Here is a 57,222-nt window from a genome sequence, read left to right as displayed (position 1 = left end):
GCGCGCTCTCCTTCGGCGACCTCCTGACCGACGCGATCCGCATCGCGCGCGAAGGCTACGGCGTCGGCCCCGTCACCGCGATCTCCTGGGCCAATCAGGTGCAGCGTTTCAAGGACAGCGCGTCCTGGCGTGAGACCTTCCTGCCCGGCGGCAACGCGCCCAAGGCGGGGCAGCTCTTCAAGATGCCGGGCGCTGCCGACGCGCTGGAGCTGATCGCCGTCAGCGGCGGCGACGCCTTCTATCACGGCGTCATCGCCGAGGAGATCGTGCGCCAGTCCAAGGCCGAGGGCGGCGCGATCAGCATGGACGATCTCGCCGGCCACACCGTGGACTGGGTCGACCCCATCGCGATGGACGCCTTTGGCGTCACCACGCACGAGATCCCGCCCAACGGGCAGGGGATCACCGCGCTCATCGCTCTCGGCCTCCTCGACCGGCTGGACCTCGGCGATGATCCGGACGGGGTGCGTGCGCTTCACCTCGAGCTCGAGGCGGTGAAGCTCGCCATGGCCGACACCGCGGCCCACGTCGCCGACCTCGCCCACATGCGCATCAGCGCCGCCGATCTTCTCGATCCCGCCTATCTCGACGAGCGGGTGAAGCTGATCGACCCGGACAAGGCGGCCGATCCGGTCACCGGCATCCAGCAGCCGGGCGGCACCATCCTCCTCACCACCGCCGACCGCGACGGGATGATGGTCTCCTTCATCCAGTCCAACTACATGGGATTCGGCTCGGGCTGCGTCGTCAACAAGTACGGCATTTCGATGCAGAACCGCGGCGCCGGCTTCTCGCTCGACCGCAAGAGCCCGAACATCGTGGCGCCGGGCAAGCGGCCCTTCCACACCATCATTCCGGGTTTCGTGACCAAGGATGCCGGGCCGCTGATGGCCTTCGGCATGATGGGCGGGCCGATCCAGGCACAGGGCCATGCCCAGCTCGTCACCCGCATGATCCGCTTCGGCCAGCCGGTGCAGGCGGCGATCGACGCGCCGCGCTTCCGCTGCCTCGGCGGGCGCAAGGTGGCGCTGGAGGCCTCGCTTCAGGGCGAGACCCAGGCCGCGCTGGCGGCGATGGGTCACGAGATCCAGAACGATGCGCCGGGCGTCGCCTTCGGCTTCGGCGGGGCTCAGGCCATCATGCGCGTCGGCGACCTCTATGCGGCCGGTTCCGACACCCGCAAGGACGGCTACGCGGCCGTTCTTTGAGCCGTCTTTTCGCGTTGGGCCGCCAGTGCATGGCGGCTCAACGGTTGTCATGGCTTAAAAAACACGCCACCTCGCAGGGCTTGAGACGGAGGTTCCGTGATGCGATTCATTCTGGGCGTGCTCGTGGTACTGGGGCTGATCGGCCTGGTGAAGGCCGACGACAAGGCGAACGGCACGCCGCCATCCATCGCCGCCGAGTTGGCCCCGGCAGCGCAATTCACCGCTGAGTAAAGCGTTTCGCATGCGAAACGCTTAGGTTGCGTCAGGCGCCAGGCGGGACGTTGCGGTTGATCAGCCGGTCCAGCAGCGGCCGGCGCGGCGGGGTCGCCTCGCCCGCTTCGGCCGAGGTGACGATGCTCTGGAACAGCGGCAGCCCGTCGGTGGATCCGAGCAGCGGCTCGACCGCGTTTTCGGGGTGGGGCATCATGCCGAGCACATTGCCGCCGTCATTCAGAATGCCGGCGATGTCGTTGGCGGAGCCGTTCGGGTTGTCCACGTAGCGCAGCACCACGCGGCCCTCGCCCTCCAGCCGGGCGATGGTCTCGTCGTCGGCGCGGTAGTTCCCGTCATGGTGCGCGGTCGGGTAGGTGACCACCGTGCCGCGCTGGTACTGGGTGGTGAAGGCGGTGGTCTGCTCCACCTTCAACCGCACCGGACGGCAGACGAAGGTCAGCCCGGCGTTGCGCATGAGCGCGCCCGGCAGAAGCCGCGCCTCGGTCAGCACCTGGAAGCCGTTGCACACGCCGAGCACGTAGCCGCCGCGGCCGGCATGGTCGGCCACCGCGCGCATGATCGGCGAGCGGGCGGCGATGGCGCCGGCGCGCAGATAGTCGCCATGGGCGAAACCGCCGGGCACCATCACGAGATCGACGGCGGGAAGCTCCGTCTCGGTGTGCCAGACCATCACCGGATCGTCACCGCCGGCGAGGCGGATGGCGCGGGCGGCGTCGGGCTCGCGGTTGGAGCCGGGGAAGACGATCACCGCCGACTTCATGACAGGATCGCGATGTCGTAGCGCTCGACCACGGTGTTGGCGAGCAGCGCTTCGCACATGCGGCCGACCTCTTCGCGGGCGGCGGCTTCGTCGGTGGCGGCGAGGTCGAGGTCGATCACCTTGCCCTGGCGCGCGGAATTGACGTCCGCGAAGCCGAGGCTGGCGAGGGCGCCTTCGATGGCCTTGCCCTGCGGGTCGAGCACACCGGGCTTCAGGGTGATGGTGACGCGAGCTTTCATATGGGGGGCTTCCGGGGCGCGTTTTGGCGGAACCCGTTCCTCCTACGGCCCCGCACCCCGGCTTGCAATCGCCGCGGCCGGAAATCCCGGATTCGCGCCGCTTCGCCGCTGGGTCTGCGCCGAACGAGTGGGCGCAAGAGAAGAGCCGCGTCGGCGGGGCCGCGCGGCTCTTCGGTCGTCGATGGTAACGGGGTTACTGGACGAGCGTCGGCCCGGAGACGGTGGGGCGGTCCTGCTCGGGCATGATGCCGAGTCGGTGGGCCACCTCCTGGTAGGCCTCCAGGAGCCCGCCGAGGTCGCGCCGGAAGCGGTCCTTGTCCATCTTCTCGTTGGTCTTCAGATCCCACAGGCGGCAGGAATCGGGGCTGATCTCGTCGGCCACGACGACGCGCATGAGATCGTTCTCCCACAGGCGGCCGCATTCGATCTTGAAGTCGATCAGGCGGATGCCGACGCCGAGGAAGAGGCCGGCCAGGAAGTCATTGACGCGCACGGCGAGGGCCATGATGTCGTCGAGCTCCTGGGGGGTGGCCCAGCCGAAGGCGGTGATGTGCTCTTCGGTCACCATCGGATCGTCCAGCTCGTCGTTCTTGTAGTAGAACTCGATGATGGAGCGGGGGAGCTGGGTACCTTCCTCGAGGCCCAGGCGCTTGGCGAGCGACCCGGCCGCGACATTGCGCACCACCACTTCCAGCGGGATGATCTCGACTTCGCGAATCAGCTGCTCACGCATGTTGAGCCGACGGATGAAGTGCGTCGGGATCCCCATGTCGTTGAGGTGGCCGAAGATGTGTTCGGAGATGCGGTTGTTCAGAACGCCTTTGCCATCAATCACACTGTGCTTCTTGGCGTTGTAGGCGGTCGCATCATCTTTGAAATGCTGGATCAAGGTGCCAGGTTCGGGACCCTCGTAGAGGATCTTGGCTTTACCTTCGTAGATGCGGCGGCGTCGGCTCATGGGGATGTACCGGTGAGGGTTGGGCGGTTTCATCGTGTACGCAGAACGTCAACTTTATAGGATATGTCGTTAACAGATCGAGCGCCCGGACAGGTCGCATCGCGCACGCCGACACCGCGGATGCGCGCGGGACGCTACACCGTTCGGCGGCAAGCCTCAATGGATGAGTGGCACCCAAGCGTTGACACCGGTGTTTAACCCGGTAGAGCCATGCCTGCGCCAAGGAGACGGACTATGACGCAGTTTGAAGATCGGGAACGGGCCTACGAGGCGCGGTTTGCGCACGACGAGGAGCTTCGCTTCAAGTCGCTTGCACGCCGCAACAAGCTGCTTGGCCTGTGGGCTGCCGAGAAGCTCGGCCGCGAGGGTGAAGCGGCGGAGGCCTATGCCAAGGAAGTGGTGCGGTCGGATTTCGCCGAGCCGGGCGATGAAGACGTGTTTCGCAAGGTACGCGGCGACTTCAACACCGGCGGCGTGACGATCGGCGACGACGAGCTGCGCCTGAAGATGCGTGAGCTTCTGGTCGAGGCGGCGGACCAGCTCGCCAAATAAGCGTCGACGCGGCGGTGAACCCGCCGCGCCATCATGTCGGACCGTTCAGGTTGACGATGACGGACGAAGCTCGGCCGCGTCCGCCCCGGCCGCGTTATTGGGCAGGCGCCGCAGCGTTCGGCGCCGCCGGAGCCGGTTCCAGCGAACCCGCCGACCCGCTGGCGGGCTCGGATGTGGCCGCGGCCTCGTTGGCGCTTTCGTTCAGCGTCGGCGCGCTCGCCGGCGGTGCCTCGTCGACCGACGTCGCGGCGGGCAGATCGCCGCGCAACTGCGCATCGTCCTCGGCGAAGACGTAGAAATATGCGCCGACGGCGATAGCGGCGGCGATCAACGTACTCACCGTGAGGACGACGAAGGTGCGGCGCCCGGTTTCGGCCTGGCGGGCTTCCTGAGGGGTGCGCGTGGTCCGATCGGTCGTAGAACTCATGACCATTATTATACTCCTCAAATCTGGTCACCCGGCGGCGGCCCGGCGAAGGGCCGCGGCGTACCGGGCTGTCACCACCTAAACGCGCGGCGGCGGGTTTGCGGTTCTGTGCGGATTGTCGCACCGTGTGGCAGGGCCGACACGCGGCAGACCCAATCGGCGAAACCCGGTGGCGCTCTGCGTGATCGCCGCTTTCCTCCGACGCGGCGCCGCTCCATCCTCCACGCTGGACGAACGGAGGATGCGCAGTGCGCGGTTTTGTGAGTGCGGCCATGCTGATGGCCGGGACGTTGATCGCTGGTCCTGCCCTGTCGGCCGACATCGTCGCCGAAACCGTCCCCGCCCCCGAAGCGGTGACGAGCTATCACGACATCATCATCGACGTCGGTGCGGGCGTTTCGATGGAGCCGACCTTCCCGTCGTCCAAGACCTACGGCCCGTCCGGCTATCCGCTGCTGGCGCTGCAGTACCTGCGGCTGCCGGTGTTCGGCGAGGTGGTGGACGGCAAGGAGAAGCTGGCCGGCTTCTCGCTGTTCCCGTCCTTCAACGTGGTGGGCGAGCGGCTGGAGGACGACGCATCCTATCTGGAAGGCGTCGGAGACACGGATTATGCGCTGGAACTCGGTGCGGGCGCGGCCTTCCGCTACGGCTTCCTGCGGGCATTCGGCCTCGTGCGGTATGGCGTTACCGGCCACAACGGTTTCGTCGGTGAGGCGGGCGTGGACGTCCTGCTGAAGCCGATGGAGCGGTTGGAGGTGTCCTTCGGTCCGCGCATCTCGGCCGCGGACGGCGCCTATATGGACTACTACTTCTCCGTGCCGAACAGCGCGGTGGAGCTTTCGGCCTACGAGGCGGACGGCGGCATCAAGGACGTCGGCTTCCAGGCGACGGCGAGCTATGCGCTGACCGAGAACTGGCGGCTTCACGGCCAGCTCAAATATACCCATTTCGTCGGCGAGGCGCTGGACAGCCCGATCGTGGACGCGGGCAACGACCAGGAAATCCGCGTCGGCGTGGGCCTGACCTACCGCTTCCGCCTCGACCTTTATTGAGGCGGCCGGAGCCCGAGCGATGCGTCAGAAAGGACGCGTTTGAGAGGATGAAGGCGGCGCACCGGCGCCGCCTTTTTTCGTGCGCGGGTGAAGCCGGTCAGCCGGCCGCGACCGGATCGCCGCCGGCCTTCGCCACGGCCACCTGGCGGATGGCGGTGGCGAGAACATCGGCCGGCTGCGCGCCGGAGACGGCATATTTGTTCTCGATGATGAAGCAGGGGACGCCCTGCACGCCGATCGCCTGGGCGTGGACGATCTCGGCCTCGGTCTCGGCGAGGTCGGCATCGGTGGCGAGGAGGCGGGCGACCATGGCGGGGTCCATCCCGGCCTCGGCGGCGGCGCCCTCGAGCACCGCGGGGTCGGTCAGGTCCGCGCCCTCGATGAAGTAGAGCTGGAAGAGGCGCTCGACGACGGCGTCCTGCAGCCCCTCGATGCCGGCCCAGCGGATCACCCGGTGGGCATTCAAGGTGTTGGGGGAGCGGGTGATCTTGTCGAAGGCGAAGGGGATCTCCTCCTCGGCGCCTGCGGCGGTGATGCGGGCATAGATCTCCGCCGCGCGGTCAGGCCCGCCGAACTTCTCGTTCAGATATTGAGCGCGGTCCTTGCCGTCCGCCGGCAGTGTCGGGTCGAGCTGGAAGGGCCGCCAGGAGACGCGCACGGTGACGTCGTCCAGGGTGGCGAGCGCCTTTTCGAGCCGCCGTTTGCCGATATAGCACCACGGGCACATCACGTCGGACACGATGTCGATGTGGACCGGCTCGAGGGCGGTGGTGTCGATCTTCGGCGTGCCGGCGGCCGGCGTGTCGGTCTGTGTCATGGCTGGACCCACCAAGTTTCGAGTTCGAAGCCGTAGAGGCTTTGCTGTTCGGGATGGGCGAGGCGGGCGGCATAAGCAACCCACTGCGCCGGCGAATGGTAGAGCGGGATCACGTAGACCCCGGACAGAAGGACGCGGTCGAGGGCGCGCACGGCGTCGACGAAGGCGGGGCGGTTTTGCGCGGCCAGCATGGCGTCGATCATGGCGTCGGCGGCGGGTTCCGTGGCGCCGGCGTAGTTGAAGGAGCCTTCCTGCGCGGCGGCGGCGACGGACCAGCGGTGGATCTGCTCGTTGCCGGGCGACAGGGAGGCGGGCCAGTAGGCGCGGATCATGTCGAAGTCGAACCCGAGAAGCCGCGCATTATACTGCGTGGAGTCGACGTAGCGGATGTCGGCGGTGATGCCGACCGGGCGCAGCAGGCGCTGAAAGGCGAGGGCGATGCGCTCGTCGTCGCGGGTGGCCACCATGATCTCGAACGTGAACGGGGCGCCGTCTTCGTTGAGGAGGCGGCCGTTGTCGATGCGCCAGCCGGCCTCGGCGAAGAGGCGCAGCGCCTCGCGCACGGCGGTACGGTCGCGGCCCGACCCGTCGAGTACGGGAGGCGTCCACGTGCCGTCCATGATGGCGGGGGCGACGGCATCCGGGAACGGCGCCAGGAGGGCGCGCTCGGCGTCGCTGGCCGGGCGGCCGGTGGAGGCGAGCTCGGAGGCGGTGAAGTAGCTGTCGGTGCGGGCGAGCTGGCCGGAGAAGAGGTTGGCGTTGATCCAGGGAAAATCGAACAGGTGGTTCATCGCCCGGCGCACGTTGATGTCGTCGAACGGGGCGCGGCGGGTATTGAAGACGAAGGCGTACATGCCGCGCGGGATGCCGAGGGGGATCGTCTCGCGAACCACGCGGCCGTCTCTGGCGGCGGGGAAGTCGTAACCGGTGGTCCAGCGGGCGGCGTCGCCCTCCTGCTGGAAGTCGGTGTTGCCGGCCTTGAAGGCCTCGAACATCGCCGTTTCGTCCCGGAAGAAGCGGAAGACGATCTCGTGCGCGTTATACCGGCCCTGGTTCAGGGCGTGGTCGTTGCCCCAATAATCGGGGTTCTTCACGTAGGTGATGTCGCGGCCGGGATTGACGGTGCCGAGCCGGTAGGGGCCGGAGCCGATGGGCGGCGTGAAGGTGGTGCGGCCGAAGCTTTCGCGGTCCGTGGCGTGGGCCGGGAGGATCGGCATGAGGCCCAGGATCAGCGGCAATTCACGGTCGTTGGCGTTCGGGAAGCGGAAGGTGACGGTGCGCGGGTCCGGCGTCTCGATCGTCTCCACCTTGCCGTAGTGGCTGCGCATGTAGGGCCGGCCCTCGTCGCGCAGGAGCTCAAGCGAGAAGGCGACGTCCTCGGAGGTGATCGGGTGGCCGTCGGAGAAGGCGGCGCGCGGGTCGATAGTGAAGGTGACGCTGTCGCGCTCGGGCGGCACCGACACGTCCGAGGCGAGGAAGCCGTAGAGGGAGAAGGGCTCGCTGGCGTTACGCTCCAGCAGGCTTTCGTAGACGAGGTTGCCGAAGATGGCGTCGCGCAGGCCGGGGGCGAAGCTGCCGCGCGGGATCATCACGTTGAGGTTGTCGAAGGTGCCGAGGACGCCGAAGGTCATGCGGCCGCCTTGGGGCGCTTGCGGGTCGGCATAGGGCAGCGGATCGCCGGGCTGAAGGGCGAGGTCACCGTGCATGGAGATGCCGTACTGTGCCGCGGCGGGGTGCGCTGCGGCGGTGAGGCCGGTCAGCGCGGCGGTCAGCGCGGCGGCGAGGGTGCGGGACGCGAATGCGCGTCCGATCCGTCGAAACATCGCCGATCCTCTTTGATTTCGGCCGGGACCGCAGCCCCTGGTACAGAAAGACGCAACAATTTTATGAGGCGATTGCCCACACGTTCTAGCCATTTTAGTGCTGTCGGTCTAAGCGTTCCACGAAAGCGCGTTGCGGCTGATGCGGTGTAACGCGGCGGCCGGCCCAAGCGAGTACGGGGGAAGGACTTCATGCGTTTGACAAACTTGGTGGCGGTGCTGGGCCTTGCGGCTGCTCTGGCGGTGCCGGCGATCCCGGCGAGCGCGCAGGATGCCGAGAACGAGAATGCCTGGGTGAAGATTTGCAACCGGGATGCGGAGGCGAACAAGGAGCTTTGCCTGATCACCCAGGAACTGCGGTCCCAGAACGGCCAGTTCCTGGCCTCGGCGGCGATTCGCGAGTTCGAGGGTGAGCAGCGCAAGAGCCTGTTGCTGTCGGTTCCGGTGGGCATGCTGATCCAGCCGGGCGTTCAGATCCAGATCGACGGTGCGCAGCCTGAGAAGGCGGCCTTCCAGATCTGCTTCCCCAATGCCTGCTATGCCGAACTCGCCATCGACGCCAACTTCGTCACGCGGCTGAAGCGCGGCGGCAAGATGGGTGTGAACACGATAAACCGTCAGGGTTCTCCGGTCCGCTTCGACATGACGCTGATCGGCTTCACGGCGGCCTATGACGGCGAGGGCATCGACCCGCAGTCGCTGCAGCAGCAGCAGACCGACCTGCAGACGGCGCTGGAGAAGCGGGCCCAGGAGGCGCGTGACCGTCTGGTCGCCGCGCAGCAGGACGCGGTGGAGAAATCGGAGTAAGCTGCCCCGCGAGGCGGAGCGGGTGGCGCGGGACGGCACCGGCGGTTGTGAACCGCGGTGCGTGTGCGGCGCTTCTCGTGAGACATGATGTGCCTTATGGCCGTCATTCGATGATGTGGTGAGACGAGAATCCCAATCGAGAGGGGATCCTGAATGCGTTTTGGTACTCTTTTGGCCGTGCCTATCCTCGCTGCCGCGGCGCTGATGCCCGCTGGCGCGGTCCAGGCGCAATCGGCCGACGATCCCAATTGGATGAAGGTCTGCACGCAAGACCCGCGGGTGAAGAAGGACATGTGCCTCGTCACGCAGGAGCTTCGGACGGCGAGCGGCCAGGTGATGGCCTCGGCCGCGGTCCGCGGGTTCGAGGGCGAGCAGCGCCGCAGCCTTCTCATCGCGGTGCCGACTGGCATGGTGATCGAGCCGGGCGTCCAGGTGCAGGTGGACGGGGGCGATCCCCTGAAGGCCGAGTACCAGGTGTGCATGCAGTCCGCCTGCTGGGCCGAGCGGGCGGTGAACGACGCCTTCATCGGCAGCATGAAGTCGGGAACGACGATGCGGCTGACCGCCTATAATCGTGAAGGCCGCCAGGTTCCTTACGACCTCACCTTGTCCGGCTTCACCGCGGCGTTCGACGGCGATGCGATCTCGCCCGACCGCCTGGCCGCGATCACCCAGGACCGCCAGAACACGCTGGAGAAGAACCAGGAAGACTTCGCCGCACGCCTGCGGGCCGCGCAGCGCGAGGCACTGGAAGCGTCGTCGGGCAACTGACGACGCTTTGAGCGGCCCGCCAGGCGGGCTGCCCGGGTGGGGTGACGCAGGCGACGGGCGCTGCGGCGCCTGCCGGGCGGAGAAGGCGACGGGCGGCTTGGCCGCGACACGATGAGACGGCGTAACGAAAAACGCCGCCGGGGCCCTGCGCAAAGCGGCGGACCCCGGCGGCGTTTTCATGTGAGGCGGACTGCTGGCCGGGCCGGCTCAGCGGGGAAGGCTCAGTGGAATTGATCCAGCCGGGCCATGTAGCCGCCTTCGCTGCGGTCGAACATGTCGCCCACCTGCGGATGGCGGATCGGCTCGCCGCTGTCGTCCGGCAGCAGGTTCTGCTCGGAGACGTAGGCGATGTACTCGGTATCGTCGTTCTCGGCGAAGAGGTGGTAGAAGGGCTGGTCGCGGCGCGGACGAATGTCTTCCGGGATCGCCTCCCACCATTCCTCGGTGTTGGAGAAGGTGGGATCGACGTCGAAGATCACGCCGCGGAACGAGAAGACGCGGTGGCGCACCACCTGACCCAGCTGAAACTTCGCCGTTTTGATCTTTCTCATGGCCACGCTCACATTATGACCGCATCGGGTCAGCTTGGGGTCTCAGGCGGTGGTGCGATTTCCATGCCGCTCGGCGTCACGGCTCGCCGCGTCCTGCGCCACGTTCGCACGGTCATGACGGTCCCGCGGGCGGCCGTCATGCGGCTCCTCTCGCGGAAGGGTCATGGCGCGATATGGCATCATCACGCGACGCGGAAAGAACACGAACCGATCACCTGTTCGCTACCGCCACAAGCCACGGTCCAGCCTGTGATGGCAGGTTAGTACGGGTACCCCTAGGAACTATGGCATGCAAGTCCGGCTCGCATGCGAATCGGAAAACCGGCACGCCGGCCGGGCACTAACGGTTAATTTACAGTGTTGGAATTTGATTTGGCTGCAAGTCCCAAGGGGCGGGCCTTGGACGTGGCCCACTTGCGGTGCGTCCACATCCATTGCTCGGGATTGGCTCTGATCCAACGCTCGAAGACATCGTGCAGGCGCTGCGTGGCGACCTGGATGTCGTGGGTGCGGTCGTCGGTCTGCGGCACCTCGACGACTTCGCACACGGCGCGGAACTTCACCCCGCCTTCGCGCACCACGGCGCCGGCGATGAGCGGGCGGCCGGACATGCGCGCGAGCATGGCCGGCATCGGCGTCGCAAATGCGGGTTGGTCGAAGAAACGCACCTCCACGCCCCGCTTTTCACGCAGGTCGGCGACGATCCCGACCGCGGCCCCCTGGCGGACGAGGCCGACGAGACGGGTGCCGAGGTCGCCGCCTTTGCTGAAGAGGCCGGCGGGATAGACCGGCTCGCGCAGGCGGCGTAGGTAGCGATCAGCGAGCGGGTTGTGAAGCGCCTGATAGACCCCCGCCAGTCGCCGCTCGCCACGCCGCGCGATGGAGCCCGCCACCTCCCAATTGCCCAAATGCGCAGTGGCGACGACGCACCCGTCGACGGTGATCGCCTTCAGCGTCTCGAAGTCTTCGGGCAGCGTGAGGCGGCGGTCGTCGTCGAGGATTGTGTCTATCTGAAATGCTTCGCCGAAGACGCGGCCGAGCTGGTGCCACATGGCGCGGGCAATGCGCTCGTGCTCGTCCGCCGAAAGCTCGGGCAGGGCGAGGGCGAGGTGTTCCTTCACGCGGGCATGGCGCTTGGTGCGGCGCAGGATACTGCCGAGGGCGGCGCCCATGGAGGCGGACGCCCAGTCCACCGGCACGGTCTGCAGGACCGCGGCGAGGGCGCGCAGCAGCACATATTCGGCCACATGTTGCGGCTTCACGCGGGATTTGGCTCGGGATGGGGCCATGGAAAAAGGTCACGTCGTCTGATGGCGGGATGGGCCTGACGGCTCGGCACGGTGCGCCGGATCCGCCCGCGGGCCGCGCGCCGCATGGGCATGCCTTCAGTGCGCGCAATTGTCCACACACCTCGGCGCGTGACGGAGCGGCATGAACGGGCCGGACACGGTGGGCGAGGGGCGCCAGAGACGAGGGCGCGGCGGGCGGGGCGCGAGAGGCGAGGGGCGCGACAGGTGGCGGCGCGGGCTCAAGTCCCGCCCTATGGCTCGGCGCACGGGATGGAACGCGGCGCCGCTAGGGGTTAGGACGCGCCATGCGCCACTGCGGGCGCGCCGCGATCGTCATTGGAGCACCCCTTGGGCGAGGTTCTCTCACTCACCACCCCGTTTTTCGGGTTGATCTTCCTCGGCTTTCTGGTCGGCCGGCTGGCGCGCCATCCGTCGACCGGGCTCGTCTGGATGAACATCTTCATCGTCTATCTGGCGCTGCCGGCGCTGTTTTATCGATATTTGTCGCAAATGCCGGTGGATGAGTTGGGCGACATCGTCTACGTCGCCGCCGCCGCGGGGGCGACGATGTTGGTGACGGTGCTCGCCTTCGTGGTGGCGATGATCCGCACGCGCGGCGACATCGCCTATGCGACGATCATGGGGCTGATCGGCGGCTATTCCAACAACGGCTATCTCGGCCCCGGCATGGCGCTGGTGGCGATCGGCCCGGCGGCGACGGTGCCGGTGGCGCTGATCTTCTCGGCCGAGAGCACGCTCTTCTTCATCCTGGCGCCGGTGATGATGGCGCTGGCGGGCAGCAATCGCGGCACCGCGCTCCAGACGACGCTGCGCATCCTGAAGCGGATCTTCACGCACCCGTTCATCCTGTCGGTGCTGGCGGGGGTGGCGGCGGCGGTGACGGGCTTCCAGCCGCCGGACGCGGCGGAGCGGCTCATCACGATGCTGTCGGGGGCGGCGGCACCGTGCGCGCTCTTCGCGATGGGGGTGACGGTGGCGCTTCAGCCGATCCCCTCCCGCCGGTCGGTGCAGGACATCTCGCTCTTCATGGCGATGAAACTGGTGCTGCACCCGGTGGTGTCCTACCTCGTCCTCTCCGCGCTGGGGGCCGATCCCTTGTGGCTGACGGCGGCGGTGCTTCTGGCGGCGCTGCCGACGGCGACCAACGTCTTCGTGCTGGCGAGCCAGTACGAGGTGGCGCGCGAGGAGGCGTCGAACGCCATCATGGTGGCAACGGCGCTGGCGGCGGTGACGGTGACGGTGATCCTCTATCTCATCCGCACCGGCGTCCTCTAGGCGGCGCGCCCGGCTACATCGCGCCGAGGCCGAAGCGCATCATGGCCCGGCGCAGCGGCGGGATGCTGCGGGCGGCGGACAGGGCGACGGCGCGGGCGGTCGACGGGACGAAGGACGAGGTCAGCAGCGAGCGGTTGAGAACATCGACGCTGGCCGTGCGCAGGGCGACGTCGGCACGGCGGCGCGCGGCGTAGGTGTCGGCGATCCCCGCGAGGCCACCTGCGCCGCGGGCATGGCGCACGAGTGTGCCGAGGGCGCCGACATCGCGGAAGCCGAGGTTGAGCCCTTGCGCGCCGATGGGCGGAAATTTGTGCCCCGCCTCGCCGACGAGGACGATGCGCCCTTCGCCCATCTTGTGCGCGACGTGGCCTTCCATCGGGATGACCGCGCGCGGCCCGTCGATCTCCATGTGGCCGAGGATGGCGTGGGAGCGGCGCTCGATCTCGCGCGCCAGGGGGCCGGGGTCGAGCGCGGCCCAGCGCGCCGCCTCCTCGGGACGGGACACCCAGACGAGGGAGGAGCGGTTGCCAGGCAGCGGCACCAGGGTGAAGGGGCCTGCGGGCGTGTGGAACTCCACCGAGGCGTTGGCGTGCGCCCGCTCGTGGCGCAGCGTGGTGACGAAGGCGCTCTGGCGATAGGACCAGCGGCGCACGGCGAGGCCGGCGGCCTGGCGCACGAAAGAATCCGCCCCGTCGGCGGCGACGACGAGCCCGGCGCGGACCACCCGGCCGCCGGCCGCGAGGGTGACGACGGGACCGGCCGCGTCGTCGACCGCGTCCACCATGGCGGCGATACGGGTGATGCCGAGCGTGTCCAGTCGCGCGCCGAGGGCGCGGTTCAGCGTGTCGTTGGTGATGTTGTAGCCGAACGGGTCAGGGCCGATCTCGTGCGCATCGAAGGCGACTTCGGGCGCTCTGGGGATATAGCCGGTCTGGTCAATGATGCGCATCGTCACCAGCGGCGCGGTTTCGGGCGCGATCTCGGGCCAGATGCCGTGGTCTTCGAGGAGGCGGATGGCGGGCATCATCAGCGCCGAGGTGCGCGGGTCGTGGCCGCGCTCGGGCGCGACGAGGGCGACGCTGTAGCCGGCGTCGGCCACGACGATGGCGGCCAGCGCCCCGGCCGGACCGGCACCGACCACGGCGACGTCCACCGATACGTCGTCGGCGGGGCGGGGAATGGGAAGGGCGCTGTCGAGCATCGGGCTGACGTCCTTGATTGGCGGCAACGCTCTATCTAACGTCACAGCCGGCCATTCGGAGAGGAAAGATGACGCACGCCATTTTATTGGACGAACCCGGCGGACCGGAGGTTCTCCAATGGCGGGAGATCGACGATCCGGTCCCCGGCGAGGGTGATCTGATCGTGCGGCACACGGCGATCGGGCTCAACTTCATCGACACCTATTTCCGCACCGGGCTCTACAAGCCGGCGACCGGATATCCGCTGATCCTCGGCAACGAGGCGGCCGGGGTGGTGGAGGAGGTAGGGCCGGGCGTGACGGATTTCGCCCCCGGCGACCGCATCGCCTACGGCTTTTCCATCGGCGCCTATGCGCAGAAGCGCAAGATGCCGGCGTCCGCGGCGCTGAAGCTGCCGGACGGGGTGGACGACCGGACCGCCGCGGCGATGATGCTGAAGGGCATGACCGCCCGCTATCTGCTCTGCGAGACCTACAAGGTGACGCCGGAGACGGTGCTGTTGTTCCATGCGGCGGCGGGCGGTGTCGGCTCGATCGCCGGGCAGTGGGCGAAGGCGATCGGCGCCACCACCATCGGCACCGTGGGATCGGCGGCGAAGGCCGAGATTGCCAAGGCCAACGGCTACACCCACGTGATCAACTATGCGGAAGAAAACTTCGTCGAGCGGGTGAAGGAGATCACCGGCGGGGCGGGCTGCGACGTGGTCTATGATTCGGTCGGCCGGGAGACCTATCCGCACTCGCTGGAGTGCCTGAAGCCGCTCGGCCTTTACGCTCTGTTCGGCCAGTCCTCGGGCACGGTGGACGATTTCAGCCTCGGCGACCTCGCCAAATATGGCTCCCTTTATGCGACGCGGCCCAGCCTGGGCAGCTACATCGCCACGCGCGAGAGGATGGAGGCGAACGCCGCCGACCTCTTCGCGATGGTGGCGAGCGGGAAGGTGAAGATCCCGGTGGAGCAGACCTTCGCGCTGAAGGATGCCGCCGAGGCGCACAGGGCGCTGGAAGGCCGTAAGACCATCGGCTCGACGGTGCTGATCCCGTGAACGTCGCCGACGCGGAGCCGGACAGTCTGGCGCGATCGGTGGACGATCTGCAGGAGGCCGCGACCGGCTTCCTGCGCGACCTGGTGCAGCGGCCGACCGAGAATCCGCCGGGCGACGTCGCCGAGGCGGTGGAGTGGTTGGCGGTCACCCTGGAGCACCGCGGACTCGAGGTGGAGCGGCACCCGGTGCCGAACCCCTTCGCCCGGCACTATGGCCGCAACGAGGTGACGAACCTCGTCGTGCGGCGGCGCTTCGGCACCGGGGACGGCCCTGTCGTGGCGCTGGCGGCGCCGATCGACACGCTGCCGGCGGGGACGGGCTGGATCCGCGACCCGTTCGGCGGCGAGGTGAAGGACGGGCTGCTGCACGGTCGCGGGGCGCGCGATTCCAAGGCCGACCTCGCGGCCTTCGTCTTCGCCATCGCAGCGCTGGAGGAGGCGGCATCGCACAGTGCGGCGCGTCTGTCCGGCACGGTGGAGCTTCATGTCACGTGCGATGAGGAAAGCGGCGGTTTTCTCGGGCCGGCGTTCCTTCTCGGACAGGACCTGACGGCGCCCGACGCGGTGATCGGGGCGGGCACCGCCTATCAGGTGATCACCGGCCAGGAGGGTGTCCTGCACCTCGAGGTGCTGCTGCGCGGCGTGCAGGCCCATGCCTCGCGCCCGCAGGACGGACGGGACGCTCTGGCCGCCGCGGTGCCCGTTTTGGCGCGGCTGATGGCGATCCGCGAAAGTCTCGCCGCACCGCTGACGGTGGGGATGATCGAGGGCGGGCGCGGCATCAACGTGGTGCCGGACAGGGTCCGCTTCACCATCGACCGGCGCATCGTCGCCGGTGAGGACGGGGAGACGGTGGAGGCGGAGCTGATCGCCGCCATCGAGGCCGCGCACCGGGAGGCGGGCGAGGCGGCGGGCGTGGAGCTCGAATGCCGCCGCCTGCTGCTGGCCGAGCCGGTGGCGCCGAGCGCGCAGTCCGAGGCGCTGGCCGAGACGCTGGCGCGCCACGCCAGCGAGGCGATGGGCGTCACGGTTCCGGTGGTCTCGGCGCCGGTGGTGAGCGGCGCGCGCCACTATGCCCTGGCGGGTATTCCGACGGTGCTTTACGGCGTCGGCCCGCCGATCATCGGCGAAGGCGTCGATTTCACCGGCGACGAAAGCGTGTCGCTGGAGGACCTGCGCAAGGCGACGACGGCGATCGCGGCCACGTTGCGCGAGCTTCTGACACGCTGAGACCCGCGGTCGCTGTCACCACGCGCGGCGGCTGATCCACAGGCCGCTCCACACAGGGCGGCATGAAATTAAGGGGTTGTTAATCAGGCGGCATCCTGGTGCCGCCTGCTTCGCGTTTCGGGGGCCGGCACCGCCTGCTGTGCGCCGCCAATAATGGTCGGGGCGCAGCGGGCGGGCGGGCGGCGACCGAGGCATGATCCGGCCGGTGGCGGGCCGGCGGGAGGTCGGTTCACAGCAAGGCCGAGATGATCCTGCCGCGACCGGGCCGGGCAGGGCGGTTGGACTGGGGCCGGTTCACCCGATCTTCAAACGACCCTGCCGAGATGACGACGGTACATCAGGCGCTTCATCTGCCGGAGGGCGGACGAACATTGTCGTTTCACTCCAAGCTGTTGGCGTTGCTGAGGCATGGCACAGGCAAGCAAAGTTCAATACCTAAGAGAGTGTTGACGCGATGTGTGGCAAAAATGCCAACTTCTTAGCAAAGCGTTAGCGATGGACCCCCCATGCTATGGGCGCACTTGGTTTCAAGACGTAATGTGCCGGCCGTTGGGCAGGGTGAGTCGCCCGGGGTAAGCGGAGTGGATTGATGGCCTGGACAGACGTCTGTCGGCGGGGAGTGTTGGCCTTTTTATGTGTCGCAACCCTGGCTCTGGCCGGTTGCGGCGGCTCGGTCAGCTCGCTCGACGTTCTCGCTTCCGACGACTCGATTTCCGACGAGCCCGAGGCGGCGGGCTACAAGAAGATCGGCAAGCCGTACAAAGTCGGCGGCCGCTGGTATACGCCCAAGCATGACGAGGACTACGACAAGGTCGGCCGCGCCTCCTGGTACGGCTCCGACTTTCACGGCAAGTCGACCGCCAACGGCGAGATTTTCGACAAGACCGCGCTGACCGCCGCGCACCCGACCTTGCCGCTCCCGTCTTATGTGCGTGTGACCGTGTTGAAGACCGGCAAGTCCGCCGTCCTGCGGGTCAACGACCGTGGCCCCTTCCACAAAGGCCGCATCATCGACGTTTCGAAAGCCGCCGCGGAGAAGCTCGGCTTTCGTAATGCCGGTTCTGCGAAAGTCCGCGTCGAGTATCTCGGCGAGGCGCCCATCGGCGGCGGTGATGCGGAGACGCTCGTCGCGGAAAACAAGTACGGCAAGACGTCGAAGAAGTCGTTCAGCGACTATCTGCCGTCCTTCGGGCTCGGCGGTTCGGCCGATGACGACGACGACGAGCGCAAGGTCGAGGTTCGTCTCGCCGCGGCGACCCCTGTGTCGCGCGAAGAGCGCAACCGGCGCGTCCTTTATGGCGAGGACGATGAGGACGCGAACCTGCCGGGCGTGAGGGTGAATCGGTCCTATCAGCCGTCCATGCTGGTGGCGGCGTCGCAGCCGAGCTCGGTGCAGGCCTATGTCGAAGAGCAGCGCAAGGAGAGCGGCGGCGCGATCGACGCTCTGGTGACGATGAATTCGGCGTCTCTGGAGGAGGAGGAGCCTGCGATCGTCGCGAGCGCTGCGGCGCCTGCGGTGACGGAGGAGGCCGTTGCGGCCAGCCAGGAGCGGGTGATGGGGGCGTTCGACATGTTCGCCGCCGCGCCGTCCGGCGGGTCGACATTGCAGGCGGCCGCTCCCGCGCAGTAACGTCCCGCCTTCGGGCGGATTCTGAGGCGAGGCAGCATTGGGCGGCGCGTTCATCACCTTCGAGGGCACAGACGGCGCCGGCAAGTCCACCCAGGCGCGCCGTTTGAGGGACCGCCTCGCCGCCGCCGGACACCCCGTGACATTGACGCGCGAGCCGGGCGGTTCGCGCTGGGCGGAGACGCTGCGGGCGGCGCTGTTGTCGGAGCGCGGTGCGGCGCTGTCGGCGCGCGAGCAGGCGCTGCTCTTCGCCGCCGCGCGGGCGGACCATGTGGCCGCGTTGATCGCCCCGACGCTGGCGGACGGTGTGACCGTCATCTGCGACCGTTTCGCCGATTCCACCGAGGCTTATCAGGGCGTTGCGGGCGTGCCTGCGCCGCTTCTGGCGCTCCTCAGCCGCGTGGCGGTGGGGGCGACGCGGCCGGACCTCACGTTCATTCTGGACTGCCCCGTCAGCGTCGGCCAGACGCGGATGGAGGCGCGCGGCGGCCGCGACACGTTCGACAAGGACGCCGCCGACATTCAAGAAGCGCGGCGCCAGGCCTTTCTGGCGATCGCCGCGCGCGAGCCGGAACGCTGCGTGGTGATCGACGCGGCGGGGACGGCGGACGAGATCGCCGATGCCATCTGGCAAGCGGCAGAGGCGCGACTCGGCCTGGGCGCCGTGCCGGAGACCGCAAACCCCTTGGCGGGTCGCGGCCCGGCTGCGTCCGCCGCGGCTCAATCCGCCGCTGCGGCGACGGACTGAGGCGGCCGCCATGGTGAAGGCACCGCGCGCGCCCAAACCCGCCGAGGGGGCGCCCGTCGAACCCGACATGCTGGACAATGCGCCGCCGCCCCAGGAGGCGACGGCGCTCTACGGCCACGAGGACGCGGTGGAGCGGCTGGTGGAGGCGTTCGGCGGTTCGTCGCCGCCCCAGGCGCTGCTGTTGGAGGGGCCGCGCGGCATCGGCAAGGCGACGCTGGCGTTCCGTCTGGCGCGGTCGCTGCTGGGCACGCTCCCCGGAACGCCGCTGGACGCAGGCCTTGGGGGCGAGCCGAACGACCCTGAAGGGCGCACCGCGCGGCAGGTGGCGGCGGGGACCCATCCGGGCCTCATCCACCTGACGCGGCCGTGGGACGAGAAGGGCAAGAAGTTCAAGAGCGAGCTGACGGTGGACGAGGTCCGCCGCATCGTGCCGTTTCTGGGCTCGACGTCGGCCGAGGGGGGCTGGCGCGTCGTCATCGTCGACGCGGTCGACGACATGAACCTGAACGCCGCCAACGCGCTGCTGAAGGCGCTGGAGGAGCCGCCGCGGCGCACGCTCTTCGTACTGATCGCCCACGTGTCGGGCCGCGTGCCGCCGACATTGCGCTCGCGCTGCAGGTCGATCCGCATGCGCCCGCTCAGCGAGGCGGAGGTGAGGGCGGCCTTGAATGCGCTGCGGGTGGACCCTCAGGCGGCGCCGCTGGGGGAGGGGTCCGTGAGGCGGGCGCTGACCCTCTCGGCGGCGGGGGCGGACATCGTGCGCTCGGCCCGGCGGCTTTTGGCACCGGCGATGGTGCGGGACGTGAGAGCCAACCACCAGCTTGCCGAAATGGCCGCGCAGCGCCGTGACGATACCTTCGCGACCGTGCTAGAACTGGTGCTGGACGCGATCGCGAGCCGCGCGCGGGACGGGGCAGGGCGGCTGCCTCTGTCGGCGCTGGACTCCTACGCCGCGCTTTATCTGTCGGTGACGGATGACCGGCGGCGGATCGAGGTGTTCAATCTCGACCGCAAGGAGATGGTGCTCGCCGTGCTGTCGCGGCTTTCGGCGCTGGACCGTGCCGCAGGGCTGAGCTGATCCGCCCCCGATCCGTCATCCGACGTGAGACCCGACTTGACAAGGCTGCCACCGGAGGCAGATGGGAACCCGCCATGAGTCAACGCTATACCATCACCACGGCGATCTCCTATCCCAACGGAGCGCCCCACATCGGCCACGCTTACGAGCTGATCGCGACGGACGCGATCGCCCGGTTCAAGCGGCTGGACGGTTACACCGTGCATTTCTCCACCGGGACCGACGAGCACGGTCAGAAGATGGTGGAGACGGCCGCGAAAGAGGGCATTCCGGTCGCCGAGCTGGCCGACCGGAACACGGGCCTGTTCCGCAAGATGGCCGAGGTGCTGGGCTCGTCCCACGACGACTTCATTTCGACCCGCGAGTCGCGCCACATCAAGGCGAGCCAGGCGATCTGGCAGACGATGGCGGACGCGGGCGACATCTATATCGACAATTATGGCGGCTGGTATTCGGTCCGCGACGAGGCCTATTTCGGCGAAAACGAGCTGACCGAGAAGGACGGGCAGAAGTTCGCCCCGACCGGCGCGCCGGTGAAGTGGATGGAGGAGCCGTCCTACTTCTTCCGCCTGTCGGCCTTCGAGGAGCGGCTGCTCGCCCATTACGAGGCCAATCCCGACTTCATCGCCCCGGCGACGCGGCGCAACGAGGTGGTGGCGTTCGTCAAATCCGGGCTGAAGGACCTCTCCATCTCGCGCACGACGATGAACTGGGGCGTTCCGGTGCCGGGCGACCCGAAGCACGTGATGTACGTGTGGGTGGACGCGCTGACGAACTACATCACGTCCTGCGGCTACCCCGACGAGCCGGAGCGCTTCGCCGCGTCCTGGCCGGCGAACCTGCACGTGATCGGCAAGGACATCATCCGCTTCCACACCATCTACTGGCCTGCCTTCCTGATGAGCGCGGGGCTGCCGCTGCCCAAGCGCGTCTTCGGCCACGGCTTCCTCTACAATGCCGGCGAGAAGATGAGTAAGTCGATCGGCAACGTTTTGGACCCGTTCGCGCTGGTGGAGGCGTTCGGGCTGGACCCGCTGCGCCATTACCTCTTGCGTGAGGTGCCCTTCGGTCAGGACGGCAACTATTCGGTGGAGGGGTTCGTCAACCGGGTCAACGCCGATTTGGCCAACGATATCGGCAACCTGGCGCAGCGTTCGCTGACCATGCTGGCGAAGAATTGCGGCGGCGAGATGCCCGCGCTGGAGCCGCTGGCGCCGCAGGACGAGGCGCTTCTGGCGCGCGTTCATGCGCTGCCGGAGCTCTGCCGCACGGCGATCGACGCGCAGGCGCTGCACCAGGCTCTGGGGGCGATTTACGACGTGGTGTCCGAGGCCAACCGTTATTTCGCCGGCGAGGAGCCGTGGAAGCTGCGCAAGAGCGACCCGGAGCGCATGGCCGTCGTGCTGGGCGTGACGGCGGAGGCGCTGCGCTGGTTCGCGATCCTGATCCAGCCGTTCACGCCGAAGACGGCGGGCGACCTTCTGGACCTCCTCGCGGTGCCTGAGAATGCACGCACGTTCGAGTGGCTGACGCGCACCGTGCCCGCAGGAACGCCGCTGCCGGCGCCGCGTCCGATCGTCCCCAAACTGGAAGAGCCGGCCGCGTGAGGCTCGTCGACAGCCACTGCCACCTCGATTTTCCCGACTTCGAAGACCTCGGCCCGTTCCTGGAGCGGGCGCGGGCGCGCGGGATCGAGCGGTTCGTGACGATCTCCACGCGCATGAAGAGCTTCGCGCGCCTTCAGGAGATCACCGCTGCGCACGAGGACGTCTATTGCTCGGTGGGCGTCCACTGCCTGAACGCCCACGAGGAGCCGGACGTGACGGCCGAGGAGCTGGTGGCGGCCGCCGCCGGACCCAAGGTCGTGGCGATCGGCGAAGCGGGCCTCGACTATCACTACACCTACGAGACGCGCGACGTTCAGGAGGTCGGCTTCCGCCGGCACATCGCGGCGGCGCGTGAGACCGGGCTGCCTCTCGTCATCCACGCGCGCGAGGCGGACGAGGACGTGGCGGCGATCCTGGAGGAGGAAACCGGGAAGGGGGCTTTCCCGTTCGTCCTCCACTGCTTCTCGTCCGGCATGGAGCTTGCGACGCGCGGGCTGGCGCTGGGCGGCTACGTGTCGTTCTCCGGCATCGTGACGTTCAAGACCGCCGAGACCATTCGCGAGGTGGCGAAGATGGTGCCGATGGACCGCATGCTCTTGGAGACGGACGCGCCTTATCTGGCCCCGCCCCCGCACCGCGGCAAACGCAACGAACCGGCCTTCGTGGCCGATACGGCGGCGCATCTGGCCGATACGCTCGGTCTGCCGGTGGAGGATCTCGGCACGCAGACGACCGCGAATTTCTACCGGCTCTTCACCAAGGTGCCCGCGCCGGTGGCGGCCTGAGATGCTGCGTTTCACCATCCTCGGCTGCGGCTCGTCCGGCGGTGTGCCGCGCGTCGGCGGTGAATGGGGCGTGTGCGATCCGGCGAACCCGAAGAACCGCCGCCGCCGCTGCTCGCTGCTGATCGAGCGCGTCGGCGACGGCGGTGTGACGCGGGTTCTGGTCGACACCGGGCCGGACATGCGCGAGCAGCTCCTGTCGGCGGACGTCGCGAAGCTGGACGCGGTGCTCTACACCCACGCCCACGCCGATCATCTCCACGGGATCGACGATCTGCGCGGCCTGGCCCTGGCCCACGGCCGGCGCGTCGACGTGTTCATGGATGCGGCGACCCTGGAGCGCGCCGGCGAGGCGTTCGGCTATTGCTTCCGCGGGGCGCAGGGCTATCCGCCCATCCTGAACGCGTCGGTAATTGCGCCAGGCGAACCACTGACGGTGGATGGCGACGGCGGACCGCTGACGGTGATGCCGTTCCGCCAGCTCCACGGGCGGATCGAGTCGTTGGGGTTCCGCGTCGGCGACGTGGCCTATTCCAGCGACCTGCACGATCTGCCCGAGGACGCGCTGCCGCATCTGGCGGGGCTCGGCGTATGGATCATCGACGCGCTGCGCTACAAAACCCACCCGAGCCATTTCAACGTCGACCAGGCGTTGGAGTGGTCGGAGCGGATCGGCGCCCGCCGCGCCGTGCTGACCAACCTGCACCACGACCTCGATTTCGAGAGGCTGACGGGCGAGCTTCCCGCATGGGCCGAGCCGGCCTTCGACATGATGGTCGTCGAGACCACCGACATTCCGACCCCGGTTCCCGCCCGCGCCACCTGAGGGGGCCTCCGGCGCATTCTGCGGTTCCATAATCCGCCTTATACGCCGTGTGGAGCAAGATGGGTTGCCGCCGGCGGGCAGCGGGATTGCATTGAAAATTGCTGCGCTTGGGTGCCGCGGTGGTCCATGATGGGGCCCGTCCCACCTTGCCTGTCGTCCCACGTCATGAAGCCTAAGATCCTCACAACGCTCCCCGCCTATACGCGCGCCGCCTTCCTGGCCGACGCGCTGGCCGGCATCACCGTCGCCATGGTGGCGCTGCCCTTGTCCATCGCGATCGCCATCGCGTCAGGAGCAGATCCCGCCACGGGGCTGGTGACGGCGGTGGTGGCGGGGTTCCTCATCTCCGCGCTGGGCGGTAGCCGGGTGCAGATCGGCGGGCCGACCGGCGCCTTCATCGTCGTCGTCTTCGCCGTCATCGCCACGCATGGATATGACGGGCTCGTCGTCGCCACCTTCATGGCCGGGGTGATCCTGCTCATCGCCGCCGTGCTGAGGGCCGGCTCGCTGATCGCCCACGTTCCGGAAGCGGTGATCAACGGGTTCACGATCGGCATCGCCATCATCATCGCCGCCAGCCAGCTCGCCGATGCGCTGGGGCTCGAGGTGACGGGGCTTCCCGCGGACTTCCTCCCCAAACTCGCCGCGCTGTGGGCCGCGCGCGGCACCTTGAGCGTCGACGCACTCGGCGTGTGCCTGGTGACGATCGTTCTCATTGTCGCGCTGCGACGGATGTTTCCGCGCTGGCCGGGGTTGATCGCCGCGGTGGGGCTGACGTCCGCCGCCGCCGCGCTTCTGGGGCTCGACGTCGACACCATCGTCTCGCGCTTCGGCGCGCTGCCGGACCATCTCCCCGTGCCGGCGCTGCCCGACCTTTCCGTGGCGCGCTTGGTGGAATTGCTGCCGTCCGCGCTGGTGATCGCCTTCCTGGCCGGTGTGGAATCGCTGCTGTCGGCGATTGTGGCGGACCGGATGATCGAGGACACCCACAGGCCGAACGCGGAGTTGATGGCCCAAGGCGCGGCCAACATCGGCTCCGCGCTGTTCGGCGGACTGCCGGCGACCGGAGCGATCGCGCGAACCGCCACCAACGTGCGCGCCGGCGGGGCGACCCCGGTGGCCGGCATGGTCCACGCCCTCACGGTGCTGGCGATGATGATGGTGGCCGCGCCTTTGGTGGGCCAGCTTGCGCTTCCCGCGCTGGCCGCCGTTCTGATCGTGACCGCGTGGAACATGAGCGAGCCGCACAAATGGCGCCAATATTGGGCCGAGCCGTTCGCGGACCGCGCGCTGCTGCTTTTGACCCTGGTGCTGACGGTGCTGGCGGACCTGACGATTGCGATCGGTGTCGGCGTGGCGCTGGGTCTGGCGCTGCGGTTCGCCCGCCGCAAGAGCCCGCCCGCCGACTGGAGGCCGCCCGAGCGGTGACGGTTGGGCTGCGATCCGGGGGCTTTGCGGCGGCCTCGTGAGGGCGTATCTGGACGGCGAGACACGCCGGAGGCTCTCTTGTGACGGCACCCATCGAACGGCTGCGCGCCATCATGGCCCAGCTTCGCGATCCCCAGGATGGTTGCGCCTGGGACATCGCCCAGACCTATGAAACCATTGCCCCTTTCACCATCGAAGAAGCCTACGAGGTGGCCGATGCGATCGAGCGGGGCAACCTCGCCGACCTGAAGGACGAGCTCGGCGATCTCCTGCTGCAGGTCGTCTTCCACTCCCAGATGGCGTCCGAGCGCGGCGACTTCACCTTCGACGACGTGTGCGAGGCGATCGCGCAGAAACTCATCCGCCGTCATCCGCACATCTTTTCCGACGGGCCGGCCCGCACCCCGGCCGAGATCGAGGCGATGTGGGACCTCATCAAGGCTGAGGAGCGCGCCGGCAAGCCGGAGGGCATCCTTGACGATGTGCCGGTGAATTTTCCGCCTCTGGTGCGCGCCCAGAAGCTGCAGAAGCGGATGGCCAAGCTGCGGTTCGACTGGCCCGATTCCGGTGGTGTGGTCGACAAGATCGCCGAGGAGCTGGAAGAGTTCAGCGCCGCGGTGCGCGATGGCGACGCGGCGGAGATGGAAGCCGAGTTCGGCGACCTCCTCTTCACCTTGGTGAACTATGCGCGCCATCTCGACATCGACGCCGGCCGTGCGCTGACGGGTACGAACGCGCGCTTTTCCGCCCGTGTGCGCGCGATGGATGCCGCCGTGCGCGCCGAGGGCCGCACCTGGGCCGACCTCTCGCACGAGGAGATGGAGGTCAAGTGGCAGGCGGCGAAATCAAAGGTTGAAAACGCTTCGTGAACAGATTTATGGCAGCGGCGCGATCCGGCGGAGGCTGCCATGGACAATCTGACGAACCTTCACCTGACTGACGTTCTCGCCCTTCAGTACAACGTGATGGGCGAGTTGCAGCGTCGCGGCGTATCGCGGTCGATCAGCAAACCCGTTGGCCAGTTGGCGGAGTATCTCTTCTCCGGCGCCGTCGGGTGGACGGTTGCACGAAGCGGCGGCGTCACCACGGCGACGAGCGCGAAGGGGTCGCGGATCCGCATCCGTTCCCGCCGCGTTGCCGCGCGTGATGCCGAGGCCAATTTCACCGCGATCGACGAAATCGACGACGAGAGTTTCGACTGGGTGGCTCTCGCCGTCTTCCACCAGAACTGGGCGGTATGTCGTGCGGCGGTGATGCCGGTGCCTCTCGCCCAGTCGCTTGCCGATCCCGAAAATGGCCGTCTCGCCTTCAGCGACACGATCCTCAAGGTCGAAGGGGTATTCGACGCGACGGAGATGGTGACGAGGCAGCTCGCGCGCGGCTGACAGCGGGGGACGCGGACCACCGCCCCCCGCCGCGCTGATCAGGTCTTACGGCACGTAAGGCGTCGACACCGGGGCGGCTTCGGGGACGGCTTCGCCGAGTTTGGCAAGTGCGTCGGCAAGGCGCGCCTCGGGGATGCGCAGGGTGAGGCGCACGGTCTCGTCCTCGTCGGCGCGGGCGAGCACCTCGGTGTTGCGGTAGAGCCAGGCGAGTAACGCACCGTCGGACGCGGCGATCACCGCCTCGCGCACGGTGGCGCGGCGCGCCAGGGCGTCTTCGATGGCGGTAAGGAGCGCCGGAACGCCCTCCCCGGTCACCGCCGACACCAGCACGGCGCCCTGCCCTTTCGCCGCCGCCTCGCGCTGCACGCGAACCGCGTCCGGCAGACGGTCGGCCTTGTTCCAGACCTCCAGCACCTCGCGCTGTCCAGGCTCCACGCCGATTTCGGACAGCGTGGACAGGACGTCGAACGCCTGCGCGTCGGTCTCCTCGTGGCTGATGTCGCGCACGTGGATGATGAGGTCGGCCAGCGTCACCTCCTCCAAGGTGGCGCGGAAGGCGGCCACGAGGGAGGTCGGCAGGTGGGAGATGAAGCCCACCGTGTCGGACAGGATGGCGGTGCGCCCGTGCGGCAGGTCGAGCTTGCGCAGCGTCGGGTCGAGCGTCGCGAACAACAGGTCGCGGCTTTCGACGTGGTCACCGGCGAGGCGGTTGAACAGCGTCGACTTGCCGGCGTTGGTGTAGCCGACCAGCGCTACGACCGGCTGGTTGTTGCGCCGCCGCTGCTCGCGCGCCAGCGAGCGGGTGCGTTTCACGTCGTCCAGCGCCTTCTCGACGCGGGCGATGCGCTCGGCGATCTGACGCCGGTCCGCCTCGATCTGCGTTTCGCCGGGGCCGCCGAGGAAGCCGAAACCGCCGCGCTGGCGTTCGAGGTGGGTCCACGAGCGAACGAGGCGGGAGCGCTGATAGGTCAGGTGGGCGTGCTCCACCTGCAGCGCGCCCTCCGCCGTCTGCGCCCGCTCGCCGAAGATCTCCAGGATCAGCGCGGTGCGGTCCAGCACTTTGGCGCCGAACGCCTTTTCGAGATTGCGCTGCTGCACCGGGGTCAGCGGATGGTCGATGATGACGAGCTCCGCCTCCGCCGCCTTGGCAGCGGCGGTGATGTCGTCCACCGCGCCGGTGCCGAAGAGGGTCGCCGGCCGCGGATTGCGCACCGGTACGACGCGCGCTTCCACCACGTCGAGCGCGATGGCGTCGGCGAGGCCGACGGCTTCGGCGAGGCGTCCTTCCGGCTCGCGCTTGTCCTCCTCCGCCTGCCTGATGACGGGGAGAAGGACGATGGCGCGTGTCGGCGCATCCGCCACCTCGTAGCTCGACCGCGGGCCGGCCGCGGAACGTTCGGCCTTGTCCCCGGCCTCGGCGTCCGTCGGCTCGCCCTGCATCATCGCAGCGTCGTCGGTCACGGCGTCGCGGCTGGCGGCAGCATCGTGCGTGGCGGCGTCTCTCGTAGCAGCGTCGTTCGTGGCAGTGTCTCCTGCAGACTTGTCGTCGGAAATCATACGCGTCCCAGCGTCACGCTAGCGTGAGCCGCTGTCTTCGTTCGGATCGAACAGTTGCACCGGCTGGTTCGGCATGATGGTCGAGATCGCATGCTTGTAGACAAGCTGCGAATGACCGTCCCGCCGCAGCAGGACGCAGAAATTGTCGAACCAGGTCAACACGCCTTGAAGCTTCACACCATTGACGAGGAAGATGGTTAACGGCGTCTTGCTTTTGCGGACGTGGTTGAGGAACGTATCCTGAAGGTTTTGAGCTTTTTCAGCCACTGGTTATATCCCACTCGCGCTATAACGATATGCCCACGCGGTTGCCGACACACACAATCGAGCGGCACCAGACCATGAACACCAGACACTTAGGTAGTTCGCTGTCGGCCCCGCTCAAGCGCGGCCGACATAGACCCGATCAATACACGCTCAAGGCGAGTTTTTCTACGGCTTCATGGAAGCGCGCACGCATATCGGACACGATCGAGCCGGGCGCCCCGTTGCCGATCACGCTATCGTCGATCTTCACCACGGGCGAGGCCGTCATCGTCGCGGAGGTGATGAACGCCTCGCGCGCCGCCTTCGCCTCCTCGATCGTGAATGGACGCTCTTCGACGGTGATGCCGTTGGCCGCCGCATAGTCCATGATCGCCGCGCGGGTGATGCCGCGCAGGATGCCCTTTTCCGCCGGCCGGGTGATCAAGGTGCCGTCCTGCGACACGATCCACGCATTGGAGGACGCGCCTTCGGTGACGAAGCCGTCCTTGTCGAACATCCACGCCTCTTTGGCGCCGGCCCGCACCGCCTTTTCCTTGGCGAGCACCTGCGGCAGCAGCGAAACGGTCTTGATGTCCACCCGCTCCCACCGGATGTCGGGCGTGGTGATGACGCTGATCCCCTCTTCGCCCACCTTCAGCGCCGCCTTCGGGTCGGACGAGCGCGCCGTCACCACCAGCGTCGGCGGCACTTTGCCCTTGGGGAAGGAAAAGTCGCGCCGCGCCTGGCCGCGGGTGATCTGCAGATAGACGAGGCCGTCCTTGACGCGGTTGCGCCGGATGGTCTCGCGCAGGATCATCGTGAGGGCGCGGCGTTCCACCGGCCAATCCATCGACAGTTCGTTCAGCGACCTGGCCAGCCGGTCGAGGTGGCGCGTCATGTCGACGATCTGGCCGTTCCAGATCTCGCACACCTCGTAGACACCGTCGGCGAACTGGAACCCGCGGTCCTCGACATGGACCACGGCGTCGGCATGGGGAAGATAGCGGCCGTTGACGTAGGCGATGCGACTCATCGGGGCTCCGATCAAAAGAATTCCAGGCTCACGCGGAACATCTGTTCCACCTGATGCACTTTTTCCGCAAGTGCGAACATGACAACCCGGTCCCGCGCGAGAATCTGTGTGTCGCCATTGACTTCGATCGGTTTGCCGCGGCGCACAATAGCGCCAACTCGCACACCGTCCGGGAGTTCCAGCGACCGGAGCGGCCGCCCCACCAGAAGCGAGGTCTCCAGCGCCTCCGCCTCGATCACCTCCGCCGAGCCGTTCTGCAGCGAATGGACGCTCTCGATCCGCCCGCGGCGCACGTGGCGCAGCACGCGGCTGATCGTCACCGCGCGCGGGTTCACGTAGGCGTCGATCCCCAGCGCGTTGGCGAGCGCGGGATAGGATACGTTGTTGATCAGCGACAAATTGCGCGCACAGCCGAGGGTCTTCGCCATCACGCAGGCGATGATATTGGCCTGATCGTCGTTGGTCAGCGCGACCATGGTGTCGGCATCCTCGATGTCGGCTTCGCGCAGCACCGCCTGGTCCAACGCCGAGCCGTTGAGGATCACCGTCTTGTGCAGCGCGTCGGCGATGTAGAGCGCGCGCTGGCGGGAGCTTTCGACGATCTTCACCTTCGTCGACGGCTCGCGCTTTTCGAGCTGCTGGGCGACGTAGAAGCCGATGTTGCCGCCGCCGGCGATGACGACGCGGCTCGCCTTCGGCTCGTCATGGCCGAAGATGACGAGGGTGCGGCGCACCTGCTCGCGCGGGACGACCACGTAGACGAGATCGTCCACCCGCAGCATCTCGTCCGAATGGGGGACGATGAGGGTGCCGTGGCGGAAGACGCCGGTCACCACAGCGCCGAGGTTGGGGAAGAGGTCGGTGAGCTGCTTCAGCGGCGTGTCGACCACCGGGCAATCCTCGAGACACAGGATGCCGACGACGATGATCTTGTCGTCGGCAAACCGCACCGTCTCCACCGCGCCGGGAAGCGAGAGGCGGCGCATCACCATTTCGCCGACCTCGATCTCGGGCGAGATGACGACGTCGATGGGCAGGTTATCGCGCGCGAAGAGGTCGGAATAGACCGGGTTCAGGTAGGACTGGGCGCGCACGCGGGCGATCTTCGTCGGCACCTGGAAGATCGAGTGGCCGACCTGACAGGCGACCATGTTCACTTCGTCCGACTGGGTGACGGCGATCAGAAGATCAGCATTCTCCGCACCCGCCGAGGCGAGGACCGAGGGGTGCGCACCGTGGCCGATGACGCCGCGCACGTCGAGCTGGTCGCGGACGTTGGCGATGAGCTGGGGGGACAGGTCGATCACGGACACGTCGTGACCTTCGCCGGCGAGCCTTTCGGCAATGCCGAACCCCACCTGCCCGGCGCCGCAAATTACGATGCGCATGTTTTAGTTGAGCGCCATAGTGGATCGGACTTTCCGTCAGTGTGCCAGCGTCATCATATAGGCCAAGACGGGCGGTGTCGCCCAGCCCCGCGCCGGACGTGTCAGTCCGCCGTCAGCGCCTTGTCCAGCACGGCGTTGGCGTGGATCGCGGTGGAATCGAACACCGGCGCGCCGATGTCGTCCTGGCCGATCAGCATCGCCACCTCGGTGCAGCCGAGGATGACGCTGTCGGCCCCCTCCTCCATCGCCCGGTCGACGATCTCGAGCATCGCCGCTTTGGACTCCGGCCGGATGATGCCCTGGCACAGCTCCTCGAAGATGATCCGGTGGACCTCCACGCGGGCCTCGTCGCCCGGAATGCGCACCGACAGGCCATAATGGTCCTGCATGTGGCCGCGGTAGAAGGCGCCTTCCATGGTGAACTTGGTGGCCAGCAGCAGCGGCGACATGACCCCTTCGGCACGCACCGCCTGCGCCGTCGCGTCGGCGATGTGGACGAGCGGGACGCCCGCCGCCGCCTCGACCGCGCCTGCCATGCGATGGATGGTGTTGGAGCAGATGACGATGAGTTCGGCGCCCGCGTCCGCCAGCCGCTTGCCGGCGTCCGCGATGCGCTCCGTCGCGCCGGTCCAGTCGCCGGCCGCCATCAGCGCCTCGATCTCGGCGAAGTCGAAAGACCAGAGGACGAGCGGGGCCGAGTGCAGCCCGCCGAGCCGCTCGCGCGTGCCGCGGTTGAGGTGCTGGTAATAGAGGGTGGTGGATTCCCACGAGAGACCGCCGAGGAGGCCGATCGTCTTCATCGCCGTCATCGCGCGACCGCCTGCCCGCGGCCGCGCCGCATTTCGAGGCCGAACACCGCCGCGCCGTCGATCCGGTCCAGCTTCTCGATCATGATGTCGACCGCGCCCGCGTTGGGGTCGGACAGAAGGTCCGCCGCCAGCGCCTCGCCGAGATCTTCCAACAGGCCGACATGGCGGTCCGTCGCCCGGTCGATCGCCTCCAGGATGGTGACGTAGCTGAAGGCGAGACCGTCCGCCCCCGCCTCGGCCCCGGCGGCGAGCGTCACGCCGACACGGAAGCGCACGCGCTGGGTGACGCCATATTCTTCCGGAAGGATGCCGACCTCGATGGACCGCACGAGGTCTTTGACGAAGACCCGGTCGGGGCCGAGCGGGGCCGTCGCCGAGGTCACGCGATGCCCAGCGTCTTCAGCTTGCGGTGCAGCGCCGAGCGCTCCATGCCCACGAACTCGGCCGTGCGGGACACGTTGCCGGAGAAGCGGTTGATCTGCGCGCGCAGATAGTCCCGCTCGAAGATCTCGCGCGCGTCCCGCAAGGGGAGCGCCATGATGTGCTCGCCCCCCGCCTGGGACGACAAAGGCGGCACGATGGCGCCGATCTCGTTCGGAAGAAGGTCGGCGGAAATCGGGTCGTTCGGGTCGCCGTCGCGGGTGAGGATGAGCAGCCGCTCGACGTTGTTCTTGAGCTGGCGCACGTTGCCGGGCCAGTCGTGCGCCTGGAGCACGGCCATCGCGTCCTCGCCGACGATGCGGCGCGGCAGACCCTGGTTCTCCGCCGTCTGGCGTAGGAAATAGTCGATCAGCATCGGCACGTCCTCGCGCCGCTGGGCGAGCGCGGGAACACGGACCGGCACCACCGAGAGGCGGTGGAAGAGGTCTTCGCGCACGCGCCCCTCGGCCACCTCCTCCTGCATGTCGCGCGCGGAGGAGGAGATGATGCGCACGTTGACCTTCACCCGCGTCGACCCGCCGACACGGTTGAACTCCTGCGCCGTCAGAACGCGCAGGATGCGGGCCTGCGTCTCCATCGGCATGTCGCCGATCTCGTCGAGATAGAGCGTGCCGCCGTGCGCCTCTTCCAGCGCGCCGACGGACGGGTCCTGCCCCGGCTTGGCCTCGGCGCCGAACAGCGCTTCGTCCATCTTGTCCGGCGTGATGGAGGCCGAGGAGACGACCACGAAAGGCCCGTCCGCACGCAGGCTTTTCTTGTGGATCGTGCGCGCCACGAGCTCCTTGCCGGAGCCGGATGGACCCATGATCATGATGCGCGAGTTGGTCGGCGCCACCTTCTCGATGGTCGAGCGGAGCTGGTTCATCACCGCCGAATTGCCGATGAGGTCCTGAAACTCGCCCGACTTGGTGCGCAGCATGTCCACTTCACGGCGCAGGCGCGAGGCTTCCAGCGCACGCTCGGCCGCAAGCAGCAGCCGGTCCGCCTTCAGCGGCTTCTCGATATAGTCGTAGGCGCCGCGCTTGATCGCCGACACCGCCGTTTCGATGTTGCCGTGGCCGGAGATCATCACGATCGGCATCGAGGAATGCTGCGCACGGATGGTGTCGAGAAGCTGCAGCCCGTCCAGCTTGGAGCCCATCAGCCAGATGTCGAGAAAGATGAGCTGCGGCCGGCGCGCACCGATCGCCGCCAGCGCCTCGTCGGAGTCGGCCGCGGTGCGAACCTCGTAGCCTTCGTCCTCCAGGATGCCGGCAATCAGGTTGCGAATGTCGATCTCGTCGTCGACGACAAGAATGTCCGATGCCATCAGCGCTCCACTCTTCGCCCCGGTCCGGCTTTGAGAGACGAGCCCGGCAACCCCGCGTCTACGTCGCGCGTGTTGGTTGGGCCGTCAAGACGATCGGGCCGGGTCCGGGCGTGCCGACAATCCGAATCGCCCGTCAATTTAACCGATCCTATGCCACAGGTGGCGGACTTCCTCGACCCGCAGCACGGCATCGCCGAACCGCGGGCCCCTTTTGTCGCGGGGGGCCGGCGTTCACCGGCTCACCCCACCATCGGCGGCAGAACGAACCTGACGCACGCCCCGCGCGTGTTTTCCGACACCGCCGAAGCGTCGAGCAGCTCGATCCGCCCGCCCTGTTCCTCGGCGATCTTCTTGACGATGGCGAGGCCGAGCCCCGTGCCCTTCTCGCGCGTCGTCATGTAGGGTTCGAGCAGCCGCTCGCGTCCGCTGGAGGGGAAACCGATGCCGTTGTCGATGATGTCGACCACGGTTTCCCCCGCCTCGTTCACGAAAAGATGAGTGTGGATGCGCCCCGGCCCGCCGCGCTCGGCCTCCGTCGTCGGCTCGATCGCCTCGGCCGCGTTCTTCACGAGGTTGGAGAGCGCCTGCGTCACAAGCCGCTGATCGAAGTGCGCGATGGCCGGCTCGTCGGGCAGATCCGTCGTCTTGATGATCTGCTCGTTGACGATGCCTTGAACGAACACCGCCTCACGCACCGCCTCGCGCAGGTCGAGCCGCTCCATTGCCGGCGCCGGCATCCGCGCGAAGTTCGAGAACTCGTTGACCATGTGGCCGATGGAATCCACCTGCCGCACGATGGTGTCGACGCACTGGTCGAACACCGCGTGGTCGTCCTCGCGGATCTGCTTGCCGTAGCGCCGCTTGATGCGCTCGGCCGAAAGCTGGATCGGTGTCAGCGGGTTCTTGATCTCGTGGGCGATTCGCCGCGCCACGTCCGCCCAGGCCGAGGTACGCTGCGCCGTCACGAGGTCGGTGATGTCGTCGAGGGTCAGCACGTAGCCCGGCCGCGCAACGTCGGTTCGGTCGGTGGTGGCGCGCACGGAGATCATCCGCTCACGGCCCTTGCGCGGCAGGCTGATCTGCTCCGGCTTGACCCTCAGGCGGGCGAGCCCCCCCTCGCCTTCCAGCACCGCGCGAAGCTCCGGCACAACCTCGGTCAGGGTGCGGCCGACGATGTCGCTTTCATAAAGATCCAGCATCGCAAGCGCGGAGCTGTTGGCGAGGGTCACCCGCCCGTCCGAATCGATGCCGATGACACCGGCCGACACGCCGCCCAGCACCGCCTCGGTGAAACGGCGGCGCCGCTCGGCCTGGTCGTTGGCGGCGATGAGGTCGTCGTGCTGGCGCTTCAGCGTCGACGTCATCGCGTTGAAGGTCTCGCCGAGGTGGGCGATGTCCCCGTCGAAGAAGCGGACAGGAACCTCCACGTCGAGATCGCCTTTGGACACCCGGTCCGACGCGCCGATGAGCTCGCGGATCGGCGCCACGAGGCTGTTCGCGAAGCCGAAGCCGAGATAGATGGCGCAGACGAGAAGCACCAGGGTGACGCCCGCATAGACGAGGCCGAACGCCACCGAGACACCGCGCCGCGCCTGCTCCAGGCGGATATATTCCTCCGCATTCGCCCGCGTGAGGCGCAGGAAGCCGTTGACGTCCGGGTCCATCAGCCGGGCGATATAAAGGTATGTGTCGTGGTAGGAGGCGAGCTTCATGATGCCGCCCACCTGGTCCGCCTCGCCGGGCGAGATCTGCACCGGACGGCCCTTCAGCGCCTCGCGCATGGCCTCCGGCGGCGGCATCCTGAGGTCGACCGAGGGTTCCACCACCGCCCGCGTGATCACCTCGCCCGCTCCGTTGAGCAGGAAGGCCGAGGGAAGGTTGCGCAGTGCCGTCTGCGCCTGGAAGAAGCGGTCGAACCGCGTCGGCTCGAGGTCGTAGATGTTCTTCGCCCGCTCCAGGTCGCGCGTCATGGCGAGGAGGTCGCCGGTCATCGCCCGGCTGTGCTCGCCCACATAGGCGTCGGCCACCTTGACCGAGTTGACCACCATCGCCTGAATGCGGTCCTCGAACCAGCGGTCGAGACCGCGCGACAGGGTCAGCGTCGCCACCACGGCGACGAGCACGGCCGGCAGCACCGCCATGACCGAGAAGAGGGCGACGATGCGCACATGAAGCCGCGCCCCCGCCCGCTGCGCCGATCGTGCGCGGAAGAGCTTGAACGCCTCGTAGATGACGCCGCCTACCAGCAGCATCACGAGGATGGTGTTGACGATCAGCGCGATGACGATGACGCTCGTCGTCGGCTCGATCGGTGTCAGACCCGTCAGCGTCAGAAAGGTGCCGGTGACCGCCAGGAGGGCGAGCGGTACGACGACGACGCCGAAGGCGCGCACCGGCGAATCGAACGGCGGACGGTAGGGGATGGCAGCGTCGGCCATTGCCACTCGCGATCACGCTTCACATTATCGGGCCTTGACCTATGTGACCTCGTCTCCTGCCGGTCAACCGCCGCCGCACCTCCGCCGGGCGCCCACCCGCCCTCGTCCACGCCTATGCGGCCGCGCGATGGGCGGAAACGTCGATGCGAGTCGGGTCGCAAGTGGCGCCCCGCGACCGGAAGGCACATGCGCGGCAGAACTTCGATTGACCCGGCCGTGACCGTCGCGGCCCTACCTGCACGGCCCGGCCTGCGCGGCACAGGCGTGGGCGGCGGGTCGCTAGGCGGGGCGCGGCTGGACGTGGCGTTTCGCCCGGTGTCTGACGAGGGCGTCTGGCGAGACACGCAGAGGAGATGAGCGGCGTGACCCGAACCGGCGGCCGCCGTGGCCGAACCCACCGCATCGTCATCGCCGGGGCGGGACATGCGGCCATGCTCGCCCTCACCCGCCTCGGCACGCCGCCGCCGGGGGCCGAGATCACCCTCGTCTCGCGTGGCGATGCGGCACACTATTCGGGCATGGTGCCGGGCTGGATCGAGGGGATCTACCCTCTGGACGCGATGAAGGTCCCGCTCGCCTCCTTCGCCGCCCGCCACGGCGTGGACCTGGTGTCCGGCGACATCGCCGGGGCTGTCGAGAACCACCTCGTCCTCGCCGACGGGACGCGCCTCGCGTTCGACACGCTCGTCGTCAACACCGGGTCCGAAACCGCGCGCACCGGCCCGCTCGCCGCCCCCGCGATCATCCCCGCCAAACCGTTCGACAGTCTTGTCGCCGGCCTCGCCCCGCACCTTGGCCCAGCCTCGGACGTCGAGGCCTTCGGCGGCGCGGCTTACGACGCACCGGCCTGCGGGGGCGCGATCTCCGGCGCCCCAGCCGCCAGTGGCGTATCCGGCAGCGCCAGTGCCTCCGTTGACGCGGGCGCGGGTGTTCCAACCTGCGGGGCCGCCGCCAGCTTCGCCGTGATCGGCGCCGGGCCGGCCGGGACCGAGATCGCCCTGGCGCTCGCCGCCCGCCGCCCCGAAGCCGCCGTCACCCTGGTGGATCGTGCCGAAGCGCCCCTCGCCGCCTTCCCGCCAGCAGCACGGCGGCGGGCCTTGCGCGCCCTCGCCCGGCGCAGCGTCACCCTGCGCCTCGGCACCGTCGACGTCCCCGCTGCCGACGTCACCCTCGCCGTCACCGGACCCGCACCGCCCGCCTGGCTCGCCGCGACCCCCTTCGCCCGCACCGCCGACGGCTACCTCGCCACCGACACCGTCATGCGCTCGACATCGCACCCCCACGTCCTCGCCGTCGGCGACAGCGCCACCCGCGAGGGCGATCCGCGCCCCAAGGCCGGCGTCTTCTCCGTGCGCGCCGGTCCGCCCCTCGCCGAGGCCATCCGCCGCCGCGCCGCAGGCCTGCCTCTGGCCCCCGTCACCCTCCAGCGCAACGCCCTCGTGCTCCTCTCCACCGGCGGACGCTCCGCCATCGGCACACGCAACGGCCTCACCGTAGAAGGCCGGCTCGTCTGGCGCCTCAAGGACCACCTCGACCAAGCCTTCATGGCCCAATTAAAAGGCAGCGCGTTGATGTGATCATTGTCTAGTCTGTGATCACAATATGCCTGTTCAGGCATCACGCGCCGCACTATCCAAACGCCATGTCACTTGCCCTGCGCGTCTTCCTCCCCTTCGCCCTCGCCTATCTCCTCTCCTACATGCTGCGGGTGGTGAACGCGGTCGCCGGCGCCCCCGTCACCGACGAGTTCGGCCTCTCCCCCGCCGACCTCGGCCTCATGACGAGCCTCTATTTCCTCGGCTTCGTTGCCACACAGATCCCCCTCGGCATCCTCATGGACCGCTTCGGCCCGCGCCGCGTGGAGGCCGCGACATGGCTCGTCGCCACCCTGGGCTGCGTCGTCTTCGCCGCAGGCGCGACGACGGGCCATCTCTTTCTCGGGCGCTTCCTCATCGGCGTCGGCGCCTCGATGGCGCTCATGGGGCCGATGACCGCCTACCGCCATTGGTTCACGCCCGAGCGGCGCGCCCTCGTCATCGGCCTGCACATGGCCTTCGGCGGCGTCGGCAGCGCGCTGGGCGGCGGCCCCGCCGAAGCCGCCATGGACCTCATCGGCTGGCGCGGCCTCTTCTGGGGCCTCGCCGCCGCGACCCTCACCGCCGCCGTCCTCCTCCTCACCGTGGTGCCCCGCCGCCACGAGCCCTCCCGCGCCACCACCGAAACCCGCCTCATGCTGCGCGAGTTCATGGCCGTGCTGACGAGCCGCACCCTGTGGCGCATCGCCCCCATCGCGTCCGTCATCCAGGTCGGAATGCTGTCCGTCATCAGCTTGTGGGCGGGGCCCTGGCTGCGGCAGATCGTCGAGATGAGCCCCGCCGACGCGGCCCTGTGGCTGTCCGCCAACTCCATCGGCCTCATCACCGGCTTCCTCGCCTACGGGTTCATCTTCTCCCGTGCCGAGCGGATGGGCCTCGCCATGCCCGTCCTCGTCATCGGCGCCTTCGTCACCATCTCCGTCGAGGTCGCCTTCATCGTGCTGCCCGTGGCGTGGACGCCGCCGCTGTGGATCCTCTTCGCCATGGTCGGCTCCGTCGCCGTCCACAGCTACAACATCGCCTCGTCCCAGTTCCCGCTGGCGATGGCCGGGCGGGTGAATACGGCGCTCAACTTCCTCGTCTTCGCCGTCGCCTTCCTCGGCCAATGGGGCTTCGGCCTCGTCCTCGACGCCTGGCGCAGCGACACCGGCGGCGTCACCTACGAAGGCTTCAAGGTCGCCTTCCTGGTCCTCATCGTGCTGCAACTCCTCGCCATGCTGCCGCTGCTGCTGTCGCCGTCACGGCGGATCGCGGCGGAGGTTTGACAGGCGTGACAAGGCCGCTGTGCCGGCGGAGCCTTCTGCGAGGGCGTTCCCCCCTCGCGCTCCCCCCGCTTCGCCAGCGGGCAGGCGGTCAGTTCGGGCTGAAGAAGCCCGAGACTGACCACCTGAGACAAGGCTGTGAAGGCCGCCGACAGCGTCAAGGACCCGTGCTCCCCATGCTCGCCCGCTGAAGAAGCGGCCTGCGCGTGGGTCCGCGCGGATCCTTGACCCTGCCGCCGACCTTCCAAAGTTCCGTGCCGACATGAAAAAGGCCCGCCGGAGCGGGCCTCTTCGTTCCGATGCGGGGCCGGATCAGGTCCGGTAGGTCACCGCCTTCACCGCGTCGATCACCTCGGCGACGGACGGCAGTGCCAGCTTTTCGAGGTTCGCCGCGTAAGGCATCGGGACGTCCTTGCCGGTCACGCGCAGCACCGGAGCGTCCAGGAAGTCGAACGCCTTTTCCATCAGCTGGTAGCCGATTTCCGACGAGATCGAGCAGGTCGGGAACGCCTCTTCGACCGTCACGCAGCGGTTCGTCTTCTGCACCGACTTGATCACCGTGTCGATGTCGAGCGGGCGGATCGTGCGAAGGTTGACCACCTCCGCGTCGATGCCCATCTGGGCCAGCTCCGCCGCCGCCTTCATCGCATAGGTCATGCCGATGCCGAAGGAGACGATGGTCACGTCCCGCCCCGTCTTCTCCACCTTCGCCTTGCCGATGGGCAGGACGAAATCCATCTCCGCCGGAACCTCGAAGGTCTGGCCGTAGAGGATCTCGTTTTCCAAGAAGATGACCGGGTTGGGATCGCGGATGGCAGCCTTCAGGAGGCCCTTCGCGTCCATCGCCGAATAGGGCTGGATCACGCGGTGGCCGGGGACGTGCGCGTACCAGGACGCGAAGTCCTGGCTGTGCTGCGCCGCCACACGTGCCGCCGCCCCGTTCGGTCCGCGGAACACGATCTGCGACTTGATGAAGCCGCCCGACATGTAGTGCGTCTTCGCCGCCGAGTTGATGATCTGGTCGATCGCCTGCATCGCGAAGTTGAACGTCATGAACTCGACGATCGGCTTCAGACCCGCCATCGCCGCGCCGACGCCCAGACCCGCAAAACCGTGCTCGGTGATCGGCGTGTCGACCACACGTCTCGCCCCGAACTCTTCCAGAAGACCCTGGCTGACCTTGTAGGCGCCCTGATATTCGGCGACCTCCTCGCCCATCAGGAACACGTCGCCGTCGGCGCGCATCTCCTCGGCCATTGCGTCGCGCAGCGCCTCGCGCACGGTGATCTGCTTCATTTCCGTGCCGGCGGGGACATCGGGCTCGGCGGGCTGATCGTCCGGCATCTCCGCCGGGGCCGGGCCGGAGCGCGGCGCGGCCGGGGGCCTCGGCGCATCCGCCGACAGGCTGCCCGTCGGCTTCGGACCGTCCGCGGCGGCCGCTGGGGCGGAGCTTTCGGATGCGGGGGCTTTTTCGGGCGTGGGTGCGGCGGCGGCGCCGATGTCGCTCTCCGACTCGCCCTCGCCCAGCAGCACCGCGATCGGCGCATTCACCGGCACACCCTCGGTGCCTTCCTCGACCAGGATCTTGCCGAGCGTACCCTCGTCGACCGCCTCGACCTCCATGGTCGCCTTGTCGGTCTCGATCTCGGCGATCACGTCGCCGGGGGCGACATTATCCCCCACCGACTTCAGCCACTTGGCGAGCTTGCCCTCTTCCATCGTCGGCGACAGGGCGGGCATCAGAATTTCAGTGGGCATCGTTCGTGTCCGAGACCTGTTTCTTGTTGTTTGCCGGTGACGTGAGGGGCGCGGACCAACCGCGCGAAGGCCGAGCCGCCATCACCGCACCACGTCCGTCCACAGCTCCGACGGATCGGGCTCGGGCTCCGACTGCGCAAACTCCGCCGCCGTGTTCACCGTGTCGCGCACCCGCTTGTCGATCGCCTTGATCGCGTCTTCCTTCACGCCGTGCTGGCTGATCAGAATGTCGCGCACATGGTCGATCGGGTCGCGCTTCTGGCGGTACTCGTTCACCTCGTCGCGCGTGCGGTACTTTGCCGGGTCCGACATGGAGTGGCCGCGGTAGCGGTAGGTCAACATCTCGAGGATGTACGGCCCCTTGCCGCTGCGCGCATGCTCCAGCGCGCGGGCCACCGCGTCGCGCATGGTCTCCACATGCATGCCGTCCACCTGCTCGCCCGGAATGCCGAACGAGGCGCCGCGCTGCGACAGGTCGGTGTTGGCCGACGCACGGTCGATGGAGGTGCCCATGCCGTACTTGTTGTTTTCGATCATGTAGACGACCGGCAGCGACCAGAGCTTGGCCATGTTGAAGCTCTCGTAGACCTGGCCCTGGTTCGACGCGCCGTCACCGAAATAGGTCAGCGCTACCGCGCCGTTCTCGCGGTAGCGGTTGGCGAAGGCGATGCCCGTGCCGAGCGAGACCTGCGCGCCGACGATGCCGTGGCCGCCGTAGAAGTTCTTCTCGACGCTGAACATGTGCATCGAGCCGCCCTTGCCCTTGGAATAGCCCGAGGCACGGCCCGTCAGCTCGGCCATCACGCCCTTGGCGTCCATGCCGGTGGCCAGCATGTGGCCGTGGTCACGGTAGCCGGTGATGACCTGGTCGCCCTCCTGCATCGCCATCTGTGCGCCGACGACGACGGCTTCCTGGCCGATATAAAGGTGGCAGAACCCGCCGATGAGACCCATGCCGTAGAGCTGGCCGGCCTTCTCCTCGAAACGGCGGATGAGGAGCATGTCCTCGTAGGCGCGCCGATAGTCGTCCACCGTAAATTGGGTGCCGGTCTCGCCGCCCCCCGTTTCCTTCGCTTTGGCTTCGACGGCCATCGGCCCCCTCCTAACGTCGCGCTTTTGGGGTGAACCTAGACTACGCCCGGGTGAACGCAAAGCGGGGAGCCCGTTTTGTGCGACGCCATGCAACGGCGAGATGGCCGGCTGGACGGGGTGCGACCCTGTGGCGTGGGCGCACGGCGAGGAGTGCGCAAGACGGGGCGCAAGGCCGGCGGCGCGGCGCAGTTTCACAGCCGCGCAGGGCGCGCGGGCGGCTCAGTTGCCGTGCGCGCCGAGGATCAGCTGAGACTGTGCCGTATTGCTGCCATGCAGGATGACGATCTCGTTGGCGTGCGCCATGTTGAGCTGCGCACGGGCGCGCTCGTCGAGAAGGTCAGCATCGAGCGCGTCGACCCTCAGACGGCGCACGCGGTCCTGCAGATGCTCGCGCTCAGCGACGAGTTCGGCAAGCTCGGCCTCGAGCTCCGCACGGTCGACGCGGAGCGCTTCGCGCGCCTCGTCGCCATAGTCGCCACGGCCGGACTGCCAGCCGAAATAGACGGCGACAGCCACCAGAAGCAGCGGCAGAAGGAAGAAGGTAAAGCGGGATCGACGTCGGTGGCGCGTGGGCATCGGGTCCGTCCATGAGGATGCCCGACCAAAGCACGGCGGGGTTTAACGCGACCTTTCGCGAGGGGGCGCCCGCCACCCCGCGCCGCCGCGGCGGGTCCCCCTTGTGGCGTTGCGCCGCGGGGCCGGGCGCGGATCAGGCCGCGTCCGCCGTGTAGCCGAAGCCGCCGCCTTCGGTCAGAAGGTAGGCCTCGCCGCACGCCTTCGCCAGCGCGCGCACTCGGCCGATATAGCCCTGCCGCTCCGTCACCGAGATCACGCCGCGCGCGTCGAGCAGGTTGAAGATGTGGCTCGCCTTGATGGTCTGGTCGTAGGCCGGCAGCACCATGCGGTGCATCGCCCCCTCCTCGCCCGGCGCACCGGCCGAAAGCAGCGCGTGGCACTCGGCTTCGGCGTCGCGGAAATGGCGCAGCAGCATCTCGGTGTCCGCATGTTCGAAATTGTGGGCCGAATATTCCCGCTCCGCCTGCAGGAAGACCTCGCCATAGGAGACCCGCGGCCCCAGCTCCGATTCGGCCACGTAGGTGAGATCGTAGACATTCTCGACGCCTTGCACGTACATCGCGAGGCGCTCCAGCCCGTAGGTCAGCTCGCCCGACACCGGACGGCAGTCGATCCCGCAGACCTGCTGGAAATAGGTGAACTGCGAGACCTCCATCCCGTCGCACCAGCACTCCCAGCCGAGACCCCAGGCGCCCAGCGTCGGGCTCTCCCAGTCGTCTTCGACGAAGCGCACGTCGTGGCGCTTCAGGTCGATGCCGATGGCGTCGAGCGAGCCGAGATAGAGTGCCTGCAGGTCCGCGGGGCTCGGCTTCAGGATGACCTGGAACTGGTAGTAGTGCTGCAGGCGGTTGGGGTTCTCGCCGTAGCGCCCGTCGCCGGGGCGGCGGGAGGGCTGCACATAGGCCGCCCGCCAGGGACGCGGCCCCAGCGCACGCAAGGTGGTCGCCGGATGGAACGTGCCCGCGCCCACTTCCATATCGTAGGGCTGCAGGATGGCGCAGCCGCGCGCCGCCCAATAGGCCTGCAGCGCCAGGATCATGGACTGGAAGGAGGAACGCGGGTCCGTCGGTGAAAGCTCGGCCATCGGTGATCCAATGCGTGTCGTGGAGCCCGCCGCGCCGTGAAAGCGCCGCCGCAGGCCGTGCCGGCGTTCCTAAAGCCTCCGGCGCGGGAGGCAAGCCCGCGGCCGGCCAAAAGAGACGCCCGCGCGCCGATTCTGCGCCCGGCGGCCCGCGTCTCAGTTCGTCGGCGTCTTGGTGCGCTCGGCCTCGGCCTCCTCGGCGGCGCGCCTGTCGTCCTCCGGCAGCGTGCCGCGAATCGGCACCTCCACCGCCTCGCCGGCGATGTGCGGGTGTTTGGGCGCATTCGGCGCCCCCGTCGAGCGGCTGTGAAGCTGCCCCTTCGGCGCCCAGCGCGGCGTGATGAGCCCGGCCGAGATGACCAGCTTCGCCGCATCCTCGACCGACATGTCGAGCACCAGAACGTCCCGCCGGGGCACGAACAGGAGGAAGCCGGACGTGGGGTTCGGCGTCGTCGGCAGGAAGACGGAGATCGCGTCGTCGTCGTCGCCCAGCCGGTGGCCGATCTCCCCCTTCACGTCGGTGGCGATGAAGACCAGCGACCACACCCCCTTGCGCGGATATTCGATCAACCCGGCCCGCCGGAAGGTGTGGCTGCGCTCCGAAAGCGCCGTCTCGAAGATCTGCTTCAGCGCCGCATAGACGTTGCGGATCAGGGGCATGCGGGCGAGAATCGCCTCGCCCAGCGCCAGGATCGTGCGGCCGAAGATGTTCGCCGTCAAAAAGCCCAGCAGAACCAGGCCGACGACCGCGACGACGACGCCGATGCCCGGAAGCGGAAAGGGAACGTAGGTCTCCGGGTTCCAGGCGATCGGAATCCACGGCTTCACCACACCGTCCACATAGCTGACGATGGACGCGACCAGATAGACCGTGATCGTCAGCGGTGCGGCGACGATCACGCCCGTGATCAGATAATTCCTCAGCCGGTTGACCATCAGCCTGCGGTGACCGTGACGGGGTTCGCTGTGCTGTTCGTCCATCTCACCACCACCCCTTCGTCCGGGGCCATCGTCGACCGCCCGCAAGCAGGCAAGACGGCGCGCGCCGGTGCGCTCCGCCCCGGCGTCAGCGCATGATTGTTCGAGAGAACCCTAATATGCGCACCACGTCTCGCCGGCGCAAATTACTCAACTGTAACGGATTTGGCGAGGTTCCGGGGCTGGTCGACATCCGTGCCGTTGATGATGGCCGCGTGGTAGGCGAGGAGCTGCATCGGCACCGTCGCCACCACCGGCGCGACGAAGGCCGGGACGTCCGGAAGAACGATCAGCTCCTCCGCCGTGTCGCCGATGGCGTGGGCGCCGCGCGCGTCCGTCACCGCGATGATCCGCCCGCCGCGCGCATGCACCTCCTGCATGTTGGAGACGGTCTTGGCAAAGAGGTCATCATAGGGGGCGATGACGATCACCGGAAGCTCGTCGTCCACCAGCGCGATGGGGCCGTGTTTCAGTTCGCCCGCCGCATAGGCCTCGGCGTGGATGTAGCTGAGCTCCTTCAGCTTCAGCGCCCCCTCCATCGCCACCGCGAACGATGTGCCGCGGCCGAGGAAGAGCGCCGAGCGGGCCGGGGCCACGATCCGCGCCACCCGTTCGATGGCGTGTTCCAGGGTCACCGCCTCGGCCACCAGGCGCGGCAGCTCGGCCAGCGCGTTGAGGAAGCCTTCCGCCTCGAATGGGGCGAGCGTGCCGCGGTCGATGCCCGCCTTCACCGCCAGCGCGGCGAGGGTCGAGAGCTGGCAGGTGAACGCCTTGGTGGAGGCGACGCCGATCTCAGGTCCCGCCAGGGTCGGCAGCACGATGTCCGCCTCGCGCGCCATGGTGGAGGTCGGCACGTTGACGACGGCGGCGATGGTCTGCCCGCCCGCCTTGGCCGCGCGCAGGCCCGCCAGCGTGTCCGCCGTCTCGCCCGACTGGGAGATGAAGAGCGCCAACTCGTCCGCCGCGAAGAGCTGCGAGCGGTAGCGGTATTCGGACGCCACATCGAGGTCCACCGGCAGACGCGCCAGCCGCTCGAACCAGTACCGCGCGACAAGGCCGGCATAATAGGCCGTGCCGCATGCCGAGATGGACAGGCGGCTCACTTTGCGGAAATCCACCGGCGCAGCGCTTGAGCGCACCGTTCCCGCGCCGACGTCGATATAATGGCTGAGCGTGCGGGCGATGACTTCCGGCTGCTCGTGGATCTCTTTGGCCATGAAGTGGCGGTAGTTGCCCTTCTCGGCCAGCGACACCTGCATCGGCACCGGCTGGGCGGGGCGTTCCACCGGCGTTCCGTCCTTGGCGAACACCTCCACCTTGTCGGCGGAGAGGATCGCGAAGTCGCCGTCCTCGAGGTAGATGATCTCGTCGCAGAACGGTGCGAGGGCAATCGCGTCGGAGCCGATCATCTTGATGTCGTCGGCAAGGCCGATGGCGAGCGGACTGCCGAAGCGCGCTGCCGCAAGCGTCTGCGGCTGGCCGGCGAAGGAGAAGGCGAGGCCGTAGGCGCCTTCCAGCGCGCCAAGCGTCTCCACCAGCGCCGTGCGCAGGTCCGCCCCGGCGCCGAGCGCCCGGTCGAGGAGGTGCGCCACGGGCTCGGTATCGGTCTCGGACGTCAGGGTCGCGCCGGAGTCTTCCAGCGCGCGGCGCAGCTCGCGAAAATTCTCGATGATGCCGTTGTGAACCACCGCGACGCGGCCGGCCACATGGGGGTGCGCATTGCCGTCCGTCGGCGCACCATGGGTCGCCCAGCGGGTGTGGCCGATACCCGTTCCCCCGGCCAGCGGATGACCCGCCATCGCCTTCTCGAGATTGCGCAGCTTGCCGGAGGCGCGCACGCGGTCCATCGCGCCATCGGCCGTCACCGCGGCGATGCCGGCCGAATCGTAACCGCGATATTCAAGCCGCTTCAACGCATCCAGAATGAGCGGCGCCGCGTCTTCGGCTCCGATGACTCCGACAATACCGCACATGCTGGCCCCCGCCTTCACTCGATCTCACCGCGCCCTTGCACGGCATCCGGCTGTTTCGGGCCGCGTGGCAGCGGGACGCGCCCCACTCCCCTTGCCGCCCTGCAACTCGCCCGGTGTAGCTGACTCGGACCCTATTGCACTTCAATAGTGATTACGAAACCGCACGCTTCAACGGCTGATGGCAAAAGCGCTTCACGGTCTGGCGCCGGCCTCGTCCTTGTCAGAGGGGCCCGTGGCCGCAGCAGCCTCGCGCGGGGGCATGTCCTCGTCTTCATCCGGCACGTCGTCCTCCTCGCGCACGAAGCTCTTCTCCGAGGCGCGGATGGCCGCTTCACGCGCGCCGGCGGAGGAATCGATCAGATCGCTGCGCGGGACCGGCATGTTGGCGGGCGAGGCGATCTCGGCCTCCTCCTCGGCATCCCAATTGTCGTCGACGAGGTCCGATTCCAGGTAGCTCCCGTCCTTCTCGCTCGCCGCGCGGGCGAGGGTCCGGGAGTCTTCGGAATCGTCGACGAACCCGCCCTCCATCGGTTCCTGCCCGGTCTGATTCGCCTCGCGCGCATATTGGCGGGCCGATTCGGTGGCGTCGGCGAACTCCGACACCATGCCCGCGCCCGACTTCCTCATCGCGCTGATCGCCTCGGCGCGCTCCATCGCGTTCATCGTGGTGGGGTCCGGGTCGTGCGCCTCGGCCCCCAGAACACGCTCCAACATCCTGATGATACGGTCCCTCAGCATCCTCGGCGGCCTCCCGTTGGCCTCTATGGGTCAGTCGATCACGCAAGGACAATGCGCTGGGACGCCATTTCGATGCATCGCGCGGGGCCGAACCTAACCTTTCGATGCGCGCTTTGCGGTGTCGCGCCCGGAGGCGAGCGGCGAACGGTCCGGCTTCGTCGCCTGGCGTCCGCGGGCGATGGCGAGCGCATCGGCCGGAACGTCCTCGGTGATGACGGAGCCCGATGCCACGAAGGCGCCCTCGCCGATCGAAACCGGCGCCACCAGTGCGCTGTTGGAGCCGATGAAGGCGCCCGCCCCGATCTCGGTCCGGTGCTTGTTCACCCCGTCATAATTGCAGGTGATGGTGCCGGCGCCGATGTTGGCCTCCTCGCCGACCGACGCGTCGCCGAGATAGGTGAGGTGGCTGACCTTCACGCCCGTCGCCAGCGCCGCGTTCTTCAGCTCCACGAAGTTGCCGATCTTAGCTCCCGGTCCGATCGCCGCGCCGCCGCGCGAACGGGCGAACGGCCCGACCGACGCGCCCGGCGAGATCACAGTTTCGGTGAGATGGCAGAAGGCGAGGATCTTCGCCCCGTCGCCCACCGCCACCTTGGGGCCGAAGACCACGTTGGGCTCGATGGTGACGTCCTCGCCGATCACCGTGTCGTGGCTGAAATAGACCGTCGCGGGGTCGATCAGCGTCGCCGTCTCCAGCGCCTTGGCGCGGGCGCGGCGCTGAAACTCGGCCTCCGCCTCGGCGAGCTGGGCGCGGTCGTTGCAGCCCATCACCTCGCTGAAGGGCGCCTCCTCCCACACCATGTTGAAGCCGCGCGCAGCGCCGATCTCCACGAGGTCGGTGAGGTAATATTCGCCCTTCGCGTTGTTCGCCTTGATCGCCGAGAGGGCATCCAGCGGCGCCCCCGCGCGAATCGCCATCACGCCCGAGTTGCAAAGGGTGATGGCCCGTTCCTCGGGGCTGGCGTCCTTCTCCTCGCGGATCGCGACGACGTTGCCGGATTCGCTGAGGATGATGCGGCCATAGCCGACCGGCGCATCCGTGCGGAAGGCGAGCACGGCAAGGTCCGCCCCGCCCAGAACGCGGTCGAGCATGCGGTCTATGGTGGCCGCCGTCACCAACGGGTTGTCGCCGTAGAGGACCACGACGGCGTCGGCGCCGGCGAAGGCCTCTTTGGCGGCCAGCACCGCGTCGCCCGTCCCCTTCTGCTCGGCCTGGACGTGGACGGACACGGTGTCCGACCCGCGCCCGGCGGCCCACGGCGCATCGGGACCGACCACCAGCGCGGCCTTCGCGGCGCCCGCGGACCGGGCTGCGGCCAGCACGTGGTCCACCATCGCAAGGCCGCCCACCTTGTGCAGCACCTTCGGCGTCTTGGAGCGCATCCGCGTTCCCTTGCCGGCGGCCAGAACAACGGCCAATGCCCGTGCCTTCACATCGCTCTCCCTTGGCGTGACACCTTCACCCACCACCTTCGGCGCCGCGCGGCAAGGTGGGCCGCCGCCCGTTCGCGCGGCAAAGCTTCATTTGAACGGGCCGTCCCTATCCGTTACCGGATTCGGGCCCACGAAGGAGCGCCCATGCGCCTGTCATTTGTTTTCGCCCTCGCCCTCCTCGCGACCCAGGCCGCCACCGGGGCGGCGAACGCCTTCGAGGCGACGGGCAACGCGGTCGCCGACGGCTTCCTGCGCATCATGGAATCGGGCGGCTTCACCGATGTGACGATCGACGCCGCCGCGACCGACGACATCACCACCACCCTCACCGGCCTCTCCGCCCGGTCGGTCGCCTACGGGGATCGTCTGACGATCACCCAGATCGCCATCGAGGACGGGCTGATCGACGCCCGCTACGCCCTGCGCGCCGAGGCGATCCTTTATTCCGGCATCGCCATGGAGGGGGACGGCGGGGCGCGCTCCTCCGCCGCGGCCATCACCGTCACCGCACCGCGCCTCGCCTTGCGTGAAGGCAGCGGCTCATGGCTCGGCACCGTGCTCGGCACCTTTGGCACGATGACGCTCACCAACCTCGAGGCGCGGCCCGCGGACGGCCCCGGCATCAGCGTCGCCAACGTGGTCGTGGAGCGGGCGGCGGACGCGAACCCCGCCGCCGGGCGCGTCGCCTTCGAGGGGGCGGAGCTCGGCGCGGCCTTCTTCCGCGGACCGGCCGCCGATGTCCTCATCGACCTCGGCTATGAGAGCCTCAACGTCAGCGGCGTTCTGGCCGGACGGTGGGACGGCGACACGGGCGACCTTTCGCTCACCGAGGTGTCGCTGGCGGCGGACGACCTCGGCGCCCTCGCCCTCGCCGCCGAAGCCTCGGGGCTGACGCAGGAGCGCTTCGCCGAGCTCGGCGCCGGTCTCGGCTCGGTCCAGACCATGCTGCCGCTGCTGCAGAGCGTGAAGGTGGGAGCCCTGACCGTCGCATTCCGGGACGGCGGGTTGACCGAGCGGATCGTCGGCCGCACCGCCGCCCTCTCCGGATCGACGCCCGATGCCGTGCGCGCACGCGCCGTCGCCGGCCTCGCCCGCGGGCTCTCCATGGTGCGCAGCCCTGCGCTGACCACGTCCGCCACCGAGGCGCTGAGGAGCTTCCTCGCCGCGCCCGGCACCCTCTCCGTCGCCATGGCGCCGCCGGCCGCGCTCAGCGTGTCCCAACTCATCGGCGGCGCGCTGATGACGCCGGACAAGCTGCCCCAGCTTCTCAACCTCTCCATCGCCGCGCTGCCGTGAGGCGCGGCACCCGCGCGAGCCTCGCCCCATGAGCCACATCCTCGACGTTCCGGGCCTGAAGGTCGGCCACGCCACCGACCGCGAGCGGCGCACGGGCGTCTCCACGGCGGTGTTCGATACGCCCGCCGTCGCCGCCGTCGCCATCCACGGCGGGGCCCCCGGCACGCGCGAGACGGACGCGCTGGATCCCTCGCGCCTCTCCCCCGGTGTCGACGCCATCTGCCTCACCGGCGGGTCCGCCTTCGGGCTTGCGGCTGCGGACGGGGTGATGCTGGCGCTCGCCGCCCGCGGGCGCGGTTTTCCCGTGCGCGAACACCGCGTCCCCATCGTTCCCGCCGCGGTGGTCTTCGACCTCTCCGGCGAGCGGCCCGACTTCCGGGTGCTCGGCGAGGCCAGCGTGGAGGCCGCCTTCGGGCCGCCGGACCGCACGCTCGGCACCATCGGCGCCGGCACCAACGCCACCACGGCCACGCTCAAGGGCGGCTTCGGCTCCGCGTCCGAGACGGTGGGCGCGGCTACCGTCGGCGCCATGGTGGTCGTCAACGCGCTGGGGTCCACCGTGGCGCTGAACGGCCCCTGGTTCCGCGCCGCCCCGTTCGAGGTGGACGGCGAGTTCGGCGGCCTGCCCCCCGCCCCCGCCTCGGCCGACTTTTCCGGCGCCACCACCAAGGCGGGCGAGGTCTTGCGCTCCAACACCACCATCGCGCTGGTCGCCACCGACGCGGCCTTGACTGGGTCCGAGGCGCAGAGGCTGGCGGTCGCCGCCCACGACGGGCTGGCACTCGCCATCTGGCCCGCGCACACGGTGATGGACGGTGACACGGTGTTCGCCGCCAGCACCGGCCGCGCGCCCGCCCCCGCCTCGCTGACCGAGGCGATGGCGCTCCACGCCGCCGCCGCGCGGTGCCTCGCCCGCGCCGTCGCCCGCGGTGTCTATGCCGCGACGCCCCACCCGGCCGACCGGATGCCGACCTGGCATCAGCGCTTCGGCTGACCCGCTTGGGCTGATCGCACGTCGGCGGCCGGCACACGCTGGGTGTTTCCCGCCCGCCCGTGGCCCGCGGCGCGTGCCGAATTATCCGACATGACCAAATTATTGACAGGTTAAGCGCCACGCGATGTCATGTTGCCGCATCTGGTGCGCTTCGCCCCATGACGGCGGCGGCCCGCACGTGGCCCGTGCCTGCGGCGGCAGGGCGTCATCTTTGAGGCTTCAATGGACCTTATCCGCGAATTTTTCGACGCCATCGGCGACTTCACTTGGGGATGGTCGCTGATCCCCTTCCTGGTCGTCCTCGGCGTATTCTTCACATTGGCATCGCAGTTCGTTCAGCTGCGCTTCTTCGGCCGCATGTTCGGCGTTCTCACCAAGTCGGCGCCCGGCGGCGGCGAGCACATCTCCTCGCGCGAGGCGCTCCTCGTCTCGGTCGGCGGGCGCGTCGGCGGCGGCAACATCGCCGGTGTCGCCGTGGCGATCACGCTGGGTGGTCCCGGCGCGGTGTTCTGGATGTGGGCGATCGCCCTCGTCGGCATGGCGACCAGCCTGTTCGAGTGCTCGCTCGCCCAGCTCTTCAAGCGCACCGAGCCGGACGGCTCCTACCGCGGCGGCCCGGCCCAATACATCATCCACGGCCTCGGCAAAAACTTCACCTGGCTCGCCATCGTCTACGCGGTCTGCCTCATCGCCGCCTTCGCCTTCGGCTTCAACGCCTTTCAAGGCAACACCGTCGCCGGCGCGATGGAGGAGAGCTTCGGCATCTCCCGCCTCTATTCCGGCCTCGCCTTCGCGGTGCTGACGGCGCTGGTGGTGTTCGGCGGCATCAAGCGCATCGCCAAGGTGGCCGACGTCGTCGTTCCGGTGATGGCGTTCGGCTATATCGGCCTCGCCCTCGTCGTCATCATCCTCAACATCGGCTCGCTGCCGGGCGTGTTGATCGACATCTTCGCCAACGCCTTCGGGTTCCGCGAGGCGGTGGCCGGCGGCATCGGCGCGGCGATCTCGCAGGGGTTGCGGCGCGGCCTCTTCTCCAACGAGGCGGGGCTCGGCTCGGCGCCCAACGTGGCGGCGATCGCCTACGTGAAGCACCCGGTCAGCCAGGGCGTCGTGCAGTCGCTCTCGGTGTTCATCGACACCATGGTCATCTGCAGCTGCACCGCGTTCATGATCCTTCTGTCCGACGTCTACCAGCCGGGCGCCGACATCGACGGCGTCGTCCTCACCCAGCAGGCGCTGGTGAGCCATGTTGGCGGCTGGGCGGACAAGTTCCTGGCGCTCGCGGTGCTGCTCTTCGCCTTCTCGTCCATCATCTACAACTATTACCTCGGCGAGACGGCGCTTTCGGTGTTCACCGAAGGCAAGATCGGCCAGACGATCCTGCGCATCCTGGTCATTCTTCTGGTGTTCGCGGGGGCGTCGGCGCCGGGTGCCACGGCGGTGTTCTTCTTCTCCGATCCGATGATGGGCATCCTCGCCCTCGTCAACCTGATGGCGATGCTCATGCTGTTTCCGATCGGGCTCAGGATGCTGCGCGACTTCACCACTCAGTTGAAGGCCGGCGTGGAGGATCCCGTTCTCGACCCCGCGAACTATGCCGACCTCGATCTCGACGCCGCGGCCTGGCCGGCGACCGCCGCCACGCCGACGCCGCCGCCGTCCGGCGCGATGGCGGCCGCGCCCGCCGAATAAGGCCGAGGGGCAGCGGACGGCCGCCGCGAGGAAAGCGGCGGTCGGCCCGTCCCCGGCGCGACCGCAGGCGGTTTCTGCTGCGCCCCCTGGGCTGACCCACGCGCAAAAAGCCTCCGAATGCGGCCCCAGTTTCCCGTGCGTGCCCTGAGCTGACCTTCCGCCCGCACCCGATCGAAAGCGCCAGGGCGCGATGGGCGGTAGCCGCGTTCGGAAAAGGACCACGGGGAGGAGCGGCGTTTGATGCTCTTTCCCAGCGTCGTGAGCCGCCGGGCGCCACGCCACGGCGACGGACCCGGTCGCCAGTCCTGATCGCACCGGTCGACCAGCGCTTGGCGGCGCAGCGCCTTTGCTTGGCATCGGTCTGCTGCCAAAGGCCGCTCCAAGCGGCCGTGGCGGAGCTTTAGGCATCACGAGAGGGCGCCTCGGCGGCGGCCCTGCGCCTTTGTATTCCGGCGGGAGATGGACACGCCGCCAGCAGAACGTCAGACGCTTGCAGCCAGCGCCGCATCCACCGGCGGCTGGCTCGCCTGATTTTCCACTGGGCAAGCGTGGGCGATTGACAGCGGGGCCGCCGCGTTGGACCCCAAGATCTCCGTTACACGCCCCCGATGCCCACGCCGGGCAGATGATCACAGAAGGTTGAGGCCCATGGATACGACGCACGACTTCACCGGCCTCGAGCTCGGCTACGACGTGCCCGCCCTCCCCGGCATGGACGAAGCCGACATTCAGACACCCTGCCTCGTCCTCGACCTCGACGCACTGGAACGCAATGTGCGCAAGATGGGCGCATTCGTCCGAGCCCATGGCATGCGGCTGCGCGTCCACGGCAAGATGCACAAGTCCGTCGACGTCGCCAAGCTGCAGTTGGCCGAGGGCGGCGCGGTCGGTGTATGCTGCCAAAAGGTGTCCGAGGCAGAGGCGTTCGTCCGCGGCGGGATCGAAGACGTCCTCGTCTCCAACCAGGTGACGGACCGCGTGAAGATCGATCGGCTGGCGCGTCTTCCCCTGCGCGGCGCATCGGTCTCCGTCTGCGTCGACGATGCGGCGAACATCGCCGACCTGTCTGCCGCCGCCACCGCCCACGGGACCACGCTCGGCTGCCTCGTCGAGCTCGACTGTGGCGCGCAACGCTGCGGCGTCACGACGAGCGCTGCCGTGGTGGAGCTCGCCCGCGCGATCGACGGCGCCCCTGGGCTGCGCTTCGAGGGCCTGCAGGCCTACCAGGGGGCGATGCAACATCTGCCGACATTCGCTGCGCGGGAGGCCGCCTCCGCGGCGGCGATCGTCATGGTGAAGGAGGCTTGCGCTGCCCTCACAGCGGCAGGTCTCGCGCCGGCGATCGTGTCCGGCGGCGGCACCGGCTCCTATGCGTTCGAGAGCGGGTCCGGCATCTTCAACGAATTGCAGTGCGGCAGCTACGCCTTCATGGACGCCGACTATGGGCGTATCGAGACCGCCGACGGCGCCCGGCTCGACGGGGCAGAGTGGGAGAACGCCCTCTTCGTCCTCACCAGCGTGATGAGCCATGCGAAGCCGGACCTTGCCGTGTGCGATGCGGGGCTGAAGGCGCTCTCCGTCGACAGCGGCCTTCCCGTCGTCTTCTGCCGGACCGACGTGACCTACGTGCGCACCTCCGACGAGCACGGCAACATCGAGGATCCGACCGGCTCCCTCTCGATCAACGAGAAGCTGCGGCTCGTGCCCGGCCACTGCGATCCGACGTGCAACCTCCACGACTGGTACGTGGGCGTGCGCGATGGCAAGGTCGAGGTTCTCTGGCCCGTCTCCGCCCGCGGCAAATCCTACTGAACGTCGACGTTCGCCCGGAATTGCGCGCGCGATTGCTGAGCGCCATCGGCTTCGACTTGTGGCGAGCCGACGCACTGATGCGTCGCCACCCGGCAGATGGACGTGGTCGGCCATGTCTCGTGGGTTCGCTGTCGCACCGCCCAAGGCGAAGCCTGCGGTGAACGCTCCTACGACAGCGGGATCAGTGGATCCGGCGGCGGCTTTTCGGTAAGCGGACAGAGGCCCATGTAGCGACGGCGGCTTCGTTCTGAGATCCTCCTGCACGAAGTGAGTACAGGAGGTTGGTTTGCAGTCTGGACCCGTGTCTGGACACAAAAGCTTCCAGTTCATCGACGCGATGGTCTTCCGGCTGGATGCGAGCCCTGCGACGCCACGACGGCGCTGGTTGGCATCGGCGAAGAAGGAGATCGCTGCCAGGGCGATGACGCCGGGAGTGACCGTGTCGGCGTTGGCGCGGGCGCATAGCCTGTCGCCGCTACAGGTGTTCGGCTGGCGCAGGCATGCGCTGGCTGACATGAGGGCGCGAACCGAGACTCCTGCATTCGCCGTCGTGCCGGTGCAAGCCGAGGAGGGCCGGCAACGAAGGTGGAACGATCGAACTCGTGGTTGGCGACGTCACGGTGCGGGTGGGACCCGATGGGTCGTCGGCGCGAATCGCGGAAATCGTGGGGGCGATCCGGGCGGCATGATCCCGGGGGGCGCGCGGGTATTCGTCGCCACCAAGCCCGTCGACTTCCGCAAGGGACCGTCGGGCCTGATGGCGCTAGTCGAGGCGAGAGGCGGTGATCCGTTCTCGGGCGCGCTCTACGTGTTCCGCGCCAGTCGGGCGGACCGGGTGAAGATCGTGTGGTGGGACGGCACCGGCCTATGCCTCTTCGCGAAGTGTCTCGACGAGCGCGGCTTTCACTGGCCGCGGATCGAGAAGGGCGTGATCCGCCTGTCGGCTGTCCAGCTGATGGCGCTTGTGGAGGGCAAGGACTGGACGCAGGCAAAGGCCGCCCGCGAACGCCGGCCCGTCACAGTAGGCTGACCTGTGGCGAGGTGACTTGAAGGTGCAGCTTGATGCGGGCACGAAACGGTGCAGCGTGTTTCAATCGCGCCATGACCCCGGCCGCAGATCTTCCCGACAATTCGATGACGCCCAAGGCGATGCTCCTCGCCGCTCAGGGCGAGATCGCGCAGCTGAAGGCGGACGCCGAGGCGCGGATGGAGCGCCTGAACCTTGCTCCTAAAGCCGCTCGAGCGCGCGGGCTACGGCCGGCGCGCCGAGACGCTCGATCCTGAGCAGCACGCCTTCGTCTTCGAAGAGATCCAGAGCGACGTCGCTGCGATCGAGGCATACATCAAAGCCGCCAATCCGGTCAGGGCCCGAACGCCCCCCGGCCGAGCAAGGCCCTGCCGCAGCATCTGGCGCGGATCGAAGGTGCTGATCGAGCCGGACGCCGGGCTGTGGTGCTGGAGCTGCCACGCGTCTTTGACCTTGAAGAGGACGGCGCCGATGAGGCGTACGATGCTGTCCTCGTTGGGGAAGATGCCGACGACGTCGACCCGTCGCTTCACCTCCTTGTTGAGACGCTCCAGCGGGTTCACCCTGTGCAGGTTGGTCCGTGCTGGTTGGGGAAGGAGACATACGGTAGGACGTCATGCTCCGCCTCGTCCATGAGTGCGCCGCGCTTCGGCCAGGGAACGCGCAGCTGCTCGGCGACGTGGCGCCAAGCCTCGCCGGCGCCGGCACGATCGGGCTGCAGGAAGGATTACTGGATCGCCGCCGCGACGACCGTGTGCTGGCCCTTCGGCACGTGCGCGAGGGCGTTGGGCATGAAGTGGACGCGGCACCTCTGCCAGGTCGCGCCGATCACCCGCGCGATGGCGGCCTTCAGGCCCTCGTGGGCGTGAGAGATCACGAGGTTCACGCCGAAGAGCCCCCGCAGCAGAAGCTCTTTGAGGAAGGCCGACCAGAACGTCTCGGCCTCCGACGGGCCGATACGGAGGCCGACGGTCTCGCGCCGCCCATCACGGTTCGCAGTCACGGCGATTATTGCCGCAAATGACACGATGCGCCCGCCCTCCCGGACCTTGAAGTACGGGCATCGAGCCACAGGTAGGCCCACTCGCCCTCGAGCGGGCGCTTCAGGAAAGCGCCGACGCGCCCGTCGATCTGCTTGCACAGCTTGGAGACCTTGCCCTTTGAGATGCCACTGAGGCCCATCGCCTGAACGAGATCGTCGACCCTTGCGTGTCGAGCGGCCGGCGATCCGCGCCTCCTGAATCACCGAGATCAGCGCCTACTCCGTGGTCTTGCGCGCCTCGAGGAAGGGCGGAAAATAGCTCCCGCTGTGCAGATTCCGAATGCGCAGGTTGTGCTGGCCAAGGCGGCTTTCGAGGCTGCGGTCGCGGTATCCATTAGGCCAGGTGGAGCGCTCGCCGCTGCGCTCGTCGCGGCGGGCGCAGAACATGCCCTCCACGTCCGCCTCCATCAGGATCTGCAGTACCGTCTCGGCGAGGCTGCGTAGAAAATTCCCGTCGCCGGCCTTTTGCAGCGCCTCTATCAGTGCCATCGCTCTTGGCGCACGTCGCCGTCGCCAAATACGCCGACGGCCTGCCACTCTACCGCCAGGAAGACATTTACCGCCGCGACGCCGTCGAGCTCGGCCGCAACCTGACGGCCGGCTGGATGGGACGGATCGGCTTCCACCTCGAGCCACTGGCCGCCCGCCTCCTCGACCACACCCGCGCCGGTCTGCGCATCTTCGCCGACGAGACGACGCTGCCGACCCTCGACCCCAGCCGCGGCAGGACGAAGAAAGCCTGGCTATGGGCTTGACCCCGCGACGACCGACCCTTCGGCGGCACCGCCCCCTCCTATGGTCGACTACCTCTTCGAGGATGGCCCCGGCGGCGACCACCCTGCGCGTCACCTGACCGGCTTCAACGGCACCCTGCAGCTCGACGGCTACACGTCCTACAAGCGCCTCGACGATCCGGAGCAGTCGACCGCACCGATGAGGCTCGCCGCCTTGTTAGGCCCATCCGCGCCGCAAGTTTTACGAGCTCCACGTCGCCGGTACATCGCTGACCGCGACATGGACCGTGGAGCGCATGGTCGCACTCAGGCGCCTCGAAGCCGATATCCGCGGACACTCCGCCGAGGCCCGACAAGCGGTTCGTCAGAAGACCGCCGCTCCGATCGTCGCCGAGCTGTTCGAGCGCTGGACCAGGGAGCTTGCCCGCATGCCGCGCAAGACCACGACCGCCGAAGTGATCCGCTACGCCCTGCCGCGGCGTGCCGCTCTCGAGCGCGTCCTCCACGATGGGCGTGTCGAACTCAAGACCAACATCGTCGAGCGCGCCATCCGCCCGCAGACCACTACCCGCAAGGACGCTTTGTTCGCGGGCTCTGACGGCGGCAGGCGAACCTGGCCCACCTCCGCAACACAGCCTATGACCGCCAAGCTCAAAGGTATTGATCCGCACGCCTGGCTGAACCCTCACACTCAAGCACATTGCTGGTGGCTCGCCCGATCGTCGGCTCGACGAGCGAACGCCCTGGCACCTGCTCTCCGCAGTGTTGGCGTCGGGTGCGCGCTTACGCCTTTTGCGAAGGCGGCGTTGCCGAGGGCGCGGCGGCGATCACGCGTCTTTTGTGAGCACTGAGAAGATCTTGGTCAGGTCCGGGCAAGATTGACGGGCTCGCGATGCTACCAACGGAATGCAGGATTCTTGGGGGTGGTGAAGTTGCCCCCTGAAGTGTCCTCGGTCTGAACGGGACTCCGTCGGAAGGAGACGGAGATGAAGAAGAGCCGCTTCAGTGAGGAGCACATAATCGCGGTGCTGAAGGAGCACGCGGCGGGAATTGGCGTGGCGGAGCTGTGCCGCAAGCACGGGATCAGCGATGCGACCTTCTACACCTGGCGCAAGCGCTACGGCGGCATGGAGGTCTCGGACGCCAAGCGGCTGAAGGCGCTGGAGGATGAGAACGCCC

The 57,222-nt window shown here is 68.2% G+C and carries 51 protein-coding genes and 3 pseudogenes (1 of these 54 only partly in view); 28 read left to right on the top strand and 26 right to left on the bottom strand.

All coding sequences use genetic code 11. The features are described from left to right. On the top strand, positions 1-1,208 hold the 3' portion of the coding sequence (locus BIX52_RS11670; protein ID WP_075221557.1) for a gamma-glutamyltransferase family protein. Its footprint begins 412 nt before the window's first position; only the last 1,208 of its 1,620 coding nucleotides appear in the window; its start codon lies beyond the left edge, outside the window; its stop codon occupies positions 1,206-1,208. A gap of 99 nt (positions 1,209-1,307) precedes the next feature. Next, on the top strand, positions 1,308-1,439 hold the full coding sequence (locus BIX52_RS23950) for a hypothetical protein (RefSeq protein ID WP_281249198.1): 132 nt from the start codon (positions 1,308-1,310) through the stop codon (positions 1,437-1,439). Positions 1,440-1,470: 31 nt separating this feature from the next. Here the strand turns inward: BIX52_RS23950 and purQ are convergent, their stop codons facing one another. The 3 genes from purQ to purC form a co-directional block, all read right to left on the bottom strand. Continuing rightward, complete coding sequence (purQ, locus tag BIX52_RS11665) at positions 1,471-2,202, bottom strand: phosphoribosylformylglycinamidine synthase subunit PurQ (protein WP_075221269.1); 732 nt, start codon at positions 2,200-2,202, stop codon at positions 1,471-1,473. Beyond that, positions 2,199-2,441, bottom strand: a complete 243-nt coding sequence (gene purS, locus BIX52_RS11660; protein WP_075221268.1) for a phosphoribosylformylglycinamidine synthase subunit PurS — start codon at positions 2,439-2,441, stop codon at positions 2,199-2,201. Before purS ends, purQ begins: the two co-directional genes overlap by 4 nt. 193 nt (positions 2,442-2,634) lie before the next feature. Next, positions 2,635-3,399 (bottom strand): phosphoribosylaminoimidazolesuccinocarboxamide synthase, encoded by a 765-nt coding sequence (gene purC / locus BIX52_RS11655; protein ID WP_075221267.1) that lies wholly within the window; start codon positions 3,397-3,399, stop codon positions 2,635-2,637. A gap of 234 nt (positions 3,400-3,633) precedes the next feature. Here purC and BIX52_RS11650 point away from each other — a divergent pair, with 234 nt between their 5' ends. Further along, positions 3,634-3,951, top strand: coding sequence for a DUF1476 domain-containing protein (locus tag BIX52_RS11650; RefSeq protein ID WP_075221266.1), 318 nt, complete (start codon positions 3,634-3,636; stop codon positions 3,949-3,951). 94 nt (positions 3,952-4,045) lie between these two features. Here the strand turns inward: BIX52_RS11650 and BIX52_RS11645 are convergent, their stop codons facing one another. Beyond that, positions 4,046-4,378: a hypothetical protein gene (locus tag BIX52_RS11645; protein ID WP_139312756.1), complete on the bottom strand. Its 333-nt coding sequence runs from the start codon at positions 4,376-4,378 to the stop codon at positions 4,046-4,048. 248 nt (positions 4,379-4,626) lie between these two features. Here BIX52_RS11645 and BIX52_RS11640 point away from each other — a divergent pair, with 248 nt between their 5' ends. Further along, on the top strand, positions 4,627-5,430 hold the full coding sequence (locus BIX52_RS11640; protein WP_139312755.1) for a MipA/OmpV family protein: 804 nt from the start codon (positions 4,627-4,629) through the stop codon (positions 5,428-5,430). 97 nt (positions 5,431-5,527) lie between these two features. Here BIX52_RS11640 and BIX52_RS11635 read toward each other — a convergent pair whose 3' ends face one another. Beyond that, positions 5,528-6,247 (bottom strand): DsbA family oxidoreductase, encoded by a 720-nt coding sequence (locus tag BIX52_RS11635; RefSeq protein ID WP_083660189.1) that lies wholly within the window; start codon positions 6,245-6,247, stop codon positions 5,528-5,530. Further along, a complete protein-coding gene (locus tag BIX52_RS11630; RefSeq protein ID WP_075221263.1) occupies positions 6,244-8,070 on the bottom strand; it encodes an extracellular solute-binding protein in 1,827 nt (608 codons plus the stop codon). The genes BIX52_RS11635 and BIX52_RS11630 overlap by 4 nt, the downstream gene beginning before the upstream one ends. Before the next feature lie 189 nt (positions 8,071-8,259). Here BIX52_RS11630 and BIX52_RS11625 point away from each other — a divergent pair, with 189 nt between their 5' ends. After that, positions 8,260-8,874, top strand: coding sequence for an invasion associated locus B family protein (locus tag BIX52_RS11625; RefSeq protein ID WP_075221262.1), 615 nt, complete (start codon positions 8,260-8,262; stop codon positions 8,872-8,874). A 153-nt stretch (positions 8,875-9,027) separates the two neighbouring features. Continuing rightward, on the top strand, positions 9,028-9,645 hold the full coding sequence (locus tag BIX52_RS11620) for an invasion associated locus B family protein (RefSeq protein WP_075221261.1): 618 nt from the start codon (positions 9,028-9,030) through the stop codon (positions 9,643-9,645). A gap of 221 nt (positions 9,646-9,866) precedes the next feature. Here BIX52_RS11620 and hspQ read toward each other — a convergent pair whose 3' ends face one another. After that, complete coding sequence (gene hspQ, locus BIX52_RS11615) at positions 9,867-10,196, bottom strand: heat shock protein HspQ (protein ID WP_075221260.1); 330 nt, start codon at positions 10,194-10,196, stop codon at positions 9,867-9,869. A 347-nt stretch (positions 10,197-10,543) separates the two neighbouring features. Then, positions 10,544-11,458: a lysophospholipid acyltransferase family protein gene (locus BIX52_RS11610; protein ID WP_157956249.1), complete on the bottom strand. Its 915-nt coding sequence runs from the start codon at positions 11,456-11,458 to the stop codon at positions 10,544-10,546. A gap of 375 nt (positions 11,459-11,833) precedes the next feature. Here BIX52_RS11610 and BIX52_RS11605 point away from each other — a divergent pair, with 375 nt between their 5' ends. Then, positions 11,834-12,781, top strand: coding sequence for an AEC family transporter (locus BIX52_RS11605; RefSeq protein ID WP_075221258.1), 948 nt, complete (start codon positions 11,834-11,836; stop codon positions 12,779-12,781). Positions 12,782-12,794: 13 nt separating this feature from the next. On the opposite strand, the gene BIX52_RS11600 is transcribed toward BIX52_RS11605, so the two are convergent. Continuing rightward, the gene (locus BIX52_RS11600; protein ID WP_075221257.1) at positions 12,795-13,982 is read right to left on the bottom strand and encodes an FAD-dependent monooxygenase; all 1,188 of its coding nucleotides are present in this window, start codon (positions 13,980-13,982) and stop codon (positions 12,795-12,797) included. A 68-nt stretch (positions 13,983-14,050) separates the two neighbouring features. Here BIX52_RS11600 and BIX52_RS11595 point away from each other — a divergent pair, with 68 nt between their 5' ends. From BIX52_RS11595 to BIX52_RS11545, 11 genes are all read left to right on the top strand, one after another. Further along, the gene (locus BIX52_RS11595; RefSeq protein WP_075221256.1) at positions 14,051-15,028 is read left to right on the top strand and encodes a quinone oxidoreductase family protein; all 978 of its coding nucleotides are present in this window, start codon (positions 14,051-14,053) and stop codon (positions 15,026-15,028) included. Further along, the gene (locus BIX52_RS11590; protein ID WP_245803181.1) at positions 15,025-16,257 is read left to right on the top strand and encodes a M20/M25/M40 family metallo-hydrolase; all 1,233 of its coding nucleotides are present in this window, start codon (positions 15,025-15,027) and stop codon (positions 16,255-16,257) included. Before BIX52_RS11595 ends, BIX52_RS11590 begins: the two co-directional genes overlap by 4 nt. A 622-nt stretch (positions 16,258-16,879) precedes the next feature. Then, entirely contained in the window at positions 16,880-17,887 is a 1,008-nt protein-coding gene (locus BIX52_RS11585; RefSeq protein ID WP_075221255.1) for a septal ring lytic transglycosylase RlpA family protein, read from the top strand. A gap of 37 nt (positions 17,888-17,924) precedes the next feature. Further along, on the top strand, positions 17,925-18,632 hold the full coding sequence (tmk, locus tag BIX52_RS11580; RefSeq protein ID WP_075221254.1) for a dTMP kinase: 708 nt from the start codon (positions 17,925-17,927) through the stop codon (positions 18,630-18,632). 10 nt (positions 18,633-18,642) lie between these two features. Then, positions 18,643-19,710, top strand: coding sequence for a DNA polymerase III subunit delta' (locus BIX52_RS11575; protein ID WP_075221253.1), 1,068 nt, complete (start codon positions 18,643-18,645; stop codon positions 19,708-19,710). A gap of 74 nt (positions 19,711-19,784) precedes the next feature. Further along, positions 19,785-21,317: a methionine--tRNA ligase gene (gene metG / locus BIX52_RS11570; RefSeq protein WP_075221252.1), complete on the top strand. Its 1,533-nt coding sequence runs from the start codon at positions 19,785-19,787 to the stop codon at positions 21,315-21,317. Beyond that, entirely contained in the window at positions 21,314-22,102 is a 789-nt protein-coding gene (locus tag BIX52_RS11565) for a TatD family hydrolase (protein WP_075221251.1), read from the top strand. The genes metG and BIX52_RS11565 overlap by 4 nt, the downstream gene beginning before the upstream one ends. 1 nt (position 22,103) lies before the next feature. Beyond that, the gene (locus tag BIX52_RS11560; RefSeq protein WP_075221250.1) at positions 22,104-22,925 is read left to right on the top strand and encodes an MBL fold metallo-hydrolase; all 822 of its coding nucleotides are present in this window, start codon (positions 22,104-22,106) and stop codon (positions 22,923-22,925) included. Between the two features lie 165 nt (positions 22,926-23,090). After that, entirely contained in the window at positions 23,091-24,353 is a 1,263-nt protein-coding gene (locus BIX52_RS11555) for a SulP family inorganic anion transporter (protein ID WP_075221249.1), read from the top strand. An 80-nt stretch (positions 24,354-24,433) separates the two neighbouring features. Continuing rightward, a complete protein-coding gene (mazG, locus tag BIX52_RS11550) occupies positions 24,434-25,222 on the top strand; it encodes a nucleoside triphosphate pyrophosphohydrolase (RefSeq protein WP_245803180.1) in 789 nt (262 codons plus the stop codon). Between the two features lie 39 nt (positions 25,223-25,261). Continuing rightward, complete coding sequence (locus BIX52_RS11545; RefSeq protein ID WP_075221248.1) at positions 25,262-25,738, top strand: hypothetical protein; 477 nt, start codon at positions 25,262-25,264, stop codon at positions 25,736-25,738. Positions 25,739-25,783: 45 nt separating this feature from the next. Here BIX52_RS11545 and hflX read toward each other — a convergent pair whose 3' ends face one another. From hflX to BIX52_RS11505, 8 genes are all read right to left on the bottom strand, one after another. Beyond that, positions 25,784-27,178: a GTPase HflX gene (hflX, locus tag BIX52_RS11540; RefSeq protein ID WP_083660242.1), complete on the bottom strand. Its 1,395-nt coding sequence runs from the start codon at positions 27,176-27,178 to the stop codon at positions 25,784-25,786. Positions 27,179-27,313: 135 nt separating this feature from the next. Then, the gene (hfq, locus tag BIX52_RS11535; RefSeq protein ID WP_075221246.1) at positions 27,314-27,562 is read right to left on the bottom strand and encodes an RNA chaperone Hfq; all 249 of its coding nucleotides are present in this window, start codon (positions 27,560-27,562) and stop codon (positions 27,314-27,316) included. Between the two features lie 139 nt (positions 27,563-27,701). Then, positions 27,702-28,574 carry a D-amino-acid transaminase gene (locus tag BIX52_RS11530; RefSeq protein WP_075221245.1) on the bottom strand — a complete coding sequence of 291 codons (873 nt, stop codon included), beginning with the start codon at positions 28,572-28,574 and terminating at the stop codon, positions 27,702-27,704. An 11-nt stretch (positions 28,575-28,585) separates the two neighbouring features. Continuing rightward, on the bottom strand, positions 28,586-29,962 hold the full coding sequence (gene trkA / locus BIX52_RS11525; RefSeq protein WP_075221244.1) for a Trk system potassium transporter TrkA: 1,377 nt from the start codon (positions 29,960-29,962) through the stop codon (positions 28,586-28,588). A 101-nt stretch (positions 29,963-30,063) separates the two neighbouring features. Further along, entirely contained in the window at positions 30,064-30,771 is a 708-nt protein-coding gene (locus BIX52_RS11520) for an aspartate/glutamate racemase family protein (RefSeq protein WP_342743830.1), read from the bottom strand. Beyond that, the gene (locus BIX52_RS11515) at positions 30,768-31,154 is read right to left on the bottom strand and encodes a dihydroneopterin aldolase (RefSeq protein WP_075221242.1); all 387 of its coding nucleotides are present in this window, start codon (positions 31,152-31,154) and stop codon (positions 30,768-30,770) included. Before BIX52_RS11515 ends, BIX52_RS11520 begins: the two co-directional genes overlap by 4 nt. Next, positions 31,151-32,521, bottom strand: coding sequence for a nitrogen assimilation response regulator NtrX (gene ntrX / locus BIX52_RS11510; protein ID WP_075221241.1), 1,371 nt, complete (start codon positions 32,519-32,521; stop codon positions 31,151-31,153). The genes BIX52_RS11515 and ntrX overlap by 4 nt, the downstream gene beginning before the upstream one ends. Before the next feature lie 239 nt (positions 32,522-32,760). Further along, on the bottom strand, positions 32,761-34,959 hold the full coding sequence (locus tag BIX52_RS11505) for a sensor histidine kinase NtrY-like (protein WP_075221240.1): 2,199 nt from the start codon (positions 34,957-34,959) through the stop codon (positions 32,761-32,763). Between the two features lie 362 nt (positions 34,960-35,321). Between BIX52_RS11505 and BIX52_RS11500 the strand changes: the two genes are divergently transcribed. Beyond that, complete coding sequence (locus BIX52_RS11500) at positions 35,322-36,536, top strand: FAD-dependent oxidoreductase (protein ID WP_157956248.1); 1,215 nt, start codon at positions 35,322-35,324, stop codon at positions 36,534-36,536. A gap of 65 nt (positions 36,537-36,601) precedes the next feature. Continuing rightward, on the top strand, positions 36,602-37,819 hold the full coding sequence (locus tag BIX52_RS11495; RefSeq protein ID WP_075221238.1) for an MFS transporter: 1,218 nt from the start codon (positions 36,602-36,604) through the stop codon (positions 37,817-37,819). Between the two features lie 309 nt (positions 37,820-38,128). Here the strand turns inward: BIX52_RS11495 and BIX52_RS11490 are convergent, their stop codons facing one another. The 8 genes from BIX52_RS11490 to glmU all read right to left on the bottom strand — a co-directional run bounded on the left by BIX52_RS11490 (position 38,129) and on the right by glmU (position 47,431). Then, complete coding sequence (locus BIX52_RS11490) at positions 38,129-39,574, bottom strand: pyruvate dehydrogenase complex E1 component subunit beta (protein ID WP_075221237.1); 1,446 nt, start codon at positions 39,572-39,574, stop codon at positions 38,129-38,131. Positions 39,575-39,655: 81 nt separating this feature from the next. Continuing rightward, entirely contained in the window at positions 39,656-40,666 is a 1,011-nt protein-coding gene (pdhA, locus tag BIX52_RS11485) for a pyruvate dehydrogenase (acetyl-transferring) E1 component subunit alpha (RefSeq protein WP_075221236.1), read from the bottom strand. A 219-nt stretch (positions 40,667-40,885) separates the two neighbouring features. Continuing rightward, the gene (locus BIX52_RS11480; RefSeq protein WP_075221235.1) at positions 40,886-41,242 is read right to left on the bottom strand and encodes an FtsB family cell division protein; all 357 of its coding nucleotides are present in this window, start codon (positions 41,240-41,242) and stop codon (positions 40,886-40,888) included. A 133-nt stretch (positions 41,243-41,375) separates the two neighbouring features. Then, complete coding sequence (locus BIX52_RS11475) at positions 41,376-42,326, bottom strand: glycine--tRNA ligase subunit alpha (protein WP_075221234.1); 951 nt, start codon at positions 42,324-42,326, stop codon at positions 41,376-41,378. Positions 42,327-42,479: 153 nt separating this feature from the next. Beyond that, positions 42,480-43,304: a DUF502 domain-containing protein gene (locus tag BIX52_RS11470; protein ID WP_083660187.1), complete on the bottom strand. Its 825-nt coding sequence runs from the start codon at positions 43,302-43,304 to the stop codon at positions 42,480-42,482. A 143-nt stretch (positions 43,305-43,447) separates the two neighbouring features. Beyond that, positions 43,448-45,274, bottom strand: a complete 1,827-nt coding sequence (gene glmS / locus BIX52_RS11465; RefSeq protein WP_075221233.1) for a glutamine--fructose-6-phosphate transaminase (isomerizing) — start codon at positions 45,272-45,274, stop codon at positions 43,448-43,450. 192 nt (positions 45,275-45,466) lie between these two features. Continuing rightward, the gene (locus BIX52_RS11460; RefSeq protein WP_139312754.1) at positions 45,467-46,012 is read right to left on the bottom strand and encodes a hypothetical protein; all 546 of its coding nucleotides are present in this window, start codon (positions 46,010-46,012) and stop codon (positions 45,467-45,469) included. A 93-nt stretch (positions 46,013-46,105) separates the two neighbouring features. Then, positions 46,106-47,431, bottom strand: coding sequence for a bifunctional UDP-N-acetylglucosamine diphosphorylase/glucosamine-1-phosphate N-acetyltransferase GlmU (gene glmU / locus BIX52_RS11455; protein WP_075221231.1), 1,326 nt, complete (start codon positions 47,429-47,431; stop codon positions 46,106-46,108). A gap of 159 nt (positions 47,432-47,590) precedes the next feature. Between glmU and BIX52_RS11450 the strand changes: the two genes are divergently transcribed. From BIX52_RS11450 to tnpB, 5 genes are all read left to right on the top strand, one after another. Then, entirely contained in the window at positions 47,591-48,742 is a 1,152-nt protein-coding gene (locus tag BIX52_RS11450; RefSeq protein WP_075221230.1) for a hypothetical protein, read from the top strand. 28 nt (positions 48,743-48,770) lie between these two features. Beyond that, positions 48,771-49,736: a P1 family peptidase gene (locus tag BIX52_RS11445; RefSeq protein ID WP_075221229.1), complete on the top strand. Its 966-nt coding sequence runs from the start codon at positions 48,771-48,773 to the stop codon at positions 49,734-49,736. Between the two features lie 222 nt (positions 49,737-49,958). After that, positions 49,959-51,428, top strand: coding sequence for an alanine/glycine:cation symporter family protein (locus tag BIX52_RS11440; protein ID WP_075221228.1), 1,470 nt, complete (start codon positions 49,959-49,961; stop codon positions 51,426-51,428). 648 nt (positions 51,429-52,076) lie between these two features. After that, positions 52,077-53,240 (top strand): 3-hydroxy-D-aspartate aldolase BhcC, encoded by a 1,164-nt coding sequence (gene bhcC / locus BIX52_RS11435; RefSeq protein WP_075221227.1) that lies wholly within the window; start codon positions 52,077-52,079, stop codon positions 53,238-53,240. Positions 53,241-53,526: 286 nt separating this feature from the next. Next, positions 53,527-54,270 (top strand): IS66 family insertion sequence element accessory protein TnpB, encoded by a 744-nt coding sequence (gene tnpB / locus BIX52_RS23665; RefSeq protein ID WP_139312753.1) that lies wholly within the window; start codon positions 53,527-53,529, stop codon positions 54,268-54,270. Between the two features lie 422 nt (positions 54,271-54,692). Here the strand turns inward: tnpB and BIX52_RS11415 are convergent. Beyond that, positions 54,693-55,798: pseudogene (locus tag BIX52_RS11415) on the bottom strand (IS256 family transposase); the annotation flags it as partial. Here BIX52_RS11415 and BIX52_RS24070 point away from each other — a divergent pair. The 3 genes and pseudogenes from BIX52_RS24070 to BIX52_RS11395 form a co-directional block, all read left to right on the top strand. After that, a pseudogene (locus tag BIX52_RS24070) lies at positions 55,786-56,351 on the top strand (IS66 family transposase); the annotation flags it as partial. The pseudogenes BIX52_RS11415 and BIX52_RS24070 sit on opposite strands and share 13 nt — an antisense overlap. Then, a pseudogene (locus BIX52_RS23940) lies at positions 56,325-56,894 on the top strand (IS66 family transposase); the annotation flags it as partial. The pseudogenes BIX52_RS24070 and BIX52_RS23940, both read left to right, overlap by 27 nt. Positions 56,895-57,029: 135 nt before the next feature. Beyond that, positions 57,030-57,222: transposase (locus BIX52_RS11395; RefSeq protein WP_075221223.1), on the top strand; the 193-nt coding region annotated here is incomplete at its 3' end.

The sequence above is a fragment of the Acuticoccus yangtzensis genome (assembly GCF_001927245.1).
Lineage (GTDB): Bacteria > Pseudomonadota > Alphaproteobacteria > Rhizobiales > Amorphaceae > Acuticoccus > Acuticoccus yangtzensis.
Note: the sequence above shows the minus strand (reverse complement) of the source record. Positions and strands in the feature narration are given on the sequence as shown.

Coding starts and splice junctions, on each gene's coding strand:
- BIX52_RS11520 (WP_342743830.1), bottom strand. CDS start 30,771: ATGACGGCGATGAAGACGATCGGCCTCCTCGGCGGTCTCTCGTGGGAA.
- BIX52_RS11470 (WP_083660187.1), bottom strand. CDS start 43,304: ATGGACGAACAGCACAGCGAACCCCGTCACGGTCACCGCAGGCTGATG.
- BIX52_RS11495 (WP_075221238.1), top strand. CDS start 36,602: ATGTCACTTGCCCTGCGCGTCTTCCTCCCCTTCGCCCTCGCCTATCTC.
- ntrX (WP_075221241.1), bottom strand. CDS start 32,521: ATGGCATCGGACATTCTTGTCGTCGACGACGAGATCGACATTCGCAAC.
- bhcC (WP_075221227.1), top strand. CDS start 52,077: ATGGATACGACGCACGACTTCACCGGCCTCGAGCTCGGCTACGACGTG.
- BIX52_RS11620 (WP_075221261.1), top strand. CDS start 9,028: ATGCGTTTTGGTACTCTTTTGGCCGTGCCTATCCTCGCTGCCGCGGCG.
- purQ (WP_075221269.1), bottom strand. CDS start 2,202: ATGAAGTCGGCGGTGATCGTCTTCCCCGGCTCCAACCGCGAGCCCGAC.
- BIX52_RS11480 (WP_075221235.1), bottom strand. CDS start 41,242: ATGCCCACGCGCCACCGACGTCGATCCCGCTTTACCTTCTTCCTTCTG.
- BIX52_RS11650 (WP_075221266.1), top strand. CDS start 3,634: ATGACGCAGTTTGAAGATCGGGAACGGGCCTACGAGGCGCGGTTTGCG.
- BIX52_RS11490 (WP_075221237.1), bottom strand. CDS start 39,574: ATGCCCACTGAAATTCTGATGCCCGCCCTGTCGCCGACGATGGAAGAG.
- BIX52_RS23950 (WP_281249198.1), top strand. CDS start 1,308: ATGCGATTCATTCTGGGCGTGCTCGTGGTACTGGGGCTGATCGGCCTG.
- purS (WP_075221268.1), bottom strand. CDS start 2,441: ATGAAAGCTCGCGTCACCATCACCCTGAAGCCCGGTGTGCTCGACCCG.
- purC (WP_075221267.1), bottom strand. CDS start 3,399: ATGAGCCGACGCCGCCGCATCTACGAAGGTAAAGCCAAGATCCTCTAC.
- BIX52_RS11505 (WP_075221240.1), bottom strand. CDS start 34,959: ATGGCCGACGCTGCCATCCCCTACCGTCCGCCGTTCGATTCGCCGGTG.
- BIX52_RS11560 (WP_075221250.1), top strand. CDS start 22,104: ATGCTGCGTTTCACCATCCTCGGCTGCGGCTCGTCCGGCGGTGTGCCG.
- BIX52_RS11450 (WP_075221230.1), top strand. CDS start 47,591: ATGCGCCTGTCATTTGTTTTCGCCCTCGCCCTCCTCGCGACCCAGGCC.
- metG (WP_075221252.1), top strand. CDS start 19,785: ATGAGTCAACGCTATACCATCACCACGGCGATCTCCTATCCCAACGGA.
- BIX52_RS11575 (WP_075221253.1), top strand. CDS start 18,643: ATGGTGAAGGCACCGCGCGCGCCCAAACCCGCCGAGGGGGCGCCCGTC.
- pdhA (WP_075221236.1), bottom strand. CDS start 40,666: ATGGCCGTCGAAGCCAAAGCGAAGGAAACGGGGGGCGGCGAGACCGGC.
- BIX52_RS11445 (WP_075221229.1), top strand. CDS start 48,771: ATGAGCCACATCCTCGACGTTCCGGGCCTGAAGGTCGGCCACGCCACC.
- hspQ (WP_075221260.1), bottom strand. CDS start 10,196: ATGAGAAAGATCAAAACGGCGAAGTTTCAGCTGGGTCAGGTGGTGCGC.
- BIX52_RS11555 (WP_075221249.1), top strand. CDS start 23,091: ATGAAGCCTAAGATCCTCACAACGCTCCCCGCCTATACGCGCGCCGCC.
- trkA (WP_075221244.1), bottom strand. CDS start 29,962: ATGCGCATCGTAATTTGCGGCGCCGGGCAGGTGGGGTTCGGCATTGCC.
- BIX52_RS11475 (WP_075221234.1), bottom strand. CDS start 42,326: ATGGCCGAGCTTTCACCGACGGACCCGCGTTCCTCCTTCCAGTCCATG.
- BIX52_RS11460 (WP_139312754.1), bottom strand. CDS start 46,012: ATGCTGAGGGACCGTATCATCAGGATGTTGGAGCGTGTTCTGGGGGCC.
- BIX52_RS11595 (WP_075221256.1), top strand. CDS start 14,051: ATGACGCACGCCATTTTATTGGACGAACCCGGCGGACCGGAGGTTCTC.
- BIX52_RS11625 (WP_075221262.1), top strand. CDS start 8,260: ATGCGTTTGACAAACTTGGTGGCGGTGCTGGGCCTTGCGGCTGCTCTG.
- BIX52_RS11530 (WP_075221245.1), bottom strand. CDS start 28,574: ATGAGTCGCATCGCCTACGTCAACGGCCGCTATCTTCCCCATGCCGAC.
- hflX (WP_083660242.1), bottom strand. CDS start 27,178: ATGCAGGGCGAGCCGACGGACGCCGAGGCCGGGGACAAGGCCGAACGT.
- BIX52_RS11440 (WP_075221228.1), top strand. CDS start 49,959: ATGGACCTTATCCGCGAATTTTTCGACGCCATCGGCGACTTCACTTGG.
- BIX52_RS11645 (WP_139312756.1), bottom strand. CDS start 4,378: ATGAGTTCTACGACCGATCGGACCACGCGCACCCCTCAGGAAGCCCGC.
- BIX52_RS11600 (WP_075221257.1), bottom strand. CDS start 13,982: ATGCTCGACAGCGCCCTTCCCATTCCCCGCCCCGCCGACGACGTATCG.
- glmS (WP_075221233.1), bottom strand. CDS start 45,274: ATGTGCGGTATTGTCGGAGTCATCGGAGCCGAAGACGCGGCGCCGCTC.
- BIX52_RS11545 (WP_075221248.1), top strand. CDS start 25,262: ATGGACAATCTGACGAACCTTCACCTGACTGACGTTCTCGCCCTTCAG.
- BIX52_RS11630 (WP_075221263.1), bottom strand. CDS start 8,070: ATGTTTCGACGGATCGGACGCGCATTCGCGTCCCGCACCCTCGCCGCC.
- BIX52_RS11635 (WP_083660189.1), bottom strand. CDS start 6,247: ATGACACAGACCGACACGCCGGCCGCCGGCACGCCGAAGATCGACACC.